The sequence below is a fragment of the Streptomyces sp. NPDC058985 genome (assembly GCF_042740985.1).
In the GTDB taxonomy this organism is placed as follows: Bacteria; Actinomycetota; Actinomycetes; order Streptomycetales; family Streptomycetaceae; genus Streptomyces.
In genome coordinates, this window is sequence record NZ_JBHYJX010000001.1 from 1 (window position 1) to 57030 (window position 57030).

Sequence of the window (57030 nt, forward strand, 5' to 3'; positions counted from 1 at the left end):
CCGTGGCAGCGGCTTCGTCCGTGGCGGTGCGCCCGCCCGTGTCGACAGGGCCGCCCGTGGCAGCGGCTTCGTCCGTGGCGGTGCGCCCGCCCGTGTCGACAGGGCCGCCCGTGGCAGCGGCTTCGTCCGTGGCGGTGCGCCCGCCCGTGTCGACAGGGCCGCCCGTGGCAGCGGCTTCGTCCGTGGCGGTGCGCCCGCCCGTGGCAGCGGCTTCGTCCGTGGCGGTGCGCCCGCCCGTGTCGACAGGCCCGCCCGTGGCAACAGGGCCCTCCGTGCCCGTGGGCTCCGGACGCTCGGACGGGGCCGTGGCGGACGGTATCCGTTCCTGGGCCGGGTCTCCGGCCCTCGCGGGCGCACCGGCCCGCCGCTCCAGGAAGCGCCGCAGCAGCGGACGGACGACCTCGCCCGCCAGCAGCGCGAGGAACAGGTAGAGGGAGAGCGCCAGCCACAGGAAGCCGGGCCAGGCCAGCACCTGCTGGAGCCAGAAGGGGGCGCCCGCGCGCTCGGCGACCAGGGCGGCGACCACCAGCACCCAGCCCCCGGCGATCACCGCCCCGCCGACCCGGCGCACCGGGCCCGGGCCACGGGTGGTGTCACGGAACAGGCGCCGCCACACGTACCAGTTGGACGTCACGAGGACGCCCACCACTGCCAGCGCGACCAGCGCGAAGACGACCACCATGCCGCCGTATCCCCTCGGTTGTGACGTCCGCGACGTCTATGAGCTTCGGCGCAGTACGCGCACCGAACGCAACCCGATGCCTCCGACGACCGTCCCCAATACGAAGGAGACGACGGCGAGCAGCAGGTGCACCCAGAAGTACGCCGTGGGGTCGCCGTCCTCGAAGGCGAGCCCGCTGCTGTCCTTGATCAGGTTTTTGACGAAAGTGATCCAGATGATCCAGCTCCACACCCCGAAAGCGAGCAGGAACCAGGAGACGGGGCGGCTGAGCTTCATGGTTTCAGTATCGCCGCACGCTGTCCTGAACCGTGCGCGGGGTGGGGAGGGGGGTGGGAAGGGCCCGCTCCCGGGAGGTACGTTCTCGCTCGTGCCCGCACCCAAGAAGGCCCTCAGGCGAACCCTGTCGGTCGCCTCCGCCGCCCTGACCGCACTCACCGTGCTCTCCCCGGCCGCGCTCGCGGCCCCCGACCCCTCGAAGAGCCCGACGCCCACTCCCCCCGCGTCGATGTCGACCATGGGCGGCGCACGGCTGGGGAAGCCGGGCACGCAGGTGGACCTGGCGGGCGGGGCGCCGGTGCTGCCCAAGGACATCACCGCCCGGTCCTGGATCGTGGCCGACGCCGAGTCCGGCGACGTGCTCGCCGCGCACAACGCGCACTGGCGGCTGGCCCCGGCGAGCACCCTGAAGATGCTGTTCGCCGACACGCTGCTGCCGAAGTGGCCGAAGACCACCGAGCACAAGGTGGCGGTCTCCGACCTCGCGGGGATCGGCGCCGGCTCCAGCCTGGTCGGCGTCAAGGAGGAGGAGACCTACACCGTCCACGACCTGTGGCTCGGGGTCTTCCTGCGCTCCGGCAACGACGCCGTGCACGTGCTGTCCGCGATGAACGGCGGGGTCGACAAGACCGTCGCGGACATGAACGAACACGCCGAGGAGCTCCAGGCCCTCGACACCAACGTGGTCAGCCCCGACGGTTACGACGCGCCGCACCAGGTCTCCTCCGCGTACGACCTGACGCTGTTCGCGCGCTCGGGGCTCCAGAAGAAGGACTTCCGGGAGTACGCCTCGACGGTCCGCGCGAAGTTCCCCGGCCAGACGGAGAAGGACAAGAAGGGCAAGACGACCCGCAAGCCGTTCGAGATCCAGAACACCAACCGGCTGCTGTCCGGCGACTCGGACATAGAGGTCTACCCGGGCATCGCGGGCGTGAAGAACGGCAACACCACCAACGCGGGCTCCACCTTCACCGGCGTCGCCGAGCGGAACGGCAAGGTGCTGCTCGTCACGGTGATGAACCCGGCCAAGGACGAGCACAACGAGGTCTACAAGGAGACGGCCCGCCTGTTCGACTGGGGCTTCGCGGCGGCCGGCAAGACGCGGCCGGTGGGCGAGCTGGTCCGGCCGAGGAGCGCCGCGCAGGCGAGCCCCGGGCCGGACGCCTCCGGGGAGGCCGGCGGCACCGGGAAGGGCGCGGCGGGCACGGCGCCGGTGGCGGGCGCGACGGCCTCGGGCGGCTCCGGCGGGGTCGGGGTCGCGGCCGGTATCACGGCCGGGGTGCTGGTGCTGCTCGCCGGCGGCGCGTTCCTGGTCAACCGGAAGTGGCCGCTGCCGGACCTGGTCCGCCGCCGGACCCGCCCGTGACGTCGGGGGCGTCGGTCCCGTCGCCGTCGTCCCCGCTCCCGGCCTCCTGCGCCTTGCTCCCGGTCGCCGTCCAGGAGGCCGCGAACAGCAGCAGCTTCGAGGTGAAGTTGATCCACAGCAGCAGGGCCACGGGGACGCCGAAGGCGCCGTACATGCTCTTCGCCGCGACGCCCTGGATGTAGCCGCTGATCAGCAGCTTCAGCAGTTCGAAGCCGATCGCGCCGATCAGCGCGGCGACGACCAGGCGGCGGCGCTCGGGGTGGACGCCGGGGAGCAGGGTCAGCACGTACAGCAGCAGGAGGAAGTCGGCGAGGACGGCCACCGCGAAGGCGGCGACGTAGAGCAGGACGCCGCCGACGCCGCCCTCGGCCAGGCCGATCGAGCGGATGATCCAGCCCACCAGCGCCGAGGCGACGGTGGAGATGGCGACGGTGATCAGCAGCGCGCCGCCGAGACCGACGAGGACGCCGGCGTCCTTGGCCCGGTGCAGGACCGGGTTCTCCTCCTCGTCGGGCAGCTCCCACACGGCGCGCAGACAGCCCCGGGTGGCCTCGACCCAGCCCATGCCGGTGAAGAGCAGCAGCAGGCCGGAGATGAGGCCGACGGTGCCGGCGTTGTCCACCAGGCCCTGGATGTTCAGCTGGTCGGCGATGCCGGGGATCTGCTCGGCGATCTTGTCCTGGAGCTGGTCCTGCTGCTTCTTGCTGAGCGTGGCGGCGGCCACGGCGGCGGCCAGGCTCAGCAGCGGGAAGAGCGCGACGAAGCTGGTGAAGGTCATGGCGGCGGCCAGCCGTGCCCACTTCACCCGGTCGAGCCGCTCGTACGAGCGCCACGCGTGCGTGGTCATCAGGCGTGCGATCCACGGTCCCACGACGGGGAGCTTCTTCAGCCAGTCCATGATCCGACCCTGCCCCCGCTCGTCCCGGTCCATGATCTCGTGCGGCCACCGGATCCGTCCCCGGCCCGGAAGACCAGTGTTCTTGTGCCCCAGAAGCGCAGGATCGTGCCCAGGACCATGCCGATTCCGGCGCCGGAGACGGTGTCGGCGCGCTGCGAGGTGAGGCCGAGGCCGTAGTGGCTGACGGTCAGGCACAGCAGTTGCACACCGGCACCGGCGAGGTTCACCGCGGCGAACACGGCGCAGGGGCGCAGTCCCCGGGGGCGGGTGTGCCGGTAGGTGCCCAGCGCGTTGCCCGCGTACGCCACCGCGCAGCCGGCCACGAAGGACAGCGTCTTGGCGCCGATCGGGCCGAGGCCCGCGGGACCGCGCAGACAGGTGAAGAGGCCGAGGTCGACGGCGTAGGCGAGCAGGCCCACGGAGGCGAAGCCGGCCAGCTCGCGGCGGTCGGCTACCAATTGGCCACCGCCAGGCCGTACATCGCCACCCAGACCACGCCGATCAGCGCGAGCGCCCGGTCGCGCAGGACGACGTCCTCGGGTTCGCCCGCGGTGCCGCGGTCGGCGAAGACCGCGTAGCGCAGGACGGCGAGGACGAAGGCGACCATGGACAGCTGGCGCCAGGGCAGCACGCTGGTGTGCGGGACACCGCCCTCCTCCATGGCCCACAGGCAGTAGCCGAGGACGGCGACACCGGCCGCGAGCTGCCAGACGAAGCGGAGGTAGCCGGTGGTGTACTCGGTGAGCAGCGCGCGGGTGGCGCCCGCCTGCCCGGCCATCTGGACGGCCTCGGAGTAGCGCTTGGCGGCGACCATGAACAGCGCGCCGAAGCCGGTCGTGATGAGGAACCAGCGCGACAGGGGGATGCCGAGCGCGAGTCCGCCGGCCATCGCCCGCATCAGGAAGCCGGTGGTGACGACGGCCAGGTCGACGACGAGGACGTGCTTGAGGGTGACGCAGTACGCCACCTGCATCGCGAGGTAGGCGGTCAGCAGGGCCGCGACGGACGGCGGGCACAGCCAGGCCGCGACCAGGGGCGCGAGAACGCCCAGGAGGCCGCCGACGGCGTACGCGAGCGGCACCGGGACCTGTCCGGCCGCGACCGGGCGGTGCCGCTTGACCGGGTGGGCTCGGTCGGCCTCGGCGTCGCGGGCGTCGTTGACGAGGTAGACGGCCGAGGCGCAGGCGGTGAACAGCACGAAGACCAGGGCGAGCCGGCTCAGCGCGGGCACCGAGAACAGCTCGCCAGCGGCGGCCGGGGCGGCGACGACCAGGACGTTCTTGACCCACTGGCGGGGGCGTGCGGTCCGGAGCAGGCCGCTCAGCACGCCCTTCGCGCGGGGCGTCGCGGGCTCCCCCGGCCGCTGCGGGGCGCGCTGTCCCAGGACGGCCGTGTCAGTCACGGGTGCCTCCTCGCATCCAGCCGGCGCCGAGCCGGGCCGTGAGCGCGCCCAGGGCCGCGCCGGCCGCGACGTCCGAGGGGTAGTGGACCCCGACGACCAGCCGGGAGGCGCACACCGCGGCGGCCAGCGGCCGGATGGCGGGGACGCCGAGCGCGCCGAAGGCGACGGCGGCGGCCGCGGCCGAGGTCGCGTGGGAGCTGGGGAACGAGTGCCGTCCGGCGGTACGCACCAGGGGCACGACGTGTGCCGGGCGCGGACGGCGCACGACCCGCTTCAGGGCCATGCTGACGACGTGGGCGCCGGCGGTGAGCGCGGTGCCGCGCAGCCAGGCCCCCCGCCGCGCGCGGTCCACGGCGGCTCCGGCGAGACCCGCGGCGAGCCACAGGGCCGCGTGCTCCCCGGCCCAGGACAGGGCGCGCGCGGCGCCGGCCACGCGCGGGTCGGTGCCGCAGGCTCTGAGCGCCGTGACGATCCGGTGGTCCATGTCGTCGAGGTCGTCCATGCCGACTCACTGTTCCCGCCCTGCGGACCGGAAGGACGGCACGATCGAGCGACATACCATTAATCACCCGTTTCGGGTATGTGCGTGATGTTTTGGAACTAATCGTTCTCATAGGGGCGATACGGTCACCGGCATGTCTGCCGACACCGACTGGGGTCCCGTCACCGGCTGGGGCCGCACCGCGCCCACCGCGGCCCGTCTGATCCGCCCGCGGACGTACCAGGAGGCCGCCCTGGCCGTCCTGGACTGCGGGGCCCGCGGCGGCATCGCGCGGGGGCTGGGACGGGCGTACGGGGACGCCGCGCAGAACGCGGGGGGCGCCGTCCTTGACATGACGGCCCTGGACCGCGTGCACGCCGTCGACGTCGCCGGCGGCACCGTGCTCTGCGACGCGGGCGTCTCCCTGCACCACCTGATGGAGGTGCTGCTGCCGCTCGGCTGGTTCGTGCCGGTGACGCCCGGCACCCGCTACGTCACGGTCGGCGGGGCGATCGGCGCGGACATCCACGGCAAGAACCACCACGTGTCGGGGTCCTTCGCGCGGCACGTGGTCTCCCTGGAACTGCTCACCGCCGACGGCGGGGTCCGCACCGTCACCCCGGGCACGCCCCTGTTCGACGCGACCGCCGGCGGCATGGGCCTGACCGGGGTGATCCTCACCGCGACGCTGCGGCTCCACCCGGTCGAGACCGCGCTGATGTCCGTCGACACCGAGCGCGCCGACGACCTGGACGACCTGATGGCCCGTCTGGCGGCCACCGACCACCGCTACCGCTACTCCGTCGCGTGGATCGACCTCCTCGCGCGCGGCCGGGCGACCGGCCGCGCGGTGCTCACCCGCGGCGACCACGCCCCGCTGGACGCGCTGCCCGCCCGCTCCCGCGCGCGGAGCGCCCCGCTGGCCTTCCGCACCTCCCGCCTCCCGGCCGCCCCCGACCTCGTCCCCGACGGACTGCTCGGCCGGACCACGGTGGGCCTGTTCAACGAGGTGTGGTACCGCAAGTCCCCCCGGTTCAGCCGGGGCCGGCTCCAGCGGATCTCCACCTTCTTCCACCCCCTGGACGGCGTCCCGCACTGGAACCGGATCTACGGCCGCGGCGGCTTCGTCCAGTACCAGTTCGTCGTCGGCGAGGGCCGGGAGGACGCCCTGCGCCGCATCGTGCGGCGCATCTCGGACCGGCGCTGCCCGTCCTTCCTCGCCGTTCTCAAGCGCTTCGGCGAGGCCGACCCGGGCTGGCTCTCCTTCCCCGTACCCGGCTGGACCCTGGCCCTGGACATCCCGGCGGGCCTGCCCGGCCTCGGCGCCTTCCTGGACGAGCTGGACGAGGAGGTCGCGCAGGCCGGGGGCCGGGTCTACCTCGCCAAGGACTCACGGCTGCGGCCCGAACTGCTCGCCGCGATGTACCCGCGCCTCGACGACTTCCGCGCGCTGCGCGCGGAGCTGGACCCGCGCGGTGTGTTCGTGTCCGACCTGGCCCGCCGCCTCGCCCTCTGACCCTTCTGGAGCTGTCGTGAAGGACGCCTTCGGCCTCCCCCAGTCCCTGCTCGTCCTCGGCGGTACGTCCGAGATCGCGCTCGCCACCGCACGCCGCATGGTGGCCCGCCGCACCCGGACGGTGTGGCTGGCCGGCCGCCCCTCCCCCGCCCTGGACACGGCCGCCGAGCAGCTGCGCGGCCTCGGCGCCGAGGTGCGCACGGTCGCCTTCGACGCGCTCGACCCCGAGTCCCACGAGGCGGCGCTCGGCAAGGTCTTCGCCGAGGGCGACGTCGACCTGGTGCTGCTGGCCTTCGGCATCCTCGGCGACCAGGCGCACGACGAGCGCGAGCCGCTGAACGCCGTGCGGGTCGCGCAGACCAACTACACCGGCGCGGTCTCGGCCGGCCTGGTGAGCGCCCGCGCGCTCCAGGCGCAGGGCCACGGCTCCCTGGTGGTGCTCTCCTCGGTGGCCGGCGAACGGGCCCGGCGCGCGAACTTCATCTACGGCTCCAGCAAGGCCGGCCTGGACGCCTTCGCGCAGGGCCTCGGCGACGCGCTGCACGGCACGGGCGTGCACGTCATGGTCGTACGCCCCGGGTTCGTCCGGTCGCGGATGACCGCCGGGATGGAGGAGGCGCCGCTCGCCACGACACCCGAGGCGGTCGCCACGGCGATCGAGCTGGGGCTGCGGCGGCGCTCGGAGACGGTGTGGGTGCCCGGCGCGCTGCGGGTGGTGATGTCGGCGGTGCGGCACCTGCCGCGGACGCTGTTCCGGCGGCTGCCCGTGTGACGTCCGGCCGCCGGGCGGGCCCGGATCACCGGCTGGGCAGCGAGCCGCTCTCCACGCGCCCGGCCTGCGGGGGCACCGTGGCGCTGCCGAAGGGGAACTCGCGCAGCTTGCGCCACACCCCGTCGGGGCCCTGCTCGTAGAGCGCGAAGCCGGTGCAGGACCACTGCGCCGCGTAGTCGGACAGCTCCTCGTAGGCGCGGTCCATCGCCGCTTCCCCGATGCCGTGCGCCACCGTGACGTGCGGGTGGTACGGGAACTGCAGTTCGCGTGGGACGGGACCGGACGCGTCGCGCACCCGCTTCTGGAGCCAGGAGCAGGCCGCGGCGCCCTCGACCACCTGGACGAAGACCACGGGCGACAGCGGACGGAAGGTCCCGGTGCCGGACAGCCGCATCGGGAAGGGGCGGCCGCGCGCCGCCACCTCCGCCAGGTGCGCCTCGACCGAGGGCAGCGCGCCGGCGTCGACCTCGGTCGGCGGCAGCAGGGTGACGTGGGTGGGGATGCCGTGAGCAGCGGCGTCGCCGAAGCCCGCGCGCAGCTGCTGGAGCTGGCTGCCGTGAGGCTCCGGGACCGCGATCGACACGCCGATCGTTACGGTCCCCACGTCGTCTCCTGTCGTTACGTGTCACTCGTCGTATGTCGCTGTGTCGGACACCCGGCTATCGACTGTACGGCCACGACCGTGCCCGGGGCAGGCGCAACCGGAGTGATGTGCAGCGCTACGGCGGCATGCCGGGGCGCACGGCGGGGCCGGGACCGGGGCCGGGCGGTGGCCCCGGGTCAGTGCTTGGCGGGCAGGAAGCCCACCATGTCGTACGTCCGGGAGAGGGTCTCGGCGGCGACGGCGCGCGCCTTCTCGGCGCCCTTGGCCAGGATCGAGTCCAGCGTCTCCGGGTCGTCCAGGTACTGCTGGGTGCGCTCCCGAAAGGGGGTGACGAACTCGACCATGACGTCGGCGAGGTCCGTCTTGAGCGCGCCGTAGCCCTTGCCGGCGTACTTCTCCTCCAGCTCGGCGACGCTCGCGCCGGTGAGCACCGAGTAGATCGAGAGGAGGTTGCTGACGCCCGGCTTGGCCTCGCGGTCGAAGCGGATCACGGTGTCCGTGTCGGTGACCGCGCTCTTGACCTTCTTGGCGGTGGCCTTGGGCTCGTCCAGGAGGTTGATCAGGCCCTTCGGCGTGGACGCCGACTTGCTCATCTTGATCGACGGGTCCTGGAGGTCGTAGATCTTCGCCGTCTCCCTGAGGATGTACGGGGAGGGCACGGTGAACGCCTCGCCGAAGCGGCCGTTGAAGCGCTCGGCCAGGTCGCGGGTCAGCTCGATGTGCTGGCGCTGGTCCTCGCCGACCGGGACCTCGTTGGCCTGGTAGAGCAGGATGTCCGCGACCTGGAGGATCGGGTACGTGAACAGGCCGACGGAGGCGCGGTCGGCGCCCTGCTTGGCGGACTTGTCCTTGAACTGGGTCATGCGGCCGGCCTCGCCGAAGCCGGTGAGGCAGTTCATGATCCAGGCGAGCTGGGCGTGCTCGGGGACGTGGCTCTGCACGAAGAGCGTGCAGCGGTCCGGGTCCAGGCCGGCCGCCAGGAGCTGGGCGGCGGCCAGCCGGGTGTTGGCCCGCAGTTCCTTCGGGTCCTGCGGGACCGTGATCGCGTGCAGGTCGACGACCATGTAGAACGCGTCGTGGGTCTCCTGGAGGGCCACCCACTGGCGGACGGCGCCGAGGTAGTTGCCGAGGTGGAACGAGCCTGCGGTGGGCTGGATTCCGGAGAGTACGCGCGGGTGGTCAGTCGCCATGTTTTTTATTGTCTCAGAGAGATCGGGGGGTTCTGTGCGTGGGGAACTGCGGGCCGTTCGTGGCTGGTCGCGCCCATGCGGCGGCAGCCGCACATCGACACAGCCCCGCGCCCCTGACGGGGCGCCTTCAGCCCAGGTCGATTTCCGGGTACAGGGGGAAGCCCGCCACCAGGTCCGTCGCCCGCTGGGCGATTTCCTGGGCCACCTTCTCGTCCAGGACGTGGGACGCCTTCGACGGGGCGCCCGACTTCGTCGTGCCCTGTTCCGTCGTCGTCAGGACGCGGTCGATCAGGCCCGCGACCTCGTCCATCTCCGCCGTGCCCAGGCCGCGGGTGGTGAGCGCCGGGGTGCCGATGCGGATGCCGGACGTGTACCAGGCGCCGTTCGGGTCGGAGGGGATGGCGTTGCGGTTGGTGACGATGCCGGAGTCGAGGAGGGCGGCCTCGGCCTGGCGGCCGGTGAGGCCGTAGGAGGACGCCACGTCGATCAGGTTGAGGTGGTTGTCCGTGCCGCCGGTGACCAGGGTGGCGCCGCGCCGCATCAGGCCCTCGGCGAGGGCGCGGGCGTTGTCGACGATGCGCTGGGCGTAGTCCTGGAACGCGGGCTGCCTGGCCTCGGCGAGGGCGACGGCCTTGGCGGCCATGACGTGCGGGAGCGGGCCGCCGAGGACCATCGGGCAGCCGCGGTCGACCTGGTCCTTGAGGGAGTCGTCGCACAGGACCATGCCGCCGCGCGGGCCGCGCAGCGACTTGTGGGTGGTCGTCGTCACGATCTGGGCGTGCGGGACCGGGTCGAAGTCGCCGGTGAGGACCTTGCCCGCGACGAGACCGGCGAAGTGCGCCATGTCGACCATGAGGGTCGCGCCGACCTCGTCGGCGATCTCGCGCATGATCCGGAAGTTCACCAGACGGGGGTACGCCGAGTAGCCCGCGACGATGATCAGCGGCTTGAACTCGCGGGCGGAGGCGCGCAGGGCCTCGTAGTCGATGAGGCCGGTGGCCGGGTCGGTGCCGTAGGAGCGCTGGTCGAACATCTTGCCGGAGATGTTCGGACGGAAGCCGTGGGTGAGGTGGCCGCCGGCGTCCAGGGACATGCCCAGCATCCGCTGGTTGCCGAAGGCCTGGCGCAGCTCGGCCCAGTCCGCGTCGGTCAGGTCGTTGACCTGGCGGGCGCCCGTCTTCTCCAGGAAGGGCACCTCGACGCGGGCGCCGAGGACGGCCCAGAAGGCGACCAGGTTGGCGTCGATGCCGGAGTGCGGCTGGACGTAGGCGTGCCGGGCGCCGAAGAGTTCGCGGGCGTGCTCGGCGGCGAGGGACTCGACGGTGTCGACGTTGCGGCAGCCGGCGTAGAAGCGGCGGCCGATGGTGCCCTCGGCGTACTTGTCGCTGAACCAGTTGCCCATCGCGAGGAGCGTGGCCGGGGAGGCGTAGTTCTCCGAGGCGATCAGCTTGAGCATCTCGCGCTGGTCGGCGACCTCCTGGCCGATGGCGTCGGCGACGCGGGGCTCGACGGTGCGGATCGCTTGCAGCGCGGCTCGGTAGGCGACGGACTCGGGGGTGAGGTCTGCGGGCATGGGGGCCTCCGGACGTTGTGTTCAGCGTTCACGGTACGGACGGCCCAGGCGCACGGCACTCGTTCTTCTTGGGCCGCTCCCCGATGGTTGGTCCATCCCAGCGCGCCAGTCACGGCCCGGGGTCAGGCTACCGGAAAGCGTCTGCGGGGTCGCTGTGTGTACCCGGGTGCGGGTGCGTGGGGGCTGGTCGCGCCCACGCGGCGGAGCCGCACATGTCACGGCCCCGCGCCCCTGGGGGCCTGCGGCCCCCTCCAGGGCGCTAGAGGATCACGTGGGGCAGGAAGCGGGCGTATTCGTCCGTCACCAAGCCCGACGACTCCCGGATTCCCAGGCCCGCCGACTCGTTCTCCACCACCCAGGCGCCGAGGACGACGCGGTTGCCGTCGAAGTCGGGGAGGGGGGCCAGTTCCTGGTAGCAGCAGGGCTCGTCCCGGACGGTGGGGGCGGTGCCCGGCTCGTGGATCGTGACGCCCGCGCCCTCGCGGCCCAGGAGGGGCTTGGCGACCCAGCCGGTGGTGCCGGCCAGCTCCCTCGGACCGTCCAGGTAGGCCGGCAGGAGGTTGGGGTGGTCCGGGTACAGCTCCCAGAGGACGGCCAGCAGGGCCTTGTTGCTGAGCAGCATCTTCCAGGCGGGCTCGATCCACAGGGTGGTGCCCGTGCCGCCGCCGTTGTCGAGGGTGTCCAGGACGTGGCCGGCGAAGCGGTCGGTGGTGAGCCACTCCCAGGGGTAGAGCTTGAAGAGGCTGCGGATGAAGCGCAGCTTGTTGTCGACGAAGCGGCCGGAGAGGCGGTCCCAGCCGATCTCCTCCATGGAGATCCAGTCGGTCTCCAGGCCGGCCTGTTCGGCGGTCTCCTTGAGGTAGGCGACCGTCATCAGGTCCTCGCCGAGTTCGTCGTCCGAGGAGTGCGCGAAGTACAGGGGGTTGCCGGGCGGGAGCAGCGCGGCCTGCTTCTTCCAGGCGTCGACCAGGCGCTCGTGCAGGCTGTTCCACTGGTCGGCGCCGGGGAAGCGCTCCTCCATCCAGAACCACTGCGGGGACGCGGCCTCGACCAGGGAGGTCGGGGTGTCCGCGTTGTACTCCAGGAGCTTGGCGGGCCCGGTGCCGTCGTAGCGCAGGTCGAAGCGGGCGTAGACGGAGGGGAGTTCGGCGCGGCGGTGCCAGGCCTCGGTGACCGCCCGGACGATGCGCGGGTCGGTGATGCCGAGGTCGGCGAAGCGGTCGTGGGTGACGATGTGCTCGGCGGCGGCCAGGCACATGCGGTGGAGTTCCTCGACGACCTCCTCCAGCGCCTCGACCTCCGGCAGGGAGAAGACGTAGTGGGCGCTCTCGTCCCAGTAGGGGCGCAGGGAGCCGTCGGGGTAGCGGGTCAGGGGGTAGATCAGGCCCTGTTCCTCGACGGTCTCCTGCCAGCCGGTGCGCGGGGTGATGGTGCGGCGTTCCACGCGCTCAGCCTCCGCCGCTGCCGCCCGAGCAGCCGAAGCCGCCCCGGTCGACGGCCTCTTCGCGGCTGAAGGTGCCGTCGTCGGCCCAGCCGCCGCTCACGTCGGCGTCGTAGTACCAGTCGGCGTCGGCCGAGGTCCTCTTCTTGCCGCCCTTGCCGTACGAGCTGCCGGACGAGCCCGACTTGCAGTTCTGGTCGGAGACGACCTTGTAGCCGTTGAGGTAGTCGTAGCTGTCGCGGTCCACGCAGCGGCGGTCGGGGTCCGAGCCGCATGCGCTCAGGGCCGCCGCGAGCATTCCCATGCCGCCTAGCACCACGGTGCTCGACCGCAGCCGTCGCCGGGTCTCTGCCATGTCCTCGTCTCCCCGTTGTCCGTGCGCTTGTACGACAGTTGGGCCGGTCGAGTGTACGGCCCCCGTCGCGGGTGGACTTTACGGCAGCGCCCGGCACAGGGCGTCCAGGGCCCCCGCCCAGGCGTGGTCGGGCGGGGTGCCGTAGCCGACGACGAGGGCGTCCAGCGGGGGGACGTCGGCGTCGGGGTGCCGGAACATGGTCAGGCCGTGGACCGCGAGTCCGTGCCAGGCGGCGGCGCGGACGGTCTGCCGCTCGGTGCCGGGCGGCAGTTCGAGGACGGCGTGGAGTCCGGCGGCGATGCCGGTGACGCGGACCCCGGGCGCCCGTTCGGCGAGGGCGGCGACCAGGGCGTCGCGGCGGCGCCGGTAGCGCAGGCGGGCGGAGCGGACGTGGCGGTCGTAGTCGCCGGAGCCCAGGAACTCGGCGAGGGTCAGCTGGTCGAGGACGCCCGGGGTGCGGCCCGCCATGCCGTCCATGACCTCCTCGACGAGCGCGGGCGGCAGGACCAGCCAGCCCAGGCGCAGGGCGGGGGCGAGGGACTTGCTGGCGGTGCCGAGGTAGACGACGCGGTCGGGGTCGAGGCCCTGGAGGGCGCCGACGGGCTGGCGGTCGTAGCGGAACTCGCCGTCGTAGTCGTCCTCCAGGACCAGGCCGCCGGTGCGGCGGGCCCAGTCGATCAGCGCCGTCCGGCGCTCGGGGAGCAGCGGGAGGCCGAGGGGGAACTGGTGGGAGGGGGTCAGCAGCACCGCGCCGGCGGCGGCCTGGTCGTCGGGCGGGAGGGTGCCGCGGTCGTCGAAGGGCAGCGGGGGCGTGTCGCAGCCCGCTCGCCGGAGCAGCCGGCGGTGGTGGGGCAGGCCGTAGGACTCGACGGCGACGGCGTTCTGGGCCCGGCGGCGCAGCAGTTCGGCGAGGACACCGAGGCCGCCGAGGAAGCCGGCGCACACCACGATCCGGTCGGGGTCGGCGTGCACGCCCCGTGCGCGGGACAGGTATCCGGCGAGCGCCGTGCGCAGTTCCGGGCGGCCGCGTGGGTCGCCGTAGCCGAGGGCCTGGTCGGGGGCGGCGGACAGGGCGCGGCGGGCGGCCCTGAGCCACTGGGCGCGGGGGAAGGAGGCGAGTTCGGGCGTGCCGGGGACGAGGTCGTAGGCGGGGCGGCCCGGCTCGCGCGGGTGGGGTGCCGGCCGGTGTGCGGGGGTGGCGGCGGGCGTGCGGTCGGCGACGCGGGTGCCGGAGCCCTGCCGGGCGGCGAGCCAGCCCTCGGCGATCAGGTCGGCGTAGACCTCGGCGACCGTGTTGCGGGCCACGCCCAGGTCGGCGGCGAGCGAGCGGGAGGAGGGCAGCCGGGTGCCGGGGGCCAGCCGGCCGCCGCGGACGGCCTCGCGCAGCGCCTCGGTGAGGCTCCGGCGCAGGCCGGGTCCGGAGCGGTCCAGATGCAGGTCGACGCCGAAAGTGGCCCAGGATTTCGCCATGGAAATGGACCATACTCCTGGGCTGCCTCACTTCTAGGCTCGGTGGCATGACGACGAACACGACGACGGACACGACGTCGAACGAGAACACCGCCGCCGCCCCCGAGGGCTTCGCCACCGAGCACGCCCCCCGGCTGGAGTGGGCGAAGCACGCCCCCGAGGTCTGGAAGGCGATGCTGCGCCTGGACAAGGCCGCCACGCAGGGGCTCGACCCGAAGCTGGGGGAGCTGGTGAAGATCCGCGCCTCCCAGCTGAACCACTGCGCCTTCTGCCTCGACATGCACACCAAGGACGCGCTGGCGGCCGGGGAGAGCGTGGAACGGATCGTGCAGCTCGCCGCCTGGGACGAGTCGCGGCACTTCTACACGGAGAAGGAGCTGGCGGCGATCGAGCTGACCGAGGCGGTGACGGTGCTGACCGAGGGCTTCGTGCCGGACGCGGTGTACGAGAAGGCCGCCGCGCACTTCGACGAGCCGGAGCTGGCGCAGTTGATCGCCGCGATCACGGTGATCAACGCCTGGAACCGCTTCGGGGTGACCTGCCGGCTGACGCCGGGGCACTACACGCCGGGCCAGTACGCGTGACGGCCCGTACGACCCGTCTGGACGCGGGCGTCCGTTCGGCGCTGCAGGGGATGGGCGCGGCCGCCAAGCGGGGTCTCGGTGACGCCCGGCTCGCCGAGCTGGTGCAGATCCGCGCCTCGCAGCTCAACCACTGTGCCTTCTGCCTCGACATGCATCTGGGCATCGCCCGCGAGCAGGGAGTGAGTGAGCGTCAGCTGGACCTGCTCGCCGCGTGGGAGGAGGCCGGGGAGGTCTTCGACGCGCGGGAGCGGGCCGCGCTGGCGCTGACCGAGGCGGTGACGGTGCTGACCGGGGGCTTCGTGCCGGACGTGGTGTACGAGGAGGCCGCGCGGCACTTCGACGCCGACGGGCTGGCGCACCTGCTCGCGCTGGTCGCGGCGATCAACAGCTGGAACCGGCTGATGGTCGCGCGGCGGATTCCGGCGGGGAGCACGCGGTGGTGACGGCCGGCGCCGCGCGGTTGCGGTCCAGGGCCCGCTGAACGTGTGCGCGCGGCCGGGGAGGGCCCCTCGCCCGCCGCACTCGGCGGACTCGGGGCCACCCGGGTCACACGGTCAGGACAGCCACTCCTTCCAGACGGACTCGTGGCTGTCCACCCACTTCTTCGCCGCCTCCTCGGGGCGCATCTTCTGGTCGGCGATCATCAGGGAGACCTGGTTCTGGTCCTCGGTCGTCCACTTGAACTTCTTGAGGAGGTCCGCCGCCTTGCCGCCCTGCTTCGCGAAGTCGGCGTTGAGGTACTTCTGGAGCGGGGTGACCGGGTAGGCGCAGTCGACCTTCTCCGGGTCGGCGTCGCAGCCCTCCTCGTACGGGGGGAGCTTCACCTCGGTCATCGGGACCTTCTCGAACAGCCACTGGGGGGTGTACCAGTAGCTGAGGAAGGGCTTCTTCTCCTTGGCGAACTGCTTGATCTGGGTGATCTGGGCGGCCTCGGAGCCGGCGAAGACGACCTGGTAGTCCAGGTTCAGGTTCTTCACCAGCGCCTTGTCGTTGGTGACGTAGGACGGAGAGCCGTCCATGAGCTGGCCCTTGCCGCCGCTCTCCGCGGTGCGCAGCAGGCCGGCGTACTTGTTGAGGTTCTTCCAGTCGGTGACGTCCGGGTGCTTCTTCGCGAAGTACGTCGGGACGAACCAGCCGATGTGCCCGGTGACGCCGAGGTCGCCGCCGGGGGCGATGGTCTTCTTGTCCTCGACGTACCGCTGCTCCTGCTCGGGGTGGCCCCAGTCCTCCAGGATGGCGTCGACGCGGCCCTGGCTGAGCGCGTCCCAGGCGGGGACCTCGTCGACCTGGACGGTGTCGACGCGGTAGCCCAGTTCGTGCTCCAGCAGGTACTGGGCGACGGCCACGTTGGCCTGGGCACCGACCCAGGACTGCACGGAGAGGGTGACGGTCTTGGCGCCCTGGGCGTTGGCGAACGGGGACGCCTGCTTGGTCATGTCGGCGGCGCCGCAGCCGGTGAGCAGGGTCAGCGCGGCGGCCGAGGCGACGGCCGCGGTGGTACGTACGCGCATGTCAGGCTCCCTTCCTCGCGCGGCGTTCGGTGGGCTGGGTGACCCGGTCGAGCATCAGGCCGAGGCAGACGATGGCCGCGCCGGCCACCAGACCGCTCGCCAGGTCGCCCTGGGCCAGGCCGAAGACGACCTGGTAGCCGAGCGCGCCACCGCCGACCAGGCCGCCGATGATGACGACGGCCAGGACCAGGACGACGCCCTGGTTGACGGCGAGCAGCAGCGACCGGCGGGCCAGCGGGAGCTGGACCTGGCGCAGCTGCTGTCCGCTGGTGGCACCGAGCGAGCGGGCCGCCTCCAGGGCGGCCGGGTCGACCTGGCGCAGGCCCTGGGCGGTGATGCGGACGACGGCCGGAAGGGCGTAGACGACGGCGGCGGCCACCGCGGGTGCCCGTCCCACGCCGAACAGGGCGACGACGGGGATCAGGTACACGAACTGCGGCATGGTCTGGAAGACGTCCAGGACCGGTCGCAGCAGGCGTTCGAACCACGCGCTGCGGGCGGCGGCGACACCCGTCGCGAAGCCGAGGACGAGGGTCACGGCGACGGCCGCGAGCACCTGCGAGAGCGTGTCCAGGGACGGGTTCCACACGCCGAGCACACCGATGGCGGCCATGGCGAGGACGGCGGTGAGCGCGGTGCGCCAGGTGCCGATCAGCCACGCGAGGGCGGCCACGACGAGGAGTACCGACCACCAGGGCAGCCACTGCAGGCCGTCCCGGACCGGGTTGAGGACCCAGCTGGTGAAGTGCGCGGCCCAGTCGGCGGTGCCGCCGACGACGGGCACGCCGGAGTACAGGTGGGCGGTCATCCAGTCGACGGCCCGGTTGACGGGCTCGGCGATGTTCACCTCCCAGCCCTCGGGCCACTCCAGGAAGCCGGCGACGCGTCCGGCGACGGCGACGGCCGCGGCGGCGGCCAGGGCGTACAGCCAGGTCAGCGGGGACCTGCCGGGCTCCCCCAGCCGCTCCTCCCCCGCCGCGCCGGTCACCCGGTCCAGGACGACGGCGAGCAGCACGATCGGGATGCCGGCCGCGAGGGCGGCGCCGACGTCGACCGAGGCGAGCGCCTGGTAGACGCGGTCACCGAGGCCGCCGGCGCCGATGACGGAGGCGATGACGGCCATGGACAGGGCCATCATGATCGTCTGGTTGACGCCGAGCAGGAGTTCCTTGCGGGCCAGCGGGACGCGGGCGGTCAGCAGCCGCTGGCGGGCGGTGGTGCCGAGGGACTCGACGGCCTCCAGGACCTCCTTGTCGGCACCGCGCAGACCCAGCGAGGTGAGCCGGGCCATGGGCGGAGCGGCGTAGACGACGGTGGCCAGGACGGCGGCGGGGACGCCGATGCCGAAGACCAGGACGACGGGGAGGAGGTAGGCGAAGGCCGGCAGCACCTGCATGGTGTCGAGCACCGGGCGCAGGACGCGGTCCATCCGGTCGGACAGGCCGGCGGCGAGGCCCAGCAGGGCGCCCACGACGACCGACGCGAGGACGGCGACGACCATCAGGGCGAGGGTCTGCATGGTCGGCACCCACATGCCGAGCAGGCCGCAGGCCAGGAACGCGGCGGCGGTGCCGAGCGCCAGCCTCACGCCGGCCACGCGCCAGGCGACCAGGGCGCCGATCGCGGTGACCCCGGCCCAGCCGACGGCGAGGAGGGCGAGGTACACGGCGCGTACGGCGAGGACGACGACGTTGCTGACGTGGCCGAAGAAGTAGAGGAACAGCGGGTGGCTGTCGCGGTTGTCGATGATCCAGTCGCTGGTCTTGCCGAGCGGCTCGGAGAGGTCGACGGTCAGGGCGCTGGGCCAGGTGGCGCCGCCCCACTGGGTGACGGCCAGGGGGACGAGGACCGCGGCGAGCGCCGCGAGGGTGAGGAGCTTGCGGACAGCCAGGTTGGTGAGGATGCCGTGCGGGGCGCCCTTCTGGGGCGTTGCAGTGAGCGTTGCCATCAGACGGGCTCCTCGCTGGTGGCGGGGGGCGGGGTGGGCGGCTTGCGGCGCTGGGCCGGTGCCGCTGCGCCCACCCGTGCCGCCCCAGCGGCACGACTGCCCGCAGCTGGGTCGGGGGAGGCGGCGCCGTCGGCCGCGGCGGGCTCGGCTGGGGCGTCGGCCGGGTCGCCTGTCGTGGCCGCGCCTGCCGTGCCCGCCACCACCGACAGCAGGGATTCCGCGTCGACCACGCCCAGGCAGCGGCCGTCGTCCATCACCCGGGCCGGGGAACCCGCGCGGGCGACGGCCTCGATGGCCTCGGAGACGGTGGCCTCGGGGCGGATCGCCGGGCCGGTGCCGGCCTCGTCGGACGAGGACGCGGGGCGCATCGCCGTACGGACGGTGAGGACCTGCTCGCGCGGGACGTCTCGGACGAACTCGCGGACGTAGTCGTCGGCGGGCGAGCCGACGATCTCCTCCGGGGTGCCGAGCTGGACCACGCGCCCGTCGCGCATCAGGGCGATGCGGTCGCCGAGCTTGAGGGCTTCCTGGAGGTCGTGGGTGATGAAGACCATCGTGCGGCCCTCCTCGCGGTGCAGCCGGACGACCTCCTCCTGCATGTCCCGCCGGATCAGCGGGTCGAGGGCGCTGAACGGCTCGTCGAAGAGCAGCACCTCGGGGTCGACGGCCAGGGCGCGGGCGAGGCCGACGCGCTGGCGCTGGCCGCCGGAGAGCTGGCCGGGGCGGCGCTGCTCCAGGCCCTCCAGGCCGACCTTGGCGACGATGGCGGCGGCGCGCTCGCGGCGCTCGGCGCGGGCGACGCCCTGGACCTCCAGGCCGTAGGCCACGTTGTCGAGGACCGTGCGGTGCGGGAGCAGGCCGAAGTGCTGGAAGACCATCGCGGCCCGGTGCCGGCGCAGTTCGCGCAGCCGGGACTTGTCCATGGCGCGGACGTCCTCGCCGTCGATGGCGATGGAGCCCGCGGTCGGCTCGATGAGGCGGGTCAGGCAGCGTACGAGGGTGGACTTGCCGGAGCCGGACAGGCCCATGACGACGAAGACCTCGCCCTTGCGGACGTCGAAGGAGACGTCGGCGACGGCGGCCGTGCAGCCGGTGCGCGAGCGAAGCTCGGCGGGGCTCAGGGCTGCCAGTTGGGGGTCGGCGGGGACGCGGTCGGCCTTGGGGCCGAAGACCTTCCACAGCCCGTCCACGGCGAAGACGGGAGCCGCGCTCCCGTCCGTACCCGGCGGCGTGGCGGCGCTGGTGCCGGTGGTGGAGGTGCTCATCGGGCGTCACCGCCGATCAGCTCGACGGCGCGCTCGCCGACCATGAGGACGCCGATCATCGGGTTCACGGCGGGCATGGTCGGGAAGACGGAGGCGTCGGCGATGCGGATGCCCTCCAGGCCCCGGATGCGCAGCTCGGGGTCGACGACGGCCTGTGCGTCGGTGGCGGCGCCCATCCGGCAGGTGCCCGCCGGGTGGTAGACGGTGTGGGCGACCTTGCGGGCGTACTCGCTCAGCTCCTCGTCACCGGTGACATCCGGGCCGGGGCAGACCTCGCGCTTGAGCCAGCCGGCCAGCGGCTGCGTCTTCGCGATCTCGCGGGCGATCCTGATGCCGTCGACGAGGGTGCGGCCGTCGTAGTCGTCCTCGTCGGTGAAGTAGCGGAAGTCCAGGGCGGGCTTCACGGACGGGTCGGCGCTGGTGAGGTGGAGGCGGCCGCGGGACTTCGGCTTGGGGATGTTCGGGGTCATCGAGACGCCGGACTCCGGGCGTTCGTAGCCGAGGCGCTCCGGGTTGTCCGTGAACGGTATCTGGTAGAAGTGGAACATCAGGTCGGGGCCCGCGTGTTCGGGGTCGCGGCGCACGAAGAGACCGGCGTCGGAGTCCATCGCGGAGTTGTCCGGGATGGGCCCCTCGGTCTCCCAGACGATCACCGACTCGGGGTGGTCGAGCAGGTTCTCGCCGACGCCGGGCAGGTCGAGCGCCACGGGTATGCCGAGCGCTTCGAGGTCCTGGCGGGGGCCGATGCCGGAGTGCAGCAGCAGGCGCGGCGAGTCGACCGCCCCGGCGCACAGCACCACCTCGTTGCGCGCCTTGACCAGGATCTCCTCGCCGTCCTTGGTGCGGACGTGGACGCCCTCGGCGCGGGTGCCGGACAGCTCCAGCCGGTACGCCCAGGTCTCCAGCATGAGGGTGAGGTTGGGGCGCTCGTCCATCACGGGGTGCAGGTACGCCACCGAGGCGGACGAACGCTTGTTGTTCTCGGGGTGGTAGGCGAGGTCGAAGAAGCCGGCGCCCTCGGTGAACGGCTTCTTGTTGAAGCCGTCGATCCGCGGGACCTCCAGCGCCTTCTGCGCGGAGTCGACGAAGTCCCGGGCGATGGCGTTCCGGTCCTTCTCGTCGACGGGGACGATGTTGTTCTTCAGCCGCGCGTAGTAGGCCTCCATCTGCACCGCGCCCCAGCCCTTGGCGCCCGCGGCCTCCCACTCGTCCCAGTCGGACGGCAGCGGCTTGAAGGCGATGAGGGTGTTGTGCGAGGAGCAGCCGCCGAGCACGCGGGCGCGGCTGTGCCGGATGTGCGAGTTGCCGCGCGGCTGCTCGGTGGTGGGGTAGTCGTAGTCCAGTTCGCCGCCGAGCAGGCCCATCCAGCGGCGCAGGGTGAGTACGTCGTCGCGGCCGACGTCGCTGGGGCCGCCTTCGATGACGGCGACGGTGACGTCCGGGTTCTCGGTGAGCCGTGAGGCGATCACCGATCCCGCCGTGCCACCGCCGATGACGACGTAGTCGTAGACGTGAGTGGTATCTGGCATGGGGGTACTCCAGTGGGGCGAGCGGATGGTGCGGGGAGATGCGTGGAGGTGCGCGATATCAGCCGGTGAACCAGCGGACGGGCTTCGGGGCGAGGTTCTGGTAGACGTGCTTGCTCTCGCGGTACTCGGCCAGGCCCGCGGGGCCGAGTTCGCGGCCCACGCCGCTCTTGCCGAAGCCGCCCCACTCCGCCTGCGGCAGGTAGGGGTGGAAGTCGTTGATCCAGACGGTGCCGTGCCGCAGCCGGCCCGCGACCCGGCGGGCCCGTCCCGCGTCGGCGGTCCAGACGGCACCGGCCAGACCGTACTCGGTGTCGTTGGCCAGGGCTACGGCCTCGTCCTCGGTGCGGAAGGTCTCGACGGTGAGGACCGGTCCGAAGACCTCCTCCCGGACGACCCGCATCTCGCGGTGGCACTGGTCGAGGACGGTCGGCTCGTAGAAGTAGCCGCCCTCCGGCCGCTCCGGGGACGGCTCGGGCCGCTTGCCGCCGCTGCGCAGCACGGCGCCCTCGGCGAGGGCGGAGGCGACGAAGTCCTCGGTCTTGGCGCGCTGCTGCTCGGAGACGAGCGGGCCGCACTCGACGCCGTCCTCGGTGCCGCGGCCGAGGCGGATCCCGGCGGCGCGGCGGGCGAGTTCGGCGACGAAGCGTTCGCGGACCGACTCCTCGACGATGAGGCGGCCACCGGCCGAGCAGACCTGTCCGCTGTGGATGAAGGCGGCGTTGAGGGCCTGGTCGACGGCGGTGTCGAAGCCGTCCTCGGTCGCGCAGGCGTCGGCGAAGACGACGTTGGGGTTCTTGCCGCCGAGTTCGAGGGCGACCTTCTTGACGGTGACGGCGGCGGCCTGGGCGACCTTGGTGCCGCTGACCAGGCCGCCGGTGAAGGAGACCAGGTCGACGTCGGGGTGCTCGGCGAGCCGGGCGCCGACCGTGTGACCGGGACCGGTGACGATGCCCGCGACGCCGGTGGGGAGGCCGGCCTCGACGAGCAGGTCGATCAGGGCGACGGTGGTGAGCGGGGTGATCTCGCTCGGCTTGATCACGAAGGTGTTGCCGGCGGCGAGGGCCGGTGCGATCTTCCAGCTGGCCTGGAGGAGCGGGTAGTTCCAGGGCGTGATCATGGCGCAGACGCCGACCGGCTCGTGCACGACGACGCTGTGGATCTCGGGCGAGCCCGCGTCGACGACCCGGCCGGGGGCCTCGCCGGCGACCAGGTCGGCGAAGTAGCGGAAGGCGTCGGCGACGCAGTCGATGTCGACGCGCCCCTCCTCGACCGTCTTGCCCGCGTCGCGGCTCTCCAGCAGGCCGAGGGTCTCGCGGTCGCGGACGAGGAGGTCGGCGGTGCGGCGCAGCAGGGCGGCGCGCTCGGCGACCGGGGTGTGCGGCCACGGCCCTTCGTCGAACGCCCGCCGGGCGGCGGCCACCGCGAGGTCGGTGTCCTGCTCGTCGCCCTCCGCGACCACGGCGAAGGGCAGGCCGTCGGCGGGGTCGAGGATGTCGCGGGTCGCGCCGGAGGACGCGGCCAGCCACCGGCCGCCGGCGTGGATGGTCCGGTGCCCCCGGTCCGCCTGGGTTTCCGTGCTGTTCGCCATGGTGGGATTGCCTTCCGTTCCTGATCAACGCCCCTGTGTCACACGCGTGTCACTGCCGGGGACCGTGAGCCCCTGCCCCACCGCCCCTCATGCATGCCGATTCGGTCATCGAAAGTGCGGCGCATCACGGAGCAAGGGCGCGAAAGGGGCATAGCGGCCCGGAAATGGGCTTGCGGCAGCCCGGAGACGGGCCCGTGGAGGGCCGGAAACGGGGACGGGCCCCGCGCCGGTCGAACCGGAGCGGGGCCCGTCTGAGGGCGGGGTGGGCTCAGAGGAGGCCGAGACCGCGGACCGCGTCGCGCTCCTCCGACAGCTCCTTGACGGAGGCGTCGATACGGGCGCGGGAGAACTCGTTGACGTCGAGACCCTGGACGATCTCGTACGTGCCGTCCTTGGTGGTGACGGGGAAGGAGGAGATGAGGCCCTCCGGGACGCCGTAGGAGCCGTCCGACGGGATGCCCATGGAGGTCCAGTCGCCGTCGGCGGTGCCGTTGACCCACGTGTGCACGTGGTCGATGGCGGCGTTGGCGGCGGAGGCGGCCGACGAGGCGCCGCGGGCCTCGATGATGGCCGCGCCGCGCTTGGCGACGGTCGGGATGAACTCGTCGGCCAGCCACTTCTCGTCGTTGACGGTCTCGGCGGCGTTCTTGCCGCCGATGGTGGCGTGGAAGATGTCCGGGTACTGGGTGGCGGAGTGGTTGCCCCAGATGGTCAGGCGCTTGATGTCGGCGACCGTCGAGCCCGTCTTCTTCGCGAGCTGGGTCAGCGCGCGGTTGTGGTCCAGGCGGGTCATCGCGGTGAAGCGCTCCGCGGGTACGTCCGGGGCGGCGGCCTGGGCGATCAGGGCGTTGGTGTTGGCCGGGTTGCCGACGACGAGGACCTTGATGTCGTCCGCGGCGTGGTCGTTGATGGCCTTGCCCTGCGGCTTGAAGATGCCGCCGTTGGCCTCCAGGAGGTCGCCGCGCTCCATGCCCTTGGTGCGGGGGCGGGCGCCGACGAGGAGGGCGACGTTGGCGCCGTCGAAGGCGACGTTCGGGTCGTCGGTGATCTCGATGCCCTGGAGGAGCGGGAACGCGCAGTCGTCCAGCTCCATCGCGGTGCCCTCGGCGGCCTTGAGCGCCGGGGTGATCTCCAGGAGGCGGAGCTTGACCGGCACGTCCGCGCCGAGCAGCTGGCCGGAGGCGATGCGGAAGAGCAGGGCGTAACCGATCTGGCCGGCCGCGCCGGTGACGGTGACGTTCACGGGAGTGCGGGTCATGGCGTTCTCCGTATGACAGCTGGCGGTGGGGCGTCCCTGCCCCGGGCATTTGATCGATCTCTTGATACCAAGAGACCGATCCGGCCGTCAGGCTATCGCGCCCGCGGTGTCCGGGACGTCCGGGTCGGTGTGGCCCGGCCCACAGGGGCGTCCCGGCGGCGCCGGGCGCGCGGGCGGGGCGACGGAAAGGCGGCCGCCCGTCCGGGAGAGGGGGGACGAAGGCGACCGCCGTTTCGGGGGATACCGTTGCCGGACTCCCGTGGGGGTACTTCTCGCCTGCCCGGGTCCTCGCCGGACATGCCTGCCCCCGGCGAACTTTCTTCGCGGGCCTGCTCGGTGCGCCCGCTCGGTGTGTCTGCTCCGTGCGTCTGCTCCGTGCGTCTGCTCGGTGCACCCGCCGCGTGCCGTCCCGCCGCCTACTCCGTGCAGCCCTGGACGCCGGACGCGGTCGTCACGCACGCCTCCGCCGCGGCCGCGGACTTCACCGCCACCATCGGGGTGTACGCGACGGTGTCGCCGACTCCGGAGACCGTCCCCGTCTGCTGGTCCCTGCCCTCGGCGCTCACCTGGACCTCGTCGCCCTGGGCGGCCTGGGTCACGCGGGCCCACGCCGCACCGCAGGTCTTGCTGTAGCGGACCTCGACCGCGGTCGTGCCGACGGTGGCGGTCGCGGCGGTGGTGACCAGTTCGCCTCCGCAGCCCATGACCTCCGGGTCCTTGCCGGTGCAGGCGTCGCCGCTGCACTTCACGCCCGGCGGCAGCTGCTGCTCGCTGCTCACCGTGGGGGACGGGGAGGGCTTGGTGCCCTCGTTCTTCTCGTCCCCGCCGTCGTTCAGCAGGAAGAAGGCGCCCGCGATCACGACGAGTACGCCCACGGCACCCGCGACGAACGTCGTCATCCGCCTGCTGCCGCCCCCGCCCGGCCGGCCGCGCGAGCCCGAGCCGCCGCGCGGGGGCTCGCCGTATCCGGCGGAGGGACTCCGGCCGTCGGACGCGGCGGGGCCGGGCGCCGCCGCGGGGCCCATGGCCGTCGCGGCCTCGCCGGAACCGGCCCGGTGCCCGGGGCGTGCCGTGCGGTCACCGGTCGGTGCGGGTCCCCGGTATCCGGCCAGGCCCCACGAGTTGCCGTCGGTGGCGCCGCCCGCGGACGGGGCGTCGGAGAACGGGGCGGAGGGGGCGCCGGTCGGGCCGCCGCCCCGGACCGGGCCGGCGGCCGAGTCGGGGCTGTCCGCCGCCGTCGGCTGCGCGGGGACCGTCGGCCCCAGCGTGGGCGCCACCCCGGCGGGACCCGCGACGCCGGGAGCGGCCGACGCGCCGCCTCCGTGGCGGCCGGAGCGGCTTCCGCGGCCGTTCCTGCCGCCGTGGGCCGGTCCCGCGGTCTTGCCGGACGTGGTGCCCAGATCGCCGAGGGCGGCACGCGCCTGGGATATGCGGATGGCCTCCATGGTCATGTCGTGGCGCATCTCCGAGCGGCTCCAGGCGCGCTCGGCCAGCTCCCACATGGTGGTCAGGTGCAGGGGGTTGGTCCCCGTCACCTCCGCCAGGGCGATGATGGCGCCCTTCGGCGCCAGCAGCCGTCCGTTCAGGTATCGCTCCCAGGACGTCTTGCTGTAGCCCGTGGCGTCGGCCACCGACGCGACGCTCAGTTCACTGCGGTCCACGAGTCGGCGCAGCTGGCCGGTGAACTCTTTGATCTGCGGATCGAGTTCCTCCGGCAAGGCCTTCCAACGAGGCACTGCTTCCCCCCTCTTCCCCCGGTACGTGCTGGTCGTTCCCCCGCCGTTCTGGCTACCCACAGGGATGCGCCCGATCAGGAGCTCAGTTCCCGGGGTGGGGGCGCACAGGAGCACAGAGGCCGCAGGCATGCACGGTCGCACGCCCACCGACACCTGGTCCAGTCTCCCACCGGCGTTCCCGTGCTGGTGACGGAACCCCTGAACGGAGCCGTTTCCGGGGCCCGCGTGACGGAGTAGCGGAACGGTCACTTCCGTGCCACAGCGCCCTGACAGGCGTTGAACAGCGCGTTCGACGTGCAGGAGTGTGGATCCCGACGGCGGCCCGTCCTTCCACGGGGGTGGGGACGGGCCGCCGTTCGAGCGGGGCTTCGCTAACTGCTTACGGTGAAGTGCAGCAGATCGTTCAGGAACGGGATCTTCAGCGGCGCGTTCGGCTGGGCCATCAGCGCCAGCATGGCGATGGCGGTGCCCAGCACGCCGTAGGTGACGATGTCCGTGAAGCGCGAGCGGACCGCGAGCATGCCGACGTCCGGCACGGACCAGCGCAGCGCGGCGCCGATCAGCAGCGCGACGCCGACGAGCACCAGTCCCCACCGGAACACGTCGAGCCCGGTGATCAGCAGGCCGATCCCGACCAGGCCGGCCACGGTGAGCACCGGCCACTGCCGGGCGGGCGCCGGGGCGTCGCCGGCCGCGGCCCGGCCGCCGCCCTCGGGGCGCGCGGTGTCGCGGGTGAAGAGCGGGAACCGGCGCGTGGCGCGTTTCGGCCTGCCCTGGGCGTCGGGCGCGCTGACCGGGTCCCGGACGACGATCTCCTCGGGATCTTCGGCGTTGTCGGGGGCCTCGGGGTCCTCGGGGTCCGAGGCGTCCCCCGCACGGTCGGGGCGCCCGGTCTTCTCGGCGGACCCGGCGGACCCGTTGGACCCGGCGGACCCGGCGGTGTCGCCGGAGTCCGGCGCCCGTTCCGCGCCCTCGGTGGCCTCGGTGACCTCGGTGACCTCGGTGCCCTCGACCGCCTCGGTGCCCTCGGCCCTGTCCGCCCTGTCGGCGCGCACGGCGGTGTCCTCCCGGGCCTGAGCGCGGTCCGTCGTCCGGCCCGGGCGCTCGGCGTGGGTGTCCTCAGCCGGCACGGCGCTCCGCCGCCTCCACCACGTTGACGAGCAGCTCGGCGCGGGTCATCGGGCCGACGCCGCCGGGGTTCGGGGAGATCCAGGCGGCGACCTCGGCCACGTCCGGGTGGACGTCGCCCACGATCTTGCCCTCGGCGTTGCGGGAGACGCCCACGTCGAGGACGGCGGCGCCCGGCTTCACGTCCTCGGCGCGGACCAGGTGCGGGGAGCCGGCCGCGGCGACGACGATGTCGGCGCGCTTGAGGTGGGCGGACAGGTCCCGGGTGCCGGTGTGGCACTGGGTCACGGTGGCGTTCTCGCTGCGCCGGGTGAGCAGCAGCGGCATCGGGCGGCCGATGGTGACCCCGCGGCCGACGACCACGACCTCGGCGCCCTTGATCTCCACGCCGTAGCGGCGCAGGAGGGTGAGGATGCCGTTGGGGGTGCAGGGCAGCGGCGCCGGCTCGTTCAGGACCAGGCGGCCGAGGTTCATCGGGTGCAGGCCGTCCGCGTCCTTGTCCGGGTCCATCAGCTCCAGGATGCGGTTCTCGTCGATGCCCTTGGGCAGCGGCAGCTGGACGATGTAGCCGGTGCAGGCCGGGTCCTCGTTCAGCTCGCGGACGACCGCCTCGATCTCGTCCTGGGTCGCCGTGGCCGGCAGGTGACGCTGGATGGAGGCGATGCCGACCTGCGCGCAGTCGCGGTGCTTGCCGGCGACGTACTTCTGGCTGCCGGGATCGTCGCCCACCAGGACGGTGCCGAGACCGGGTGTGACACCCCTCTCCTTCAGCGCCGCCACGCGGGCGGTCAGTTCGGACTTGATCGCGGCTGCGGTGGCCTTGCCATCGAGAATCTGGGCGGTCATGCCCCCATCCTCGCGGATGACCGGCCCCCGGTTCCAATCCGGCCGGCATCCGGTCGTCGATTGATGATCGACGTTGTTGCACTTGCACAACACCTTGTGAGCGGGCTGGACAAGTAAGAGACCGGTCAAGAACGATTGGGGTGCACAGTGCCGCGGGGCCGTACCGGGGGGACGAACCGCAACGAAGAAACTCCTCCGACTCGCGCCGCGCGCCGTCCCCGCACCTGACAGCGACGGAGGAAGTCCCGCCATGAGTTTCGGCGATCCGAACAACCCTTACGGCCCGCCCCAGGGCGGCGGCCAGCAGCCGAACTACGGCTACCCCCAGCAGCAGCCCCAGGGACAGCCCGGCTACGGCTACCCCGCGGCCCCGCCGGTACAGCAGCCGTACGGCGGCGGCTACGCGCCCGCCCCGGTGGCGATGCCCGGCTCGGTGAAGGCAGCGCGCGTGATGCTGTTCGTCCTGGGCGGCTTCCAGGTCATCGGCGGCCTGCTGATGATGATCGCCAGCGCCTGGTTCTCGGAGGAGTTCGAGGACGCGGTCAACTCCGACCCGAGCCTGTCGGCAGAGGACGCGGACGCCGCCGCCAGCGTCGGCACCGGCATCATGATCGTCCTCGGGGTCATCGTGCTGGCGTTTGCGTTCTGGGCGATATTCACGGGCGTCAAGTTCGCCACGGGCCGGGGCGGGGTGCGCGTCTCCGCGATCATCTACGCGTCGGTGGTCACCCTGTTCAGCGTCATCAGCCTGTTCACGGCGAACGTCTTCGCCCTCATCAGCCTGGTGCTCGGCATCCTGATCATCGTCTTCCGCGCCAACCGGAACGGCAGCTACTGGTTCACCCGCCCGCAGTACTGAAGCCGTACTGAACCGGCTTACGCCAGTGCGTACTTCTCGCCAATCACGTCACAGGGCCGTGTCTCACCCGTACGAGGGGGGCACGGCCCTGGCGCGTCGCAATAGTCTGACGCGGGTAGCCGTCAGGCACGGGGAGACGCACCTTGTTCAGCATCATCGTGGTACCTCCGCCGACCTCGGAGGACGAACACAGCAGCGCCCAGCTCCGGCTCGCACCCGGCGAACGGCTCGTCTTCGGACGCGCCGTGCCCGAGGGCGGGCTGCTGATCGCGCACGACGGGGTGTCCCGCCGGGCCGGTGAGATCACCGCCCACGGCACCTTCTGGACCATGAGCAACCTCTCGGCCCGCCAGACGTACGTGGTGGAGAACCCGGAGGGCGCGGGCGAGCACATCAAGGTCGCCCCGGGGCGGCTGGACGCGCCGGTGCCGTTCGAGTTCTCGCGGATCGTGCTGCCCGCGGCGGGTGACCTGCTGCCGGTCGAGGTGTGGGCGCCGCGCCACGACTATCTGCGCGCCGAGGACGGCGCCGACGGCGAGCCGACCGCGCCCGCCTTCTCCGTCGACCGCACCAAGCGGTACTTCGCGGTGCTGGCCGCGCTGTGCGAACCGCGGCTGCGCGGGGCGCCGCACGCGCCGCTGCCGACCATGGACCAGGTCGTCGAGCGGCTCCGCCCGGCCTGGCCGACCGCGTCCCGTACGTCGGTGCAGTGGAACATCGACTACCTCGCCGTGAAACTGCGGCTGAAGCCGGGCCCGGAGACCGCCGACCCGGGCCCGCGACTGAACGGCAAGAAGGAGTCGCTGGTCTCCCTGGCGCTCCGCTTCGACCTGGTCCGCGAGGACGACCTGGCGCTCCTCGCGCCACCGTCCGGACGGGCGCCGCGATGACCGAGCCGTACGCCGTCCCGGTGCCCCGGGGCTACCGCGTGGGCGGGTGGGAGGTGCGCGAGCCGATCGCCACCGGCGCCTTCGGCAGCGTGTACGCCGCACGCCGCGTCGAGAGCACCGGAGGCGCCGAGGGCGGGGGTGGAAGCGGCGGGCACCTGCCGGACACGGCCGCCCTGAAGTTCCTGCCCACCGGCACCGGCACCCCGCGGCAACTCGCCCACCTGCGGGACCTGGTCGAGCGCGAGATCGCGCTGCTGCGCCGGCTGCGGCAGCCCCGGCTGATCCGGATGTACGAGACCCTCACCGTCGACGACCCCGGCCACCCCCGGCTGGACGGCGCCACCGTCCTCGTCCTGGAGCGGGCGGAGGGCTCCCTGTCCGCCCTGATCGCCGCCGCGCCCCGCCCGCCGGACGGGCCCGCGCTGCTCGCCCAGGTCTGCGAGGGGCTGGCGCAGCTGCACCGGGCGGGCTGGGTGCACGGTGACCTGAAACCGGCCAACGTCCTGCTGATGGCGGACGGTTCGGTGCGGCTGGCCGACTTCAACATGGCCGCCGAGCTGGAGGGCACCCACGCCTACACGCCCGCCTTCTCCACCCCGGACTACACACCGCCCGAACTGCTCTGGTCCGAGATCGGCGAACGCGGCCGCCGCATCCGGCCGTCCGCCGACGTGTGGGCCTTCGGTGTCCTCGCCCACCTCGTCCTCACCGGCTCCTTCCCGCTGCCCGGCGGCACGCCGACGGCCCGTCGCGACGCCGCCGTCGCCTACGCCCGCGGCACCCACGAGCTGCGGCTCTCCCCCGAACTGCCTCAGGCGTGGCGGGAGATCGTGCGGGACTGTCTGACCCGGACGCACGCCGGCCGGACCGGCACCGCCGCCCTGCTGCGCCGGGTGACGGCGGCCGCGGACGCCGCGAGCGGGGCGGCGAGGTTCTCGCTCCGGGCCCGGGGCGGCACCCGACGGGGCGTTGTCGCGGCCTCGGCCGCGGGCACCGTGGCGCTGGCCGCGCTCGCCTACGGCGTCGTCTCCTGGGCCGGTGACGGCCGGCCGCCCGCCGCAGGCCCGCGCGGCGGCGGCACCGCGAGCGTCTCCGCCGCCGCCTACGGCGCGGACGTGCTGCGCACCGACCGCGACGTGCCGCCCGCCTACCGGCTGCTGATCGTCGAGACGGCGCACGACTGCGACCGGAAGGAGGTCAGCGCGGCCCTGATCGCGGCCATGCTGAAGGTGGAGAGCGGCTTCGACCCGGACCTGTCCGACCCGGCCAGGAACGAGTACGGCATCGCCCGCTGGACCCCGAGCGTGCTGCGCTGGTGGATGAACGAGGACGGCACACCCGGCGAGACCGTCCCGGAGCCGCCGTTCCCGCCCGCCGAGTCCATCCCCGCGATGGGCCGCTACCTGTGCTGGATCACGCCCCGTCTGGAGGCCGGCCTGCCCGGCGACCGCTCCGTCCTGGTCGCCGTCGCGTACCGGACGTCGTACAAGAAGGTGAACGACGCGGGCGGGGTTCCCCCGAAGTACCGTGACTACGCCGACCGCGTCGCCCACCACCTCAAGGAGTACACGCCCGAGGGGCCCGAGTGACCCTGTGACGTCCCAGGTTCACGCGACCCGCCGGGCCGTCCGAATGCTTAGGGTGCCCTCACCCGCTCCCCGTACGCTGCCCTTGTTGGACTGGGGAAGGGTGACCTCGAGGGTCTCGGGGGAGGGGACGACTCCATGTACAGCGTCATCGTCGTGCCGCCGTCGTGCGGCAGTGTGGACGAACAACTGAGGATCAGCGCGGGTGAGCGCATCGAGTTCGGCAGAGCCGAGCCCAGCGGCGGACTCGCCATCGCACACGCGGGCGTGCCCCGGGTCGCCGGGGAGATCGCGGCCCACCGAACGTTCTGGCTGCTGAGCAATCTCAGCGTGGACCAGACCTACGTGGTGGAGAACCCGGAGGGCGCGGGTGAGCACATCAAGGTCGGCCCGGGGCGGGTGGAGGCGCCGGTGCCGTTCGAGCTGGCGCGCGTGACCCTGCCCGCGGCGGGGGACCTGCTCACCTTCGACGTCTGGGCACCGCGGCACGCCATCCGCAGCATCGAGCGCCACGGTCTCGACGGGGCCGGCACCGTCCCGGCCTTCGCCCTGGACCGCACCAAGCGGTACTTCGCGGTGCTGGCCGCCCTGTGCGAGCGGCGCCTGCGCGGTGAGCCCCGTGCCCCGTTGCCCGCGGTCGAGGAGATCGTGGAGCGGCTGCGCCCAAGCTGGCCCAAGGTCAGCCGCTCCGCCGTCTACTGGAACATCGACTACCTCGCGGTCAAGTTACGGCTGAGACCCGGTCCGGACACCGCCGAGCCGGGCCGGCGCACCCACGGCAAGAAGGAGTCCCTCGCCTCACTCGCCCTCCGCTTCGACCTGGTCCGCGAGGACGACCTCGTGGTGCTCGCCCCGGCCCCGAGCGGAGCGGCACGGTGACCGGGCGGCCGTACGCGGTCCCGGTGCCGAAGGGCTTCCGGGTCGGGCCGTGGGAAGTGCGTGAGCCGCTGGCGTCCGGCGCGTTCGCCACCGTCTACGCAGGGGTCCGCCACGCGTCCGGCGGGCCCCGCCGGACCTCCGACACCGGTGAACTGCCGCAGCGCGCGGCGCTGAAGTTCCTGCCCACCGGCACCCGCACCCCGCGACAACTGCACCATCTGCGCGACCTGGCCGAGCGCGAGGTGCAGCTGCTGCGGCGGCTGCGCTCGCCCCGCCTGATCCGGATGTACGACACCCTCACGGTCGACGACCCGGACCATCCGGAGCTGGACGGCGCGACCGTGCTGGTGCTGGAGCGGGCCGAGGGCTCCCTGGACGCCGTACTGACCCGGACGCCGGCCCCGGAGTCGGGGCCCGCCCTGCTGGCGCAGATCTGCGAAGGGCTGCACCAGTTGCACCACGCGGGCTGGGTGCACGGCGACCTGAAACCGGCCAACGTCCTGCTGATGGCGGACGGTTCGGCGCGGCTGGCCGACTTCAACACGGCCGCCGAACTGGAGGGCACCCACGCCTACGCCCCCGCCTTCGCCACCCCGGACTACACGCCGCCCGAACTGCTGTGGCCCGAGGTCGACGAGCGCGGGACGCGGATCCGCCCGTCCGCCGACGTCTGGGCTTTCGGGGTCCTCGCCCACGTGGTCCTGACCGGCGGTTTCCCTCTGCCCGGCGGCACCTCGGAGGACCGCTCCGACGCGGCGACGCGCTACGCCCACGGCCGTGAGGAACTGCGCCTGTCCCCCGGCCTTCCGGCGGCCTGGCGCGACATCCTCCAGGACTGCCTGGCCCCGACCCACGCGGAACGCCCCACCGACACCGCCGCGTTGCTCCGCCGGGTCGAGGAGGCGGCGGGCGCCTCCCGCTCGGCCCGGCTGCCGAGACCGCGTCCCCGGCGATGGCGCCGCCCTGCCTGGGCGGCGGGGCTCGCGGCGGCGCTCGTCGGGGCGGCGAGCCTCGCCCACACCGCCCCGTGGGAGTCAGCGCCCGCCGCCACGGCCCCTCCCACCTGCGAGAAACCCATGGTGTACGAGGGCGCCGACGGCCGCGGACACATGGCGGGCCACAGCGGCACCTGGGACTTCACCGTCAAACGCGGCGACGGCGGCAGCCAGGTCAGGGAACTGCAGTGCCTCCTCCGCCACCTGCACGGCATCCCGGAGGTCGGCGAGGTCGACGGCGACTTCGGCCCGAAGACCCACAGCGGGGTCGTCATCTTCCAGAAGCGGGCGGGACTGGACGCGGACGGCATCGTGGGGCCTGCTACGTGGCAGGCGCTTCGCAAGGGCGGGGAGTCCAGCTGACGGCCTTGGTCGGCGCCGGCTGCCGCTGAGGCGTCCGCGACCGTGCGGGGCGACATGGCATCGCGACGTCACGGCCCGCCCTTCCCTTCGAGGAAGGACGGGCCGCGGCGGATGTGCGGCAGCGCGTCGGCTCAGCAGCGGTGGGTGCCGGCGAAGTCCCAGAACTCGGACCTGGTCTGCGGCCCGGCCAGCCCGTCGACGGCGAGGTTGGCACCGTGGAGGTTCAGGTACCGCTGCAGCGCCTTGATCGTGTTGGGTCCGACGATCCCGTCGATGGAATCGTTGTAGTAGCCCATGGCGTCGAACTTCCGCTGCGCCGCCTTCCAGCTGTTGGTGCCCAGCTGCCCGTCGATCGTGCCGGGGTTGTAGCCGGTGGTGCGCAGCCAGCACTGCCAGCTCTTCGCATGGGCGGTGTCCAGCCCCAGGTTGACCACCGCGAGCGGTGCGACCGCCTCGGCACTCACCGCCTGCCGGGCCGACACGGGAGCCGCCGTGGCCGTGCCTGCGGTCGCCAGGCCGCCGGCGGCGATCCCGACGGCGGCGCTGACACCGACGAGTGCCTTCGTGAGAGCTCGCATGCTGTTCCCCTCCGTGTGGACGTGTCGTGTGCCTGCCCCCCGGCAAGCACAGTGACCAGCTTGGGGAGTTGCCGCGCCGCGCGGTACCTATAACTTTTCGGGGGTGCCTTCCGGAGATTTCGTGCTAAGCGGGCCCTCCAGCCGGGGTGCCCGCCGGTGTCCGGGTGACTACCGGCGGGCCGCTCCGTACGTGCCGCTCAGTGGAAGAAGTGCCGCGTCCCCGTGAAGTACATCGTCACGCCGGCCTTCTTCGCGGCCTCGACGACGAGTTCGTCGCGGACCGAGCCGCCCGGCTGGACCACGGCCTTCACGCCGGCCGCGGTGAGGATCTCCAGGCCGTCCGGGAAGGGGAAGAAGGCGTCGGAGGCAGCGTACGCCCCCTGCGCCCGCTCGGCGCCCGCACGCTCCACCGCCAGCTTCGCGGAGTCGACGCGGTTGACCTGGCCCATGCCGACGCCGACGGAGGCGCCGTCCTTGGCGAGGAGGATCGCGTTGGACTTGACGGCGCGGCAGGCCTTCCAGGCGAAGGCCAGGCCGGCGAGGTCGGAGTCGCTCAGCGCCTCGCCCGTCGCCAGCGTCCAGTGCGCCGGGTCGTCGCCCTCGGCCTGGAAGACGTCCTTGACCTGGGCCAGGCCGCCGCCGTCGATCGGGCGGAACTCGGCGGGCGGCTGCGGCGCCTCGGGGCAGCGCAGTACGCGGATGTTCTTCTTCTTGGTGAGGGCTTCGAGGGCGCCCTCCTCGTAGTCCGGCGCGACGACGACCTCGGTGAAGATCTCCGCGACCTGCTCGGCCATCTCCCTGGACACCGGGCGGTTGACCGCGATCACGCCGCCGAACGCGGAGAGCGGGTCGCAGGCGTGCGCCTTGCGGTGCGCCTCGGCGACGTCCGCGGCGACCGCGATGCCGCACGGGTTGGCGTGCTTGATGATCGCGACACAGGGCTCGGCGTGGTCGTACGCGGCACGGCGGGCGGCGTCCGTGTCGATGTAGTTGTTGTACGACATCTCCTTGCCGTGCAGCTGCTCCGCCTCGGCCAGGCCGCCGCAGCCGCCCGTGTAGAGGGCGGCGGGCTGGTGCGGGTTCTCGCCGTAGCGCAGCACGTTCTTGCGCTCGTACGTCACGCCGATGAACTCCGGGAACTGCTCGCCGTCACCGGCGTACTCCCCGGCGAACCAGCCGGCGACCGCCACGTCGTACTCGGCGGTGTGGCGGAACGCCTCGGCGGCGAGCCGCTTGCGGGCGGTCAGGTCGAAGCCGCCGTCCTGCACGGCGGAGAGCACGTCCGCATACCGGGCGGGGCTCGTGACGACCGCGACGGAGGGGTGGTTCTTGGCGGCGGCGCGGACCATGGACGGGCCGCCGATGTCGATCTGCTCCACGCACTCGTCGGGCGACGCACCGGAGGCGACGGTCTGCTCGAACGGGTAGAGGTTGACCACGACCAGGTCGAACGGCTCCACGCCCAGCTCGCCGAGCTGCTCGCGGTGGCTGTCCAGGCGCAGGTCGGCGAGGATTCCGGCGTGCACCTTGGGGTGCAGGGTCTTGACCCGGCCGTCCAGGCACTCGGGGAAGCCGGTCAGCTCCTCGACCGCGGTGACGGGGACGCCGGCGGCGGAGATACGGCCGGCCGTGGACCCGGTGGAGACGAGTTCGACGCCCGCCTCGTGGAGCCCGCGCGCCAGCTCCTCCAGGCCGGTCTTGTCGTAGACGCTGACGAGCGCCCGTCGGACGGCCCGCTTGTTGCTCTCGGCGGTCACTGGATAACTACCTTTCGTCCCTCGATGCGATAGCCGTTGCGGGCGAGCCGCCCCACGACATCGACGAGCAGCCTTCGCTCGACTTCCTTGATGCGCTCGTGCAGAGCGCTCTCGTCGTCCTCGTCCCGGATCTCCACCACGCCCTGCGCGATGATCGGCCCGGTGTCGACGCCGTCGTCGACGAAGTGGACGGTGCAGCCGGTGACCCTGGCGCCGTACGCGAGCGCGTCCCGCACGCCGTGGGCTCCCGGGAAGCTGGGGAGGAGGGCGGGGTGGGTGTTCACGAACCGCCCCCCGAAGCGGGCCAGGAACTCCTTGCCCACGATCTTCATGAACCCGGCCGAGACCACGAGGTCCGGCTCGTGCGCGGCGACGGCCTCGGCGAGCGCCGCGTCCCACTCGCCGCGGCTCCCGTACTCCTTGACCTTGGTCACGAAGACCGGCAGCCCGGCGCGCTCGGCGCGGGCCAGCCCCTCGATGCCCTCGCGGTCGGCGCCGACGGCGACGATCTCGGCTCCGTAGGCCTCGACGCCGGTGGCGGCGATCTCGTCGAGCAGCGCCTGGAGGTTGGTGCCGGATCCGGAGACCAGCACGACGAGGCGCTTGGCTCGCGGGGCCACGGGCTTGGCGGCCACGGTGAGGGCCTTTCTCGGGGAAGCGGTACGTTCGTCGGTTTGTACAGTCGTACGAATGCTTCGCGCCCCGGGATACGGGGAAGTCTACGAAGCGGCCGACCGTCAGCAACGATACCGGCACACCGGACGGCCCCCTCGGGACGGGGGCGTGGCCGGAAGGTAGCGTCTGCGTGGAGCCGGACCGGGAACGCGACCTGCGCGTCACGCGTTCACCAGTCGTGCCGACCCGTTCGCCCGTTCCACCCGTTCATCGCCGCCAAGGGGAAGACGCTCACTTGATGCCGGACCGCAGCCTGAGACCGCTCACGCTCCCCCAGCAGTCGGCGCAGCCAGGGGGGCGCAGCACCGTGGTGCTGCGGGAGCGCCCCTCGTCACCGCCCGACACGCCCTCGGACCGCGGCAACGGCGGCGGGCAGGACGGCTCCCAGGACAACCCGGCCACCCCGGACCGGGACAACCCGTTCGCCCCGCCCCCGGAGGGCACGCCGGACCGGCCCTGGCAGCCGCGGCACCCGTCGGGCGACGGCGGCGACCCGCAGGGCTCGTCCGGTTCCCAGGGCGGCGGGCGTTCGCCGTGGGGCGGTCAGTGGAGCGACCGGCAGCCCGGCCGCTCCTCCGGCGGCTTCGGTGAGCGGCCCGGCGCTTCCGGTTCGGGTCCCGAGGGGCAGGGCGGCGGCCCGGGCCCGCGCTGGGACCCCACGGACCCGTCCCAGCGGCGTGCGCGCTACGCCCTGCTGTGCGGCATGTGGGCCCTCTTCTTCGCGCTCTTCACCTGGCCGTACGTGGCGCTGCTGCTCGGCGCGCTGGCCCTGTACTGGGGCATCAGCTCCCTGCGCGCCAAGCCCCGCGCCGCCGCCGACCCGGAGACCCCGGCCCGCCCCGCCGAGCAGACCGGCCGCCCGCAGCGCACCGCGGCCATCAGCGGCCTGGTCACGTCGTCCCTGGCCATCCTCCTGGTCGCCGCGTCCTTCGGCGCCCAGCTGGTCTACAACGACTACTACACCTGCCGCGAGGACGCCCTGACCAATGCGGCGAAACAGGGCTGCGAGCGCCTGCTCCCGGAACAGCTGCGGGACCTGCTGGGCACGGAGGGCTAGCCGCCGCTCGCAGCCCGTCCGGCGTTTGAGGACGAGGCCGTCAGGCCGAAGGGGGGTCTGGGGGCGCAGCCCCCAGGGACGGGAAGGGTGGGGGCGGCGGGGGCGAAACACCCTCACCGCTAGCCCCGCGGCGGCGGCTCAGCCGGAGAATCGACCGGCAGCAGATCGTACGGCCCGCCGCCACCCTCGTCGTCACCGTCGTACAGCCCGAACGGCACCGCCTCCTCGTCGTCACCGTCGTACAGCCCGAACGGCACCGCCTCCTCGTCCGCCTCCCCCGCCTCCCCCGCATCCCCGCCGACCTCCGCATCGCCCCCGCCACCCCGCTTCCACCACCGCCCCACGAAGGGCACCGGCGCCCGCCCCCGCCCGCCCCCGTCGGCCACCTCGCCGCCGTCCACGACCGGCTCCCGCACGGCAGCACCCCGCCCCCGCCAGGCCCGCACCGCCACCGCCACCGGCACCGCCGGCACCACGATCCACGCCAGCGTCGCGCCCCCGGCCTGCCACCACACCGGACCGAACCGCGCGAGGGCACCGCTCCCGAGCGGCCCGCCCGCGAACGCGGCCAGCAGGGCGACGAGCACCGCGCACAGCACGGCGGCCACGACGGCGGACCCGGCGGTCCGCCGCCACGACCACACCCCGCCGCCCCCGCCGCTCCCGCCGCCCCCGTCACCCCGGGCGGTTTCCCCCAGCGCCGCTCCCACGGGGGCCCCCGTGGCCGCCCGCGCCGTGAACCACCCCACCACCGTCCCCGCCACCAGCGGCACCCCTCCCACCGCCCAGTGCAGCGGCGTACCGGGCCCCGCGTCCGGCACAGCCGCCAGCAGCGGGAACGGCGGCAGCAGCGGGGCCGGGGCGGAGGCCAAGGGGTGCACGACATGCCCGGCGCCGAGCGCGAACCCGGGGCCGAGGGCGTAGACCGCCGCCCACACCGCCGCGTTCGGCACCAGCGCCAGGCAGAGCAACAGTACGGCGAACCGCCCGGACCAGCCCTCGGTCAGCCGCAGGAAGGCCTCCTGCGCGGCGGCCCCGTGCCACACCAGCGAGACCCCCACCAGCAGCGCCCCGCCCCCGACGAGCACCGCCGCACCGGCGCCCGCGGCGCGCGCCGAGGCGCCCAGGCGCGCGTCCGGCTCCACCATCAGCTCCCGCAGGTTCCGCGGCAGCACGCGCAGCGCCCGGCCCACCGGCCCGCCCGGCCGGCCGAACGCCGTCCACACGCCCGCGCCCGCGGCGCCCATGGCGACCAGCGGCAGACAGAGGCCGGCCCACCACCAGGAGGGCCGCAGCGCGCCGCCCGTCGCGTACAGCACGACGGGCCCGGCGACGCAGAGGTAGCCGGCGACGACCCCCACCCAGGCGAAGCGCGCGGAGACCGGCGGCGGCCCGGCGTCCCGGAGGCCCCCCTCCCCCGCGAAGCCCGTCCCGGCCCCCGCCCCGGGTCCGGAGCCGACGGCCACGCCCACCCCGTCACCGGGGTCGGTGGCGTCCCGGGCCGCGCGGTGCAGCAGCCACACCGGCAGCAGGACCAGCAGCAGCGGGGTGACGCCCACCGGAGCGGGGGCGCCGGAGAGCGTGTCGGCGCGGACCAGTTCGGCACCGTGCGCCAGCACCCAGAGGGAGGCGGCGACGTGCAGGGTGCCCTCGGGGCCGCTGTCGGGGTAGGGCGAACTGATCCACAGCAGGGTGACCAGCGCGGCGCACGAGGCGAGTCCCAGCACCGCCGCGACCGCGCCCCCCAGGAGACCGGCGCCCAGGCCGGGCGACCGGTCGCGCCAGCGGGTGCGCAGCAGGGTCAGCGGGGCCGGGCGGGCGGTCGTCTGGGTCACGCCCGCCATGCTCCCAACGACACGCGCTTTCCCGGCGTAACAGGCGAAGCACCGTTGTGTCGCCCAATATATGTTTATGTTCTTTTTCGTACGAAGGGGCGCCCTGTGACACGGAGCCCTGGAACCCCGCTCCCCCCTCCCAAGGCCCGCCGACGCCTGCGCGAGGCGGCCTCGCTGACGCAGACTCAGCTCGCGGACCGGATGGGCGTCACCCGCGCGACGGTCCGTACGTGGGAGAGCGGTCGCACGACACCACGCGGCCGGAAGCGGGAGGCGTACGCGGAACTGCTGAAGACCCTGGCCGAGCAGGAGTCGGCAGCGGCGAAGCCGGCGCCGGTGCCCGTCGTCGTGGCCGTCCGCACCGGCCCCGGGAGCCCGGCCGAGGACACCGACAGCCTCGTCCTGCCGGCGAAGGCGCTGCCCACGGAGGAGCAGCAGGAAAGGCGACCGGAACCGATGCCGGAACCGGTGCCGGAGCCGGAGCCGGTCGCGCTGACGCCCGCTCAGGCGTTCGACGCGCTGTACGAGTTCGGCACCCCCGCCCTCGTACGGCAGACCTTCCTGCTGACCGGACGCCGGGAGCTGGCACGCGAGTCGGTGGAGCGGGCCTTCCAGACCGCCTGGGAGAACTGGCCGGAAGTGGCCCGCGACCCGGACCCGGTGGGGTGGGTGCGGGCGGTGGCGTACGAGTACGCGCTCTCGCCCTGGCAGCGGTTCCGCCCGCGCCACCGGCACCCGGAGCCGCCGCCCGCCGACCCCGGCGACCGCACGCTCCTGAACACCCTGCTGCGGCTCCCCCCACGCCACCGTCGGACGCTCCTGCTGTACGACGGTGTGGGTCTGGACCTGCCCGAGACGGCGGCGGAGACGGAGGCGAGCACGCCGGCCACGGCCAACCGGCTGCTGAACGCGCGCAGGGCCATGGCCGGCCGGCTGCCCGAACTGGCCGACCCCGAGGTGCTGCACCGGCGGCTGGCCGAGGTGGCCTCGAACGAGCGGCTGCGCGCGGCCAAGCCGCCGACGGTACGGGTGGGCAGCGAACGACGGGCCCGGTTCCGGACCCGGGCGGCGATCGCCTTCACCGTCGCCCTCATCGGGACCACCGCGCTGGCCCTGCGCACCGCGCCCACGCACTACGAGCCGCCGGTCTCCCCCGGCGAGACGGTGCGCGGTGTGCCGCCCAAGGTGGCACCGGGCGCGCTGTCGGACGAGGAACTGGAGCTGCGGCAGAAGCTGCGCGACCAGCTGCAGGACGGGCCGGAGCGGCTGACTCCACGGCTCGAATGACCGCCGGTGGGCCGAACGGCCCGGCGGTACGCCGAACGGCCCGGCGGTACGCCGAGTGGGCCCGTCCTCGCGGAGGACGGGCCCACTCGGCGTCGTACGGGAAGGCGGGTCAGCCGTTCAGGATCTCCCTGGCGAGCTTGGCCGTCTCGGTCGGGGTCTTGCCGACCTTGACGCCCGCGGCCTCCAGGGCCTCCTTCTTCGCCTGGGCGGTGCCGGACGAACCGGAGACGATGGCGCCGGCGTGGCCCATGGTCTTGCCCTCGGGCGCGGTGAAGCCCGCGACGTAGCCGACGACCGGCTTGGTCACGTTCTTCGCGATGTACTCGGCCGCACGCTCCTCGGCGTCGCCGCCGATCTCGCCGATCATCACGATCAGGTCGGTCTCGGGGTCGGCCTCGAACGCGGCGAGCGCGTCGATGTGCGTGGTGCCGATGATCGGGTCGCCACCGATGCCGACGGAGGTCGAGAAGCCGATGTCGCGCAGCTCGTACATCATCTGGTACGTCAGCGTGCCGGACTTCGAGACCAGGCCGATGCGGCCCGGCTTGGTGATGTCGCCCGGGATGATGCCGACGTTGGACTGGCCCGGGGTGATGATGCCGGGGCAGTTCGGGCCGATGATGCGGGTCTTGTTGCCCTTCTTGCCGGCGTACGCCCAGAACGACGCCGAGTCGTGCACGGCGATGCCCTCGGTGATCACGACGGCCAGCGGGATCTCGGCGTCGATGGCCTCGACGACGGCGTCCTTGGTGAACTTCTCCGGCACGAAGATGACGGAGACGTTGGCGCCGGTCTCCTCGATGGCCTCCTTGACGGTGCCGAAGACCGGTACCTCGGTGCCGTCGAAGTCCACGGACTGACCCGCCTTGCGCGGGTTCACGCCGCCCACGACGTTGGTGCCGTCGCCGAGCATGAGCTTGGTGTGCTTCATGCCGGTGGCGCCGGTCATGCCCTGGACGATGACCTTGCTGTCCTTGTTGAGCCAGATAGCCATGGTGTGTTGGTGTCCTCGTCCTGAGTGCTTACTTGGCGGCGGCGTGAGCCAGCTCGGCGGCCTTGTCGGCCGCGCCGTCCATGGTGTCGACGCGCTGGACCAGCGGGTGGTTGGCGTCGGTGAGGATCTTGCGGCCCAGCTCGGCGTTGTTGCCGTCGAGACGGACGACGAGCGGCTTCTCGACCTTCTCGCCGCGGTCCTCCAGGAGCTTCAGCGCCTGGACGATGCCGTTGGCGACCTCGTCGCAGGCGGTGATGCCGCCGAAGACGTTGACGAACACGGAGCGGACGTCCGGGTCACCGAGGATGATCTCCAGGCCGTTCGCCATGACCTGGGCGGAGGCGCCGCCACCGATGTCCAGGAAGTTGGCGGGCTTCACGTTGCCGTGCGCCTCACCGGCGTACGCGACGACGTCCAGGGTGCTCATGACGAGACCCGCGCCGTTGCCGATGATGCCGACCTCGCCGTCGAGCTTGACGTAGTTGAGGTTCTTCTCCTTGGCGGCCGCCTCGAGCGGGTTGGCGGCGGCCTTGTCGTGGAGGGCCTCGAAGTCGGGGTGGCGGAACTCGGCGTTGTCGTCGAGCGACACCTTGCCGTCGAGGGCGATGACGTCGCCGCCCGCGACCTTGGCCAGCGGGTTGACCTCGACCAGGAGGGCGTCCTCCTTGATGAAGGTGTCCCACAGCTTGACCAGGATGTCGGCGACCTTGTCGGCGACCTCGGCCGGGAACTTCGCGGCCTCGACGATCTCGCGCGCCTTCTCGGGCGTCACGCCGTCGATCGCGTCGATCGGCGTCTTGGCGACGGCCTCCGGACGGGTGGCCGCCACCTCCTCGATCTCCACGCCGCCCTCGACGGAGGCGATGGAGAGGAAGGTGCGGTTGGCACGGTCGAGGAGGAAGGAGACGTAGTACTCCTCGACGATCTCCGGAGCGGTCTCGGCGATCATCACCTTGTGGACCGTGTGGCCCTTGATGTCCATCCCGAGGATGTCCGTCGCGCGGGCGACGGCCTCGTCCGCGGAGGCGGCGAGCTTCACGCCGCCGGCCTTGCCGCGGCCACCGACCTTCACCTGAGCCTTGACGACGGACTTGCCGCCCAGACCCTCGGTGATCGCGCGCGCCGCCTCAGGCGTGTCGATGACTTCACCGGCCAGCACCGGTACATCGTGCTTGGCGAAGAGGTCCCTCGCCTGGTACTCGAACAGGTCCACGCGCTTCCGTCCCTATCAGTGATCTCGCGGTTCGTTGGATGCGTGGGCGTGCCGCGAAGGGCAACGTGACGTCCGCTGTGTCACAAGGGGAGCGCACACGGTGACCGAGCGCGCGGCATGTCCGTCTCGCAGGTTATCGCCGCATGCCGGGGGTCCCTAAATCGTGGGTCACACCTGAGCGGTGATGCCTGTCACATGATGCCGCGCTCACTGGCACGCGGTGCCGGATGTGAGCCTCTTCGGCGGGGTGCGGGGGCGGGCAGTGCGGGGCGCGGGAGGCAGGGCGGGGGGCGGGTGAGCCTCACCGGGCTGGGGTTGGCCCGGTGAGGCCCGTCGGCCCGGAGCCCGCAGGGTGCGGGTCTCCGGTGTGCGGCTGGCCGGTCCCCACCCCAATGGGGACCGGCCGGCCCGTCCGCGGAGTTTCGGCCCGAGGGAGGCCGACGGCTTTCGACCGTCTCGGGCTGCCGCTTCGCGGAGTCTGTGGGTAGGGCGGAGGTACGGGAGGGCGAGGGCGCGAGCGCGCCGGCGGACGCCCGTCGGGCGCGTCCGCCCCAGGGGCCTCAGACGCGCGCTCGCGGCAGAAGGGTTCCGCCGGCTAGGCGGGAGAGACGGGGATGTCCCGGTACGGATCCCGGGTCTCGCCCGTGTCGGCACGCTCCAGCACCACGGGGACGAGCCGGAAAGGGATCCGGTACTGCGGGGTCACCGCGTGAGCGTCACCGTGACGCGGCATCCCCTGGTCGGCACCGGTCGCGCTACCCAGCGCGCCGTCGGGGGCGCCGGTGGGCGCGTGCCGGGTGGGGGTGGGGCCGGTGGGCGCCGGGGTGGTGCGGCGCGGGTCGCCGGAGTGCGTCACCGGAGGTTGTGCGCCGGTGACGACCGCCACGGGTGCGGGGGCGGGGGCGGGGCCGATGTGCGCCGCGTGGTCGGTGGCGCCGGGCCCGGTGCCGGCGGCGGCGGTGCGGGGTTCGGTGGCCTCGGAGGCGTCGGAGGTGCCGGCTCCGTCGGAAGGGTGCGCGGAGCCGTCGGCCGCGGCCGGACCCGACCGGCGATCGTCCGGAAGGTACGGGTCGGCCCAACCGTCCGAACCGCCGGCCCCGGACAGGTCCGGAAGCTCCGGCAGCGGAGGCAACGACGGCCACGTGGGGACCGGGGAATCGGAGGATCCGGGGTCCGTGAAGCCGCGGTCGGAGGAGCCGGGGGCGGAGGACGCGGGGTCGGAGAAGCCCGGGTCCGCGTCGGAAACGGCGGAGAGCAGGGGCAGCCGCTCGGTCGTCTTCTCCACCACGTCCCCGACGGCGGAGAGCGCGTCCTTCGTCGGGTGGAGGGCCGGCTCACGCGCCTCCGGCGCCGGCCGCCCCGCCGGCACGTCGACGACCTGCCGCACGGTGTCCCGCAGGGAGGGCGTCCCCTCGGCCGCCTGTGCCCGCTCCCCGCAGACCACGCCGAGCACGAACAAGCCGCCCACCAGCAGCGCCACGTGCAGGGCACGCCGCCCGGCCGCCGTGCGCATCACGCGCAGAGCGGCACCGGGCAGGACGGCTGACCAGATCAAGAGGGGGAGATTCCTCCCGTGCGGCGGCGGAACGGCTCGCGCGTCGAACAACGCGCCGATGACGCGCGATCCTCGCACGGGACTCCGCGGTTTGCACAAGCCCTTCATTACCGATGGGTAGCGATGTCCGTTTCAGCGGCGGGAATTGGGCCACCCCGGATGGGCAAATCGTCACCCGGCGTCCGGTATCGGCAGGGGCCGCCTCTCGATAGCCGCCGCCATCACCTCCGGGAAGTGGTCGGGCGTGCAGGCGAACGCGGGTGCCCCCAGCGCGGCGAGCGCCGCCGCGTGCTCCCTGTCGTAGGCGGGTGTCCCCTCGTCGGACAGGGCCAGCAGCGTCACGAACCGCACGCCCGCCGCCTGCATCGCCGCGACCCGCCTGAGCATCTCGTCCCGGATGCCTCCCTCGTAGAGGTCGCTGATCAGCACGACCACGGTCTCCGCGGGCCGGGTGATCCGCGACTGGCAGTACGCCAGCGCCCGGTTGATGTCCGTACCGCCACCGAGCCGCGTGCCGAAGAGCACGTCGACCGGGTCGTCCAGCTGGTCGGTCAGGTCGACGACCGCCGTGTCGAAGACGACGAGCCGGGTCTCCATCGACGGCATGGACGCCAGCACCGCCCCGAACACCGACGCGTACACGACCGATGCCGCCATCGACCCCGACTGGTCGACGCAGAGGACGACCTCCTTCTTCACCGACCGGGACGCCCGCCCGTAGCCGACGAGCCGCTCCGGTACGACCGTCCCGTACTGAGGCAGGTAGTGCTTGAGGTTGGCCGAGACCGTGCGGTTCCAGTCGATGTCGTGGTGGCGGGGACGGGTGACGCGGGCGCTGCGGTCCAGGGCGCCGGTGAGAGTGGCCCGGGTACGCGAGGCCAGCCGCTTCTCCAGGTCTTCGACGACCTTGCGCACGACGGTTCGCGCCGTCTCCTTCGTCGTCTCCGGCATCGCCTGGTGGAGCGAGAGCAGGGTGCCGACCAGGTGCACGTCGGCCTCCACCGCCTCCAGCATCTCCGGCTCCAGCAGGAGCGTGGCGAGACCGAGCCGGTCGATCGCGTCCCGCTGCATGACCTGTACGACGGAGGAGGGGAAGTACGTCCGGATGTCACCCAGCCAGCGCGCGACGGCCGGTGCGGAGCCGCCGAGCCCCGCCGCTCGGTCCCGTCCGCCCCGCGCGGCGGCCTCCTTCCCGTAGAGCGCGGTGAGCGCCCCGTCCATCGCGGCGTCCTGCCCCGAGAGCGTGCGGCCGGTGCCGTCGGCCGGGTCCCCGCCCAGCACGAGCCGCCACCGCCGCAGCCGCTCCTGCGCGGCGTCGGACCCCACCGGTTCGGTCGTCATGCGTCCACCCCCACCAGGTCGTTGCCGTCCGTGCCGCTTCGCGCCGGGGCCTTGCCCTCCGGGCCCAGCAGCAGCCGGACCACCGGGAGCACCGCGTCGGCGCGCTCCGTGTCGAGATCGGCCGCAAAGCCCGGTATCCCGGGGCCGGCCGTGGTCACCCTGCCCCGCGCCCCGGGTCCGCGCCGGACCAGCTCACCGAGGCCGCGGCGCACCCCTGGTTCGTAGGCCGCGAAGGTGCGTCGCAGCAGCGGCAGCACGTCCGTGAACGCCTCCGCCGCCACGCCGGTCAGCCAGGCGTCGACCAGGGCGAGCAGCCGTTCGTCGTGCAGGAGGAGCAGGCCGCCGCCCGAGCCGCCTCCGACGAAGCCCTCGATCCACGCCGCCGCGTCCGCCGGCGGCGTCCCCCGGGACAGCGCCAGGCCCATGAACCGCGCTGCCTCGTCCGCCGCCAGCACACCGTCGTCCAGCAGGAGCCGCACGGCACGACCCCGGACGACACCGGGCACGAGGTCCCGCGCCGAAAGGGTCCGCAGCACCTCCTGCCAGCGGGACCGCAGGCCGCCGTGGCCCGGCGCGGGGGTGTCGCCGAGCAGGCCCACCGCTCCGTGCACGGCGTCCACATGGCCGCGCATCTCGTCGGCCGCGTCGGTGTCCAGGGCCGCGCAGGCCGCGGGCAGACCGACGAAGACGCGCTGGGCGAGCCCCGCGGCGACCTCCGCCAGCGCACCCGTGTCGGTGCCGCGCACGTCGCCGTAGCGCAACGAGCGGACCAGGGCCGGCAAGGCCCGCGCGAGGTGGCCGACATCCGTGTCGAGCGCCGCGCGGTCGGCGAGTATCCGCATCACCGGCGTGAGCGCGTCCGGCAGCCCGGCCAGCAGGCAGCGTTCGGCGAGCGCGGTGACCTCGGCGAGGTCGCGCGCGGTGACGGCGTCCGCCTCCGCCTTGGCGGTCGCGGCGGCGAGCACGGTCGTGCCCCACACTCCGGCCTCGGCGACCCGCACCGACAGCTCCGGATCCCAGCGCAGCCGCCATGTCTCCCGGAACGTCCCCGTACTCCCCCGGGAGGCGGCCGGCTCGCCCCAGCCGACGCCGAGCAGCCGCAGCCGGTGCAGCAGTCTGCCGCGGCTCGCGTCGGTGTCCTTGCGCAGGTCGAGTTCCAACTCCCTTCGCCGTGCCTCCGGTTTGAGCCGCAGCCGACGCTGGAGGCGGGCCAGGTCGCGCTGCAGGGGCACCGCGGGCGCCCCGGCGGGGACCTCTCCCAGCACGTCCCCCACCACCAGCCGGTCCCGGACCAGCGCGAGGGGCACGTCCGAGCCGTCGCACATCACCGCCCGCACGGCGTCCGTCGTCTCGCCCAGCCCGGCCAGCGGGCGCCCGCGCAGCACCGCGAGCGTCCCGGCCAGCCGCACCGCCTCGATGACGTGCGCCGAGGAGACGGTCCGGCCCTCGTCCCGCAGCAGCCCGGCCACCTTGGTCAGCCACCGCTCGACCGGCCGGTCCGCCGCGCCGAACAGATGCGCGTACCAGCCGGGCGACTCGACGCCCGCCCCGTACCCACCGGACCGGGACAGCCGTCGGTACGTCCAGGGCACCCACGTCAGGTCCACCTTGGTCCTCGGCAGCCCCTTCAGCAGGGCCCGGTCGGCGGTGGCGGTGACCTTGCGCCGGAGCGCGGGCACGTGCCACGCCCCGCACACCACGGCGACGCCCCGGGCGGACTCCCGCTGTGCCGCCCGCACCTGGAGCCGCATGTACGCCTCCCGCACCAGGTCCCGCTCGTCGTGGCCGCCGCCCTCCCCGGTCTCCCGCAGGGCACCCATGGCCTCTTCCAGCGCGGTGAACGGCGCGAGCGCGTCCCCGTCGCCTCCCCCGTGGCCCTGGTGCTCGACGACGTCCTCCCACCAGCGCTCGGGGTCGTCATGACCGGCGGCCCCGGCGAGGGCGGCGAGCGGATCGACCCGGACCTCGGGGGCCGACGCGCAGGTGGGGTCCCCCGGTCCCGCCTCCGGCTCCTCGCCCGCTCTCTCCGCGTCCTTCCCCGCCGTGCTCTCCCCCTCCGCGTCCTCCCCCTGCGTGTCCTCCTGCGACCGCCAGGCCAGTGAGTGCGCGGCCGGGAGGTCGATGAAGCGGGCCGGCACGTCGTGTGCCAGGGCCCAGCGGAGGGCCACCCACTCCGGGGAGAACTCGGCCAGCGGCCAGAAGGCCGAGCGGCCGGGCTCGTCCACGGCGTGCGCGAGCAGCGCCACCGGTGGCCGCATGTCCTCGTCGGCGGCCAGCGGGATCAGGGCGTCGGCCTCGGGCGGCCCCTCGATCAGCACGACCCCGGGCCGGGCCGCCTCCAGCGCCGCCCGGACCGCCCGCGCCGACCCCGGACCGTGGTGACGCACGCCCAGCAGCAGCGGTCCGAGCGCGCCGCCGGCCGCTCCGCGGTCAGTGCCCGTCACACCGTCCCCCTCGCCCACCGCTCCGCCGACGCCGGGTCCCCCGCCCCTGAGTCCGCAGCCTGCGTGCCCACGTCGAGTCCTCGTCGTCGCCCGTGGCGCCGGCCACCCGCGTCTCCACTCGGTGCCGCGTCCTCGTCCACGCCTCCGTGCCCTTCACACGCTCACCTCGCGGCAGGCGCGGTAGAAGTCCTGCCAGCCGTCGCGCTCCCGGACGACCGTCTCCAGGTACTCCTGCCAGACGACGCGGTCGGTGGCGGGATCGCGGACGACCGCGCCGAGGATGCCCGCGGCGATGTCGCCGGGCCGCAGCACCCCGTCACCGAAGTGGGCGGACAGCGCCAGACCGCCGGTGACCACGGAGATCGCCTCGGCCGTGGACAGGGTGCCGCTGGGCGACTTCACCTTCGTACGCCCGTCGCCCGTCAGCCCGTCGCGCAGCTCGCGGAAGACGGTGACGACGCGGCGGATCTCCTCGATGCCGTCGGGGGCCGCGGGGAGGTCGAGGGAGCGGCCGATCTGGTCGACGCGGCGCGTGACGATCTCGACCTCGGCCTCGGCGCTCTCGGGCAGCGGCAGCACCACGGTGTTGAAGCGGCGGCGCAGGGCGCTGGACAGGTCGTTGACCCCGCGGTCGCGGTCGTTGGCGGTGGCGATCAGGTTGAAGCCGCGGACCGCCTGCACCTCCTGGCCCAGCTCCGGTATCGGCAGGGTCTTCTCCGACAGGATGGTGATCAGGCTGTCCTGCACGTCGGCGGGGATGCGGGTCAGCTCCTCCACCCGCACGGTCGCGCCGTCCGCCATCGCCCGCATGACGGGACTGGGCACGAGGGCGTCGCGGCTCGGGCCGTCGGCGAGGAGCCTCGCGTAGTTCCAGCCGTAGCGGATCGCCTCCTCCGGGGTGCCGGCGGTGCCCTGCACCAGCAGGGTGGAGTCGCCGCTGACGGCAGCCGCGAGGTGCTCGGACACCCAGGTCTTCGCGGTGCCGGGCACGCCGAGCAGGAGCAGGGCGCGGTCGGTGGCGAGTGTGCTGACGGCGACCTCGACGATGCGGCGCGAACCCACGTACTTCGGGGTGATCACGGTGCCGTCGGGCAGGGTGCCGCCGAGCAGGTAGGTGGCGACGGCCCAGGGCGACAGCTTCCAGCGGGCCGGGCGCGGACGGTCGTCCTGCGCGGCCAGCGCGGCCAGTTCGGCCCCGAAGGCCTGCTCTGCGTGGGGCCGCAGCCTCTCCACTCCGGACATCGCTTCCACGGACATCGCTTCCACAGACACAGGCATGGCTGATTCCCCCTCCAGCTCGGCCGGTTCGATCTGTCATCCACGGTGCACCACGCCACTGACAATAGCTCTGACCAGTGAAAACGCTCTCGCCGGGGGCGTTGTCAGTGGGAGGATCTACCTTCGGTGTCATGACTCAGCAGGGGGTGCGCTGGACCACGGACCAGGTGCTGGCACTGGCACCTGACGCCGCGTCACGTGCGGCGGGCGGCAGGCTGGCGACGGCCGGTCCGTGGTCCGGGGTGGGGAGTTCCGACGAGGGGGCGGTGTGGGGGCTGTGCAAGGGGAGCGGCAGCGAGCCGTACCGGACGGTCGTCGACGTCGCGGACGGGTCCGGGCCCGCGTACCGGTGTGCGTGCCCGAGTCCCAAGCTCCCGTGCAAGCACGCGCTGGGGCTGCTGCTGCTCTGGTCGGGCGGGGGCGTCGCGGCGCCGGGGGCGACAGCGCCCGAGTGGGCGGAGCGGTGGCTCGCCGGACGACGCGAGCGCGGGGAGGGGAGAGCGGGGACGGGCGCGGCGCCCGGACGGGGGTCCGGGACGGCTGATCCGGAGGCGGCGCGGCGCCGGGCCCTGCAGCGGGCCGGGCGGATCACCGCGGGCGCGACGGAGCTGGAGCAGCGGCTGGCGGACCTGCTGCGCGGCGGTCTGGCCGGCGCCGAGCAGGCGGGCTACGGACTGTGGGAGGAGACGGCCGCCCGTATGGTCGACGCCCAGGCCCCGGGTCTGGCCGCACGCGTGCGGGAGCTGGGCTCCATACCGTCGTCGGGCCCCGGCTGGCCGGTCCGGCTGCTGGAGGAGTGCGCCCTCCTCCACCTGCTCGACCAGGGCTGGCTGCGGCGCGAGAGCCTGCCCGACGGACTGGCGGCGACCGTCCGTGCACGCGTGGGCCTGCCGGCCTCCGCAGACGGTCCGCCGGTGCGGGACCGCTGGCTGGTCCTCGCCCAGTACGACGCCGCGGACGCGCGGCTGACGACCCGCCGCATCTGGCTGTACGGCACCGAGACGGACCGGACCGCGCTGCTCCTCTCCTACGGTGCCGCGGGCAGGGCACCGGAGTTGGCGCTGCCGGTGGGGCTGACGCTGGAGGCCGAGGTGTCGGCGTATCCGGGCGCCGGACAGCAGCGGGCGGCCCTGGGGCGGCGGTTCGCCCAGCCCGCGACCACGGAGACACGCCCGAGAGGAGTGACCACGTCCAGAGCCGCCGCCCGGTTCGGCGAGGCCCTGAGCGACGACCCGTGGCTGGACTCGGTCCCGTTGACGCTGGGGCGCGTCGTCCCGGTGCCGGACGGCGACGCGTGGCAGCTGGCGGACGCCGACGACGACACCGCGCTGCCGCTCGTACCGGGTGCCGGAAACCGGGCGGGCATCTGGCGGCTGGCCGCACTGTCGGGCGGCGCGCCCGTCACGGTCTTCGGCGAGTGCGGCCACCGGGGCTTCACTCCGCTCACGGCCTGGCCGACCGGCCCCGGTCCGGCGGTGCCGCTGCACTGACCCGCCCGGCGTCGGCACCGGCGCGTCCCACGCCCGCACCTGCCGGGTCCCACGCCCACACCTGAACGCCCCGCGCCCACACCCGCCGGGTCCACACCCACACCTGCCCCCCCGGGCCCACACCCGCCGGGTCCACACCCACACCTGCCCCCCCGGGCCCACACCCGCCGGGTCCGCGCCCACACCTGAACGCCCGGCGCCCGCACCCGCCAGGTCCCACGCCGACAACTGAACGCCCCACGCCCCACCGACCCGCCCCAGGCCATGGACACCAGAGGGAACCAGAGGGGAACCGCATGACCAGCACACCCACTCCCCCGAGCACACCATCGCCGACGACGGCCTCCTGGGAGGAACTCGTCACCGCCGCCCTGCTCGGCACGGACCGGCGTACGCCGCCGGGCAGCGAGCCCGGACCGGGTGCGCCGGCCGCGCTGCTCGACGCGGCGGCCGCGGAGACCGTCCGTCGCCGTGCCGGGCTGCGGCCGGCCCGTGCGGCGCGGCGCCCCGACCCGGCTCCCGATGATCCGCGCCCTCCCCTGCCCGCCGCGGCCGCCCGGCGCCTCACGATGCTGCTCGCCGACCGGCCCGGCGCCGCGGCCGGCGGGCGCCGGGGGGCCGCGCCCGATCTGATGGAGCTGCTGCCCCAGTGGCTGGCGACGGCCAACACGCGCGGTTTCGCGGCGCCGCCCGAGGCGCTTCCGGCGCTGCTGGACGCGGCACGCGGGCGCACGGACCTCCGGCCGGCGGCGCTGCGGTTCGCGGGACCGCGTGCCCTGTGGCTGGCCCGGCTGAATCCGGACTGGCGGTTCGCCCTCCGCGCCGCGCCGGGCGGCGGGACCGCGCCGCCCGGCCCCGACGCCGCGGACCGGGTGCGGCGGCTCTGGGACGAGGGCCTGTTCGCCGAACGGGTCGCCCTGCTGGCGTCCCTGCGCGCCCGCGACCCGGCCGGCGCGCGCGGGCTGCTGGCCTCGACCTGGGCGACGGAACGGGCCGAGGACCGGCTGATGTTCCTCGACTCGCTGCGGACCGGACTCGCACCGGCGGACGAGCCCTTCCTGGAACAGGCGCTGGCCGACCGCAGCCGCAATGTACGGGCGACGGCGGCGGAGCTGCTCTCGGCCCTGCCGGACTCGGCGCTGGCCGCGCGGATGGCGGCCCGGGCCGTGACCTGCGTGTCCCTCGACCGCGCCCCGGACCATCCGGCGATCGCCGTCGAGGCTCCGCACGAGTGCGACGCGGGTATGGAGCGGGACGGCGTGGTGGCCAAGCCGCCCGGCGGGCGGGGCGAACGGTCCTGGTGGCTGGGCCAGTTGGTCGAGGCGGCCCCGCTGGCGACCTGGCCGGCCCGGCTCGGCGGACGCGACCCCGAGGAGATCGTCGCCCTGCCGGTGGCGGACGGCTGGCGGGGCGAGCTGCACGCGGCATGGTGCCGGGCGGCGGTGCGGCAGCGTGACGGGGCGTGGGCACGGGCGTTGCTGGGAGCGCCCACGGCGCCCGAGGCTGGTGGTCCCGGCGCGGTGTCCCTGGCCGAGCGGGCCAAGCTGCTCGGCACGCTGAGGGCGGGTGAACGGGCCGATTGGGTGGCCGGTTTCATCGCCACGCACGGGCTGTCCGAGGCGTTCCAGCTGCTCGGCATGTGCGGGGTGCCGTGGGCCCCGTCGCTCGGACGTGCCGTGGTGGACGCGCTCGACATCGCCCGGGACGCCGGGAGTTATCCGTGGAGCTTCAGCGGCGTGATGGGGCTGGCCGAACGCTGCCTCGACCCCGCGGAGGCGGGCCGTCTCGATGGCCTGCTGGCGATACCGGACGAGTCGGAGGACGCGTCGCCGGGCGCCGGTGGCTACTGGGCGGAGGCGTTCCAACGGCTCGTCACGACACTGCGGTTGCGGGCGGCGATGGCGGAGGAGCTGGCAGCGGGGTAGGACGTGGCGCACGCGTGGGAGCCGCCCCCACCACGACCGCCCGAGAGGGGGGCGGTTACGCCTCCGCGTGTTCCCGCACGTTCGCGCGGACCCAGTTCACGATCGACGCCGTCGTGGCACCCGGCGTGAAGATCTCGGCGACGCCCATTTCCTTCAGCGGAGCGATGTCCGCCTCGGGGATGATCCCGCCGCCGAAGACGAGGATGTCCGCCGCGTCCCGCTCCCGCAGCAGCGCGATCACGGCGGCGAAGAGCGTGTTGTGCGCACCGGAGAGGATGGACAGCCCGATCGCGTCGGCGTCCTCCTGGATCGCGGTGCCCACGATCTGCTCGGGTGTCTGGTGAAGCCCGGTGTAGATGACCTCCATACCGGCGTCACGCAGGGCCCGCGCGATCACCTTGGCCCCGCGATCGTGGCCGTCGAGCCCCGGCTTGGCCACCACCACGCGGATCGGACCGGCTGCCACACCCATCACTGCCTCCATGAAGCGACTACATCCATCCGTACCGACAAGTACCGCACACTTCGCCGACGCCGTACACAGGAGCACGGCACTCAGAACCGCACGCGTGCACGGAGTCCGCGAAGCGCGCACCTTCGCGGCGCGCAGGTCCCGCACCACGGCGTCCGGGAAGTGAACGAACGTTATCTCCAGCATCCCGCAACCGGCGGTTTCGCGGTGGATACAGAGGGGGAAATCACACGGTGGGACACGTTCGCCGCGCACCGCACCGGGGCGCGGCGGCATCACGCGCACGGAGAGCCGCAGCGAGGGCGGGACGGGGAAGCAGCGGGCCTCGTCGCCGTATCGCCGACACCACGGGCCAGGCGAAACCCACAGGTCAGACCAGACCCACGGGACACCCCTGGCTCGGATACCGCACGCCGGCACACCCATCCGGGTAAACCTCACGAACATCGCCAGACACCGGTGTCACGGCACTCCAACGAGGGCACACGGGGGACAGAGGCGTCCCTGCGCGTGCCGGACGGAGGTCGGCCCCATGAAGGTCACCACGACAGCACTGCCCCTTCTTCCGCTTTTCCAGCGTCTCCTCCCGGGATTGCCCGGCCTGCCGGGAATCCCGGGACTGTCGGAACTGGCGAGCCTGCCCGGACGTCTGACCGGGCTCTCGCTGACCCTCCTTAAGGCGAGCGCCCTGGAGGTCGCGATCCTCGCCGGGCACGTGCTCCTCTACCCCTCGGGGATCATCCAGGAGCGCCGCCCCTCCCTGCCCCTCCCCTCCGTCGGCTCACGGGACCCGGAGCCTTCCCCGCCGGCCCCCCGGCTCCCGGCCCCCGCGAGTACGCCGGTCGTCCTGCTGCACGGTTTCATCGACAACCGCTCGGTCTTCCTGCTGCTGCGCCGCAGCCTGGCCCAGCACGGCAGGCACCAGGTCGACTCGCTGAACTACTCGCCCCTGACCTGCGACATCCGCACGGCGGCCGAGCTGCTCGGCCGGCATGTCGAGGAGATCTGCGAGCGCACGGGCAGCGAGCGCGTCGATGTCGTCGGGCACAGCCTCGGCGGGCTGATCGCGCGGTACTACGTGCAGCGGCTCGGCGGTGACCTGCGGGTCCGGACGCTGGTGACGCTCGGCACCCCGCACGCCGGCACCCGCGTGGTCCCGCTGGCCAACGCGCACCCGATCGTGCGCCAGATGCGCCCCGGGTCGGCGGTGATCGAGGAGCTGTCCCGGCCCACGCCCGGCTGCCGTACGCAGTTCGTCAGCTTCTGGAGCGACCTGGACCGGGTGATGGACCCGCTGGAGACGGCCTGCCTCGACCATCCCGACCTGACCGTGCAGAACGTACGGGTGAGTGGCGTCGGCCACCTGGCACTGCCGGTGCACCCCGCCGTGGCCACGGGGATCCGGCAGGCACTGGACGCCGTCGAGGCGGAGACCGGCGCGGAGACGGACGGGCGAGCGGGATCGGACGGGCGAGCGGGATCCGGTGGACGAGCGGGATCGGGCGGACGGGCCGGTGGTCTGACGGTCGCCTGACTCCGAAACAACCCGTTCAGCATCGAACATTGCTCGAACAAAAAGCCAAACTCGTGCCCGCCGTCCCCCAAAACACGGCCGATTGCCCGTTTCCTGCGCCAGCGAAACCTGACGAAGATTGTCGTGCCCGTATACCGCCGGGTACAGTCGCCGCACTGCTCTGGCAGCCCCTGTTGTCGAGGCGAAAGAGAAGTTGGTGAACGACCGTCACCCGTCGGGGACCATGACCACCCCGGCTCCGGCTTCCGACGCCGCGTCGGCGCATTACGCGTCGTACGGCACAGGGGAGGCCCAGTACGGCGACCTCACCACGTACGGCGGCTACGACACCACTGGTTTTCCGACCAACGGCCCCGCCCCCGCGGCCTTCGACGCGGACCCCCTCTTCGGCAACATGCCCGGCCACGCCACGGGCACCTACGACACGACGGGCTCGTACGGCACCACGGGCACCTACGACACCACCCAGTGGCCCGACGGCGGCGGGCAGCAGCACTACGACGCGTACGCCGCCCAGCACCACACCGGTTACGACTCCGGGCCCTACGACGCGACCGCGTGGACGGCCGGTTACCAGGAGCCCGCCGGTGCGCAGCCTCAGGCCACGGGCGCCGAGGCCACCGGGCAGTGGGACACCGGCGCCTGGACCCAGCCGGATCCGTCCGGCACCCCGGCCGACGGGACCCAGCAGTGGGACTGGGGCACGCAGACCTTCGAGACCGGCAGCTTCGAGACCGGCGCCTACACCACCGGCACCCTGGACACCGGCGCCTTCCGGACCGCCGCCTTCGACGAGACCGCCGGCTTCGAGACGGCCACCTTCGAGGCGACGGCTTTCGAGACGGCCACCTTCGAAGCCAACGCCTTCGCCACCGGCACGTTCGACACCGGCGCCTACGACGCCACCCAGTGGAACTCCGACGGCACCACCGCGCACCCGGCGGAGCCCGCGGCAGCGCAGGACGCCACCCCGGACATCCTGTCCGCCGGGGACGAACCGGCCCCGCACGAGGGCGAGTCGGCCGCCACCGGCGAACTCCCCACCGTGACCGCACTCCTGGACGGCCAGGAGGAGGTCACCCCGGCCCCGCACATCCCGGCCGCGCGCGGCGCCTCCCGGGCCGGGGCGCGTTCCCGGCGCCGCCAGCCCGCCAAGCGCTCCGCGCTGCTGACCATCGCCGTGCCGTCGGCCTGCGTGATGAGCGTCGCCGGTATCGCGGCCGCCTCCGTCGGCAGCCTCACCGGCGACGAGGGCACGGAGACCACGGCGGCGGCCGCGGACCCGGGCGAGCAGCAGGCCGCGCCGGTGAAGCCGTCCACAGCCAACAACAAGCTGGACACCCAGCTCACCAGCCTCGCCGCCGGAGCCGACGACTTCGCCGACCGGGCCAGCCGGACGCAGGAGCGCATCGACCTCAAGGCCGAGCAGGCCGCCGAGAAGAAGCGCGCGGCGGAGGAGGCGGCCCGCAAGGAGCGGCTGCGCCCCAAGTTCGCCCTCCCGGTGGCCCAGCACGGCCTCAGCGCGTACTACGGGCAGGCCGGCATCAACTGGATGTCCGTGCACAGCGGCATCGACTTCCCCGTGTCGTACGGGACGACGGTGATGGCCGCGACCGACGGCACCGTCCGGACGCAGTACAACAGCGCGTACGGCAACATGATGATCGTGACGGCGAAGGACGGCACGGAGACGTGGTACTGCCACCTCTCCAGTTACCAGGTTCCCTCGGGTACGACCGTCAAAGCCGGTGACGCCATCGCGTTCTCCGGCAACTCGGGCAACTCCACCGGCCCGCACCTGCACTTCGAGGTGCGTCCCTCGGGCGGTTCGGCGATCGACCCGCTCTCGTGGCTGCGCAGCCACGGCCTCAACCCGCAGTAACGGCGCGGCGTCTCAGCCGTCGGCCCGCCCCCGGGGTGTGCGCCGCCCGGCCGCGGACCCGAGCCGCAGCCCGGGCCCCGCGCGGCCGGTCCCGGCACCGTCAGAGCTTCTCCACCGGCGCGTACCGCAGCAGCAGGCGCTTCGGCTTGGTGTCGCCGAAGTCGATGGTCGCCTCGGCGTTGGACCCGGTGCCCTTGACCCCGACGACCGTCCCGAGCCCGAACTGGTCGTGCGTGACGCGGTCGCCGACCGCCAGGGACACCGTCGGCTGCTCCGCGCCGGCGGACCGGCGGGTGGCGAAGCCGGACGCGCCCGACGCCGAGGAACGGGAACGGGACGACGACAGCGAGGCCGCCACTCCCGAAACCGGCGCGGACGGAGCCGGTCCGTTCGCACCGGTGCGCTTCCACTCCAGGTGGGGGGCCGGGATCTCCTCCAGGAAGCGCGAGGGCGGGTTGTAGGAGGGCTGGCCCCAGGCGCTGCGCAGGGTGGACCGGGTCAGGTAGAGCCGCTCGCGGGCGCGGGTGATGCCGACGTACGCCAGCCGTCGCTCCTCCTCCAGCTCCTTGGCCTGGCCGAGGGCGCGCATGTGCGGGAAGACGCCGTCCTCCATGCCGGTGAGGAAGACGACCGGGAACTCCAGGCCCTTGGCGGTGTGCAGGGTCATCAGGGTGACGACGCCGTCGCCGTCCTCCTCGTCCGGGATCTGGTCGGAGTCGGCG

Annotated in this window: 48 protein-coding genes, 1 pseudogene and 1 riboswitch (1 of these 50 only partly in view); of the genes and pseudogenes, 16 read left to right on the forward strand and 33 right to left on the reverse strand. The window is 73.5% G+C overall.

The window, feature by feature from the left end:
• Positions 1–682: pseudogene (locus ACFW01_RS00005) on the reverse strand (metallophosphoesterase); the annotation flags it as partial.
• A 36-nt stretch (positions 683–718) separates the two neighbouring features.
• On the reverse strand, positions 719–958 hold the full coding sequence (locus tag ACFW01_RS00010) for an SCO4848 family membrane protein (RefSeq protein ID WP_122615862.1): 240 nt from the start codon (positions 956–958) through the stop codon (positions 719–721).
• Positions 959–1049: 91 nt separating this feature from the next.
• On the opposite strand from ACFW01_RS00010, the gene ACFW01_RS00015 reads away from it, so the two are divergent.
• Complete coding sequence (locus tag ACFW01_RS00015; protein ID WP_384501783.1) at positions 1050–2324, forward strand: D-alanyl-D-alanine carboxypeptidase family protein; 1275 nt, start codon at positions 1050–1052, stop codon at positions 2322–2324.
• Here the strand turns inward: ACFW01_RS00015 and ACFW01_RS00020 are convergent.
• Genes ACFW01_RS00020 through ACFW01_RS00035 form a run of 4 tightly spaced genes read right to left on the reverse strand, consistent with a single transcriptional unit; the run spans position 2272 to position 5126 of the window.
• Positions 2272–3222 carry a YihY/virulence factor BrkB family protein gene (locus ACFW01_RS00020; protein WP_234955226.1) on the reverse strand — a complete coding sequence of 317 codons (951 nt, stop codon included), beginning with the start codon at positions 3220–3222 and terminating at the stop codon, positions 2272–2274. The two genes, ACFW01_RS00015 and ACFW01_RS00020, sit on opposite strands and share 53 nt — an antisense overlap.
• Entirely contained in the window at positions 3210–3680 is a 471-nt protein-coding gene (locus tag ACFW01_RS00025; protein ID WP_234955228.1) for a GtrA family protein, read from the reverse strand. The genes ACFW01_RS00020 and ACFW01_RS00025 overlap by 13 nt, the downstream gene beginning before the upstream one ends.
• Positions 3674–4624: a decaprenyl-phosphate phosphoribosyltransferase gene (locus ACFW01_RS00030; protein WP_234955230.1), complete on the reverse strand. Its 951-nt coding sequence runs from the start codon at positions 4622–4624 to the stop codon at positions 3674–3676. The genes ACFW01_RS00025 and ACFW01_RS00030 overlap by 7 nt, the downstream gene beginning before the upstream one ends.
• On the reverse strand, positions 4617–5126 hold the full coding sequence (locus ACFW01_RS00035; RefSeq protein WP_384501786.1) for a phosphatase PAP2 family protein: 510 nt from the start codon (positions 5124–5126) through the stop codon (positions 4617–4619). Before ACFW01_RS00035 ends, ACFW01_RS00030 begins: the two co-directional genes overlap by 8 nt.
• Positions 5127–5259: 133 nt before the next feature.
• Here ACFW01_RS00035 and ACFW01_RS00040 point away from each other — a divergent pair, with 133 nt between their 5' ends.
• Positions 5260–6621, forward strand: a complete 1362-nt coding sequence (locus tag ACFW01_RS00040; RefSeq protein ID WP_384501788.1) for an FAD-binding protein — start codon at positions 5260–5262, stop codon at positions 6619–6621.
• Between the two features lie 16 nt (positions 6622–6637).
• A complete protein-coding gene (locus ACFW01_RS00045; protein ID WP_234955235.1) occupies positions 6638–7393 on the forward strand; it encodes a decaprenylphospho-beta-D-erythro-pentofuranosid-2-ulose 2-reductase in 756 nt (251 codons plus the stop codon).
• 25 nt (positions 7394–7418) lie between these two features.
• On the opposite strand, the gene ACFW01_RS00050 is transcribed toward ACFW01_RS00045, so the two are convergent.
• The 6 genes from ACFW01_RS00050 to ACFW01_RS00075 all read right to left on the reverse strand — a co-directional run bounded on the left by ACFW01_RS00050 (position 7419) and on the right by ACFW01_RS00075 (position 14026).
• Positions 7419–7997, reverse strand: coding sequence for a 2'-5' RNA ligase family protein (locus ACFW01_RS00050; RefSeq protein ID WP_384501790.1), 579 nt, complete (start codon positions 7995–7997; stop codon positions 7419–7421).
• Between the two features lie 176 nt (positions 7998–8173).
• Positions 8174–9187: a tryptophan--tRNA ligase gene (trpS, locus tag ACFW01_RS00055; RefSeq protein ID WP_384501792.1), complete on the reverse strand. Its 1014-nt coding sequence runs from the start codon at positions 9185–9187 to the stop codon at positions 8174–8176.
• A gap of 127 nt (positions 9188–9314) precedes the next feature.
• Positions 9315–10760 carry a glycine hydroxymethyltransferase gene (locus tag ACFW01_RS00060; protein WP_234955241.1) on the reverse strand — a complete coding sequence of 482 codons (1446 nt, stop codon included), beginning with the start codon at positions 10758–10760 and terminating at the stop codon, positions 9315–9317.
• 35 nt (positions 10761–10795) lie between these two features.
• Positions 10796–10883: riboswitch (ZMP/ZTP riboswitch) on the reverse strand.
• Between the two features lie 136 nt (positions 10884–11019).
• Positions 11020–12204 carry a glutathionylspermidine synthase family protein gene (locus tag ACFW01_RS00065; RefSeq protein ID WP_234955242.1) on the reverse strand — a complete coding sequence of 395 codons (1185 nt, stop codon included), beginning with the start codon at positions 12202–12204 and terminating at the stop codon, positions 11020–11022.
• 4 nt (positions 12205–12208) lie between these two features.
• Positions 12209–12556 (reverse strand): hypothetical protein, encoded by a 348-nt coding sequence (locus ACFW01_RS00070; RefSeq protein ID WP_234955243.1) that lies wholly within the window; start codon positions 12554–12556, stop codon positions 12209–12211.
• 78 nt (positions 12557–12634) lie between these two features.
• On the reverse strand, positions 12635–14026 hold the full coding sequence (locus ACFW01_RS00075; protein ID WP_234955244.1) for a PLP-dependent aminotransferase family protein: 1392 nt from the start codon (positions 14024–14026) through the stop codon (positions 12635–12637).
• Positions 14027–14073: 47 nt separating this feature from the next.
• Here ACFW01_RS00075 and ACFW01_RS00080 point away from each other — a divergent pair, with 47 nt between their 5' ends.
• Together ACFW01_RS00080 and ACFW01_RS00085 are read left to right on the forward strand one after the other, a co-directional pair.
• Positions 14074–14610, forward strand: coding sequence for a carboxymuconolactone decarboxylase family protein (locus ACFW01_RS00080; protein WP_234955245.1), 537 nt, complete (start codon positions 14074–14076; stop codon positions 14608–14610).
• Positions 14607–15053, forward strand: a complete 447-nt coding sequence (locus tag ACFW01_RS00085; RefSeq protein WP_234955246.1) for a carboxymuconolactone decarboxylase family protein — start codon at positions 14607–14609, stop codon at positions 15051–15053. Before ACFW01_RS00080 ends, ACFW01_RS00085 begins: the two co-directional genes overlap by 4 nt.
• Positions 15054–15164: 111 nt before the next feature.
• Here ACFW01_RS00085 and ACFW01_RS00090 read toward each other — a convergent pair whose 3' ends face one another.
• The 9 genes from ACFW01_RS00090 to ACFW01_RS00130 all read right to left on the reverse strand — a co-directional run bounded on the left by ACFW01_RS00090 (position 15165) and on the right by ACFW01_RS00130 (position 27419).
• Positions 15165–16121, reverse strand: coding sequence for an ABC transporter substrate-binding protein (locus ACFW01_RS00090; protein ID WP_384501796.1), 957 nt, complete (start codon positions 16119–16121; stop codon positions 15165–15167).
• 1 nt (position 16122) lies between these two features.
• Entirely contained in the window at positions 16123–18069 is a 1947-nt protein-coding gene (locus ACFW01_RS00095; protein WP_234955248.1) for an ABC transporter permease subunit, read from the reverse strand.
• Positions 18069–19334, reverse strand: coding sequence for a glycine betaine/L-proline ABC transporter ATP-binding protein (locus tag ACFW01_RS00100; protein ID WP_234955249.1), 1266 nt, complete (start codon positions 19332–19334; stop codon positions 18069–18071). The genes ACFW01_RS00095 and ACFW01_RS00100 overlap by 1 nt, the downstream gene beginning before the upstream one ends.
• Entirely contained in the window at positions 19331–20863 is a 1533-nt protein-coding gene (locus tag ACFW01_RS00105) for a GMC family oxidoreductase (RefSeq protein ID WP_384501799.1), read from the reverse strand. Before ACFW01_RS00105 ends, ACFW01_RS00100 begins: the two co-directional genes overlap by 4 nt.
• Positions 20864–20921: 58 nt before the next feature.
• Positions 20922–22451, reverse strand: a complete 1530-nt coding sequence (locus ACFW01_RS00110) for an aldehyde dehydrogenase family protein (protein WP_234955252.1) — start codon at positions 22449–22451, stop codon at positions 20922–20924.
• 268 nt (positions 22452–22719) lie between these two features.
• Positions 22720–23709 (reverse strand): malate dehydrogenase, encoded by a 990-nt coding sequence (locus ACFW01_RS00115; RefSeq protein WP_234955253.1) that lies wholly within the window; start codon positions 23707–23709, stop codon positions 22720–22722.
• Between the two features lie 416 nt (positions 23710–24125).
• Complete coding sequence (locus tag ACFW01_RS00120) at positions 24126–25445, reverse strand: XRE family transcriptional regulator (protein ID WP_234955254.1); 1320 nt, start codon at positions 25443–25445, stop codon at positions 24126–24128.
• 371 nt (positions 25446–25816) lie between these two features.
• On the reverse strand, positions 25817–26257 hold the full coding sequence (locus ACFW01_RS00125) for a DUF3017 domain-containing protein (protein WP_384502118.1): 441 nt from the start codon (positions 26255–26257) through the stop codon (positions 25817–25819).
• A 307-nt stretch (positions 26258–26564) separates the two neighbouring features.
• Positions 26565–27419 carry a bifunctional methylenetetrahydrofolate dehydrogenase/methenyltetrahydrofolate cyclohydrolase gene (locus ACFW01_RS00130; protein ID WP_234955255.1) on the reverse strand — a complete coding sequence of 285 codons (855 nt, stop codon included), beginning with the start codon at positions 27417–27419 and terminating at the stop codon, positions 26565–26567.
• Positions 27420–27669: 250 nt separating this feature from the next.
• Here ACFW01_RS00130 and ACFW01_RS00135 point away from each other — a divergent pair, with 250 nt between their 5' ends.
• The 5 genes from ACFW01_RS00135 to ACFW01_RS00155 all read left to right on the forward strand — a co-directional run bounded on the left by ACFW01_RS00135 (position 27670) and on the right by ACFW01_RS00155 (position 32991).
• Entirely contained in the window at positions 27670–28278 is a 609-nt protein-coding gene (locus ACFW01_RS00135; RefSeq protein ID WP_384501802.1) for a hypothetical protein, read from the forward strand.
• A gap of 143 nt (positions 28279–28421) precedes the next feature.
• Positions 28422–29168 carry an FHA domain-containing protein gene (locus tag ACFW01_RS00140; protein WP_384501804.1) on the forward strand — a complete coding sequence of 249 codons (747 nt, stop codon included), beginning with the start codon at positions 28422–28424 and terminating at the stop codon, positions 29166–29168.
• The gene (locus ACFW01_RS00145) at positions 29165–30757 is read left to right on the forward strand and encodes a serine/threonine protein kinase (protein ID WP_384501806.1); all 1593 of its coding nucleotides are present in this window, start codon (positions 29165–29167) and stop codon (positions 30755–30757) included. Before ACFW01_RS00140 ends, ACFW01_RS00145 begins: the two co-directional genes overlap by 4 nt.
• A 135-nt stretch (positions 30758–30892) precedes the next feature.
• A complete protein-coding gene (locus ACFW01_RS00150) occupies positions 30893–31633 on the forward strand; it encodes an FHA domain-containing protein (protein ID WP_384501808.1) in 741 nt (246 codons plus the stop codon).
• The gene (locus ACFW01_RS00155) at positions 31630–32991 is read left to right on the forward strand and encodes a protein kinase (protein WP_384501810.1); all 1362 of its coding nucleotides are present in this window, start codon (positions 31630–31632) and stop codon (positions 32989–32991) included. The genes ACFW01_RS00150 and ACFW01_RS00155 overlap by 4 nt, the downstream gene beginning before the upstream one ends.
• A 131-nt stretch (positions 32992–33122) precedes the next feature.
• Here ACFW01_RS00155 and ACFW01_RS00160 read toward each other — a convergent pair whose 3' ends face one another.
• From ACFW01_RS00160 to purN, 3 genes are all read right to left on the reverse strand, one after another.
• Positions 33123–33569 (reverse strand): peptidoglycan-binding domain-containing protein, encoded by a 447-nt coding sequence (locus ACFW01_RS00160; RefSeq protein WP_234955262.1) that lies wholly within the window; start codon positions 33567–33569, stop codon positions 33123–33125.
• A gap of 197 nt (positions 33570–33766) precedes the next feature.
• Positions 33767–35326, reverse strand: a complete 1560-nt coding sequence (purH, locus tag ACFW01_RS00165; protein WP_384501812.1) for a bifunctional phosphoribosylaminoimidazolecarboxamide formyltransferase/IMP cyclohydrolase — start codon at positions 35324–35326, stop codon at positions 33767–33769.
• Entirely contained in the window at positions 35323–35961 is a 639-nt protein-coding gene (gene purN, locus ACFW01_RS00170) for a phosphoribosylglycinamide formyltransferase (RefSeq protein ID WP_234955266.1), read from the reverse strand. The genes purH and purN overlap by 4 nt, the downstream gene beginning before the upstream one ends.
• Positions 35962–36239: 278 nt before the next feature.
• On the opposite strand from purN, the gene ACFW01_RS00175 reads away from it, so the two are divergent.
• Positions 36240–37058 (forward strand): hypothetical protein, encoded by an 819-nt coding sequence (locus ACFW01_RS00175; RefSeq protein WP_384501814.1) that lies wholly within the window; start codon positions 36240–36242, stop codon positions 37056–37058.
• 119 nt (positions 37059–37177) lie between these two features.
• Here ACFW01_RS00175 and ACFW01_RS00180 read toward each other — a convergent pair whose 3' ends face one another.
• Positions 37178–38902, reverse strand: coding sequence for a DUF6350 family protein (locus ACFW01_RS00180; RefSeq protein ID WP_384501816.1), 1725 nt, complete (start codon positions 38900–38902; stop codon positions 37178–37180).
• Between the two features lie 96 nt (positions 38903–38998).
• On the opposite strand from ACFW01_RS00180, the gene ACFW01_RS00185 reads away from it, so the two are divergent.
• Positions 38999–40180 (forward strand): helix-turn-helix domain-containing protein, encoded by a 1182-nt coding sequence (locus ACFW01_RS00185; protein ID WP_384501818.1) that lies wholly within the window; start codon positions 38999–39001, stop codon positions 40178–40180.
• 109 nt (positions 40181–40289) lie between these two features.
• Here the strand turns inward: ACFW01_RS00185 and sucD are convergent, their stop codons facing one another.
• The 6 genes from sucD to ACFW01_RS00215 form a co-directional block, all read right to left on the reverse strand.
• Positions 40290–41174 carry a succinate--CoA ligase subunit alpha gene (gene sucD, locus ACFW01_RS00190; protein ID WP_384501820.1) on the reverse strand — a complete coding sequence of 295 codons (885 nt, stop codon included), beginning with the start codon at positions 41172–41174 and terminating at the stop codon, positions 40290–40292.
• A 28-nt stretch (positions 41175–41202) separates the two neighbouring features.
• A complete protein-coding gene (sucC, locus tag ACFW01_RS00195) occupies positions 41203–42387 on the reverse strand; it encodes an ADP-forming succinate--CoA ligase subunit beta (protein WP_125495374.1) in 1185 nt (394 codons plus the stop codon).
• A gap of 595 nt (positions 42388–42982) precedes the next feature.
• Complete coding sequence (locus ACFW01_RS00200; protein WP_384501822.1) at positions 42983–43942, reverse strand: hypothetical protein; 960 nt, start codon at positions 43940–43942, stop codon at positions 42983–42985.
• 171 nt (positions 43943–44113) lie between these two features.
• Positions 44114–45283 carry a VWA domain-containing protein gene (locus ACFW01_RS00205; protein WP_384501824.1) on the reverse strand — a complete coding sequence of 390 codons (1170 nt, stop codon included), beginning with the start codon at positions 45281–45283 and terminating at the stop codon, positions 44114–44116.
• A complete protein-coding gene (locus ACFW01_RS00210; protein WP_384501826.1) occupies positions 45280–47727 on the reverse strand; it encodes a DUF5682 family protein in 2448 nt (815 codons plus the stop codon). The genes ACFW01_RS00205 and ACFW01_RS00210 overlap by 4 nt, the downstream gene beginning before the upstream one ends.
• 153 nt (positions 47728–47880) lie before the next feature.
• Entirely contained in the window at positions 47881–49005 is a 1125-nt protein-coding gene (locus tag ACFW01_RS00215; protein WP_234955281.1) for an AAA family ATPase, read from the reverse strand.
• Between the two features lie 131 nt (positions 49006–49136).
• On the opposite strand from ACFW01_RS00215, the gene ACFW01_RS00220 reads away from it, so the two are divergent.
• Positions 49137–50495, forward strand: coding sequence for an SWIM zinc finger family protein (locus ACFW01_RS00220; RefSeq protein ID WP_384501828.1), 1359 nt, complete (start codon positions 49137–49139; stop codon positions 50493–50495).
• A gap of 296 nt (positions 50496–50791) precedes the next feature.
• Positions 50792–52420 carry a DUF5691 domain-containing protein gene (locus tag ACFW01_RS00225; RefSeq protein ID WP_384501830.1) on the forward strand — a complete coding sequence of 543 codons (1629 nt, stop codon included), beginning with the start codon at positions 50792–50794 and terminating at the stop codon, positions 52418–52420.
• A 55-nt stretch (positions 52421–52475) separates the two neighbouring features.
• Here ACFW01_RS00225 and ACFW01_RS00230 read toward each other — a convergent pair whose 3' ends face one another.
• Positions 52476–52892 carry a cobalamin B12-binding domain-containing protein gene (locus ACFW01_RS00230; RefSeq protein ID WP_234955286.1) on the reverse strand — a complete coding sequence of 139 codons (417 nt, stop codon included), beginning with the start codon at positions 52890–52892 and terminating at the stop codon, positions 52476–52478.
• Positions 52893–53424: 532 nt separating this feature from the next.
• Between ACFW01_RS00230 and ACFW01_RS00235 the strand changes: the two genes are divergently transcribed.
• Together ACFW01_RS00235 and ACFW01_RS00240 are read left to right on the forward strand one after the other, a co-directional pair.
• Complete coding sequence (locus ACFW01_RS00235; RefSeq protein WP_384501832.1) at positions 53425–54426, forward strand: esterase/lipase family protein; 1002 nt, start codon at positions 53425–53427, stop codon at positions 54424–54426.
• Between the two features lie 196 nt (positions 54427–54622).
• A complete protein-coding gene (locus tag ACFW01_RS00240; protein ID WP_234955290.1) occupies positions 54623–56308 on the forward strand; it encodes a M23 family metallopeptidase in 1686 nt (561 codons plus the stop codon).
• Between the two features lie 100 nt (positions 56309–56408).
• Here ACFW01_RS00240 and pcrA read toward each other — a convergent pair whose 3' ends face one another.
• Positions 56409–57030, reverse strand: the final stretch of a protein-coding gene (pcrA, locus tag ACFW01_RS00245) for a DNA helicase PcrA (protein WP_384501834.1). The gene runs 1868 nt beyond the window's last position; the window shows 622 of its 2490 coding nt (coding positions 1869–2490); the start codon falls outside the window, past its right edge; the stop codon is at positions 56409–56411.

Excerpts from the sequence above, each read along its gene's own strand:
- ACFW01_RS00205 (WP_384501824.1), bottom strand. The coding sequence starts at position 45,283 with ATGACGACCGAACCGGTGGGGTCCGACGCCGCGCAGGAGCGGCTGCGG.
- ACFW01_RS00080 (WP_234955245.1), top strand. The coding sequence starts at position 14,074 with ATGACGACGAACACGACGACGGACACGACGTCGAACGAGAACACCGCC.
- ACFW01_RS00090 (WP_384501796.1), bottom strand. The coding sequence starts at position 16,121 with ATGCGCGTACGTACCACCGCGGCCGTCGCCTCGGCCGCCGCGCTGACC.
- ACFW01_RS00235 (WP_384501832.1), top strand. The coding sequence starts at position 53,425 with ATGAAGGTCACCACGACAGCACTGCCCCTTCTTCCGCTTTTCCAGCGT.
- ACFW01_RS00180 (WP_384501816.1), bottom strand. The coding sequence starts at position 38,902 with ATGGCGGGCGTGACCCAGACGACCGCCCGCCCGGCCCCGCTGACCCTG.
- ACFW01_RS00225 (WP_384501830.1), top strand. The coding sequence starts at position 50,792 with ATGACCAGCACACCCACTCCCCCGAGCACACCATCGCCGACGACGGCC.
- ACFW01_RS00145 (WP_384501806.1), top strand. The coding sequence starts at position 29,165 with ATGACCGAGCCGTACGCCGTCCCGGTGCCCCGGGGCTACCGCGTGGGC.
- ACFW01_RS00135 (WP_384501802.1), top strand. The coding sequence starts at position 27,670 with ATGAGTTTCGGCGATCCGAACAACCCTTACGGCCCGCCCCAGGGCGGC.
- ACFW01_RS00075 (WP_234955244.1), bottom strand. The coding sequence starts at position 14,026 with ATGGCGAAATCCTGGGCCACTTTCGGCGTCGACCTGCATCTGGACCGC.
- ACFW01_RS00220 (WP_384501828.1), top strand. The coding sequence starts at position 49,137 with ATGACTCAGCAGGGGGTGCGCTGGACCACGGACCAGGTGCTGGCACTG.
- ACFW01_RS00095 (WP_234955248.1), bottom strand. The coding sequence starts at position 18,069 with ATGGCAACGCTCACTGCAACGCCCCAGAAGGGCGCCCCGCACGGCATC.
- ACFW01_RS00110 (WP_234955252.1), bottom strand. The coding sequence starts at position 22,451 with ATGGCGAACAGCACGGAAACCCAGGCGGACCGGGGGCACCGGACCATC.
- ACFW01_RS00010 (WP_122615862.1), bottom strand. The coding sequence starts at position 958 with ATGAAGCTCAGCCGCCCCGTCTCCTGGTTCCTGCTCGCTTTCGGGGTG.
- ACFW01_RS00035 (WP_384501786.1), bottom strand. The coding sequence starts at position 5,126 with ATGGACGACCTCGACGACATGGACCACCGGATCGTCACGGCGCTCAGA.
- ACFW01_RS00020 (WP_234955226.1), bottom strand. The coding sequence starts at position 3,222 with ATGGACTGGCTGAAGAAGCTCCCCGTCGTGGGACCGTGGATCGCACGC.
- ACFW01_RS00060 (WP_234955241.1), bottom strand. The coding sequence starts at position 10,760 with ATGCCCGCAGACCTCACCCCCGAGTCCGTCGCCTACCGAGCCGCGCTG.
- ACFW01_RS00230 (WP_234955286.1), bottom strand. The coding sequence starts at position 52,892 with ATGGGTGTGGCAGCCGGTCCGATCCGCGTGGTGGTGGCCAAGCCGGGG.
- ACFW01_RS00150 (WP_384501808.1), top strand. The coding sequence starts at position 30,893 with ATGTACAGCGTCATCGTCGTGCCGCCGTCGTGCGGCAGTGTGGACGAA.
- ACFW01_RS00160 (WP_234955262.1), bottom strand. The coding sequence starts at position 33,569 with ATGCGAGCTCTCACGAAGGCACTCGTCGGTGTCAGCGCCGCCGTCGGG.
- ACFW01_RS00115 (WP_234955253.1), bottom strand. The coding sequence starts at position 23,709 with ATGACCCGCACTCCCGTGAACGTCACCGTCACCGGCGCGGCCGGCCAG.
- ACFW01_RS00070 (WP_234955243.1), bottom strand. The coding sequence starts at position 12,556 with ATGGCAGAGACCCGGCGACGGCTGCGGTCGAGCACCGTGGTGCTAGGC.
- ACFW01_RS00100 (WP_234955249.1), bottom strand. The coding sequence starts at position 19,334 with ATGAGCACCTCCACCACCGGCACCAGCGCCGCCACGCCGCCGGGTACG.
- ACFW01_RS00130 (WP_234955255.1), bottom strand. The coding sequence starts at position 27,419 with ATGACCGCCCAGATTCTCGATGGCAAGGCCACCGCAGCCGCGATCAAG.
- ACFW01_RS00215 (WP_234955281.1), bottom strand. The coding sequence starts at position 49,005 with ATGCCTGTGTCTGTGGAAGCGATGTCCGTGGAAGCGATGTCCGGAGTG.
- ACFW01_RS00175 (WP_384501814.1), top strand. The coding sequence starts at position 36,240 with ATGCCGGACCGCAGCCTGAGACCGCTCACGCTCCCCCAGCAGTCGGCG.
- ACFW01_RS00040 (WP_384501788.1), top strand. The coding sequence starts at position 5,260 with ATGTCTGCCGACACCGACTGGGGTCCCGTCACCGGCTGGGGCCGCACC.
- sucD (WP_384501820.1), bottom strand. The coding sequence starts at position 41,174 with ATGGCTATCTGGCTCAACAAGGACAGCAAGGTCATCGTCCAGGGCATG.
- trpS (WP_384501792.1), bottom strand. The coding sequence starts at position 9,187 with ATGGCGACTGACCACCCGCGCGTACTCTCCGGAATCCAGCCCACCGCA.
- ACFW01_RS00105 (WP_384501799.1), bottom strand. The coding sequence starts at position 20,863 with ATGCCAGATACCACTCACGTCTACGACTACGTCGTCATCGGCGGTGGC.